The organism is Virgibacillus sp. MG-45, from assembly GCF_036409425.1.
Classification (GTDB): Bacteria; Bacillota; Bacilli; order Bacillales; family Amphibacillaceae; genus LDC-1.
In genome coordinates, this window is record NZ_JAXOFU010000005.1 from 115,343 (window position 1) to 173,013 (window position 57,671).

General features: G+C 37.1%; 63 protein-coding genes (2 of these 63 running past the window's edge). All 63 read right to left on the bottom strand.

All coding sequences use genetic code 11. The features are described from left to right. Positions 1-93: the start of an aspartate-semialdehyde dehydrogenase gene (gene asd, locus SPK86_RS07330; RefSeq protein ID WP_284140003.1), read on the bottom strand. The gene continues 963 nt to the left of window position 1, outside the view; only the first 93 of its 1,056 coding nucleotides appear in the window; it begins with the start codon at positions 91-93; its stop codon lies off the left edge, out of view. 71 nt (positions 94-164) lie between these two features. Further along, the gene (dpaB, locus tag SPK86_RS07335) at positions 165-755 is read right to left on the bottom strand and encodes a dipicolinate synthase subunit B (RefSeq protein WP_284140002.1); all 591 of its coding nucleotides are present in this window, start codon (positions 753-755) and stop codon (positions 165-167) included. Further along, positions 752-1,639 carry a dipicolinic acid synthetase subunit A gene (gene dpaA, locus SPK86_RS07340; protein WP_284140001.1) on the bottom strand — a complete coding sequence of 296 codons (888 nt, stop codon included), beginning with the start codon at positions 1,637-1,639 and terminating at the stop codon, positions 752-754. The genes dpaB and dpaA overlap by 4 nt, the downstream gene beginning before the upstream one ends. Positions 1,640-1,777: 138 nt before the next feature. Then, a complete protein-coding gene (locus SPK86_RS07345; protein WP_284140000.1) occupies positions 1,778-2,011 on the bottom strand; it encodes a YlmC/YmxH family sporulation protein in 234 nt (77 codons plus the stop codon). Between the two features lie 71 nt (positions 2,012-2,082). Continuing rightward, positions 2,083-3,306: a M16 family metallopeptidase gene (locus SPK86_RS07350; protein ID WP_284139999.1), complete on the bottom strand. Its 1,224-nt coding sequence runs from the start codon at positions 3,304-3,306 to the stop codon at positions 2,083-2,085. A gap of 46 nt (positions 3,307-3,352) precedes the next feature. Beyond that, positions 3,353-4,303, bottom strand: a complete 951-nt coding sequence (locus tag SPK86_RS07355; RefSeq protein WP_284139998.1) for a polysaccharide deacetylase family protein — start codon at positions 4,301-4,303, stop codon at positions 3,353-3,355. Positions 4,304-5,090: 787 nt separating this feature from the next. Then, positions 5,091-7,190, bottom strand: a complete 2,100-nt coding sequence (gene pnp, locus SPK86_RS07360) for a polyribonucleotide nucleotidyltransferase (RefSeq protein WP_284139997.1) — start codon at positions 7,188-7,190, stop codon at positions 5,091-5,093. Between the two features lie 357 nt (positions 7,191-7,547). Further along, complete coding sequence (gene rpsO / locus SPK86_RS07365) at positions 7,548-7,817, bottom strand: 30S ribosomal protein S15 (RefSeq protein WP_284139996.1); 270 nt, start codon at positions 7,815-7,817, stop codon at positions 7,548-7,550. Between the two features lie 158 nt (positions 7,818-7,975). After that, positions 7,976-8,929, bottom strand: coding sequence for a bifunctional riboflavin kinase/FAD synthetase (locus tag SPK86_RS07370; RefSeq protein WP_330949009.1), 954 nt, complete (start codon positions 8,927-8,929; stop codon positions 7,976-7,978). 20 nt (positions 8,930-8,949) lie between these two features. Next, positions 8,950-9,840: a tRNA pseudouridine(55) synthase TruB gene (gene truB, locus SPK86_RS07375; protein WP_330949010.1), complete on the bottom strand. Its 891-nt coding sequence runs from the start codon at positions 9,838-9,840 to the stop codon at positions 8,950-8,952. A gap of 95 nt (positions 9,841-9,935) precedes the next feature. After that, entirely contained in the window at positions 9,936-10,277 is a 342-nt protein-coding gene (rbfA, locus tag SPK86_RS07380) for a 30S ribosome-binding factor RbfA (RefSeq protein WP_284139993.1), read from the bottom strand. Positions 10,278-10,304: 27 nt separating this feature from the next. Then, positions 10,305-10,583, bottom strand: coding sequence for a DUF503 domain-containing protein (locus SPK86_RS07385; protein WP_284139992.1), 279 nt, complete (start codon positions 10,581-10,583; stop codon positions 10,305-10,307). Continuing rightward, a complete protein-coding gene (gene infB, locus SPK86_RS07390) occupies positions 10,580-12,739 on the bottom strand; it encodes a translation initiation factor IF-2 (protein WP_330949011.1) in 2,160 nt (719 codons plus the stop codon). The genes SPK86_RS07385 and infB overlap by 4 nt, the downstream gene beginning before the upstream one ends. Positions 12,740-12,755: 16 nt before the next feature. Further along, positions 12,756-13,061: a L7Ae/L30e/S12e/Gadd45 family ribosomal protein gene (locus SPK86_RS07395; protein WP_284139990.1), complete on the bottom strand. Its 306-nt coding sequence runs from the start codon at positions 13,059-13,061 to the stop codon at positions 12,756-12,758. Further along, positions 13,058-13,330, bottom strand: coding sequence for an RNase P modulator RnpM (gene rnpM, locus SPK86_RS07400; RefSeq protein ID WP_284139989.1), 273 nt, complete (start codon positions 13,328-13,330; stop codon positions 13,058-13,060). The genes SPK86_RS07395 and rnpM overlap by 4 nt, the downstream gene beginning before the upstream one ends. Positions 13,331-13,342: 12 nt before the next feature. Continuing rightward, positions 13,343-14,437, bottom strand: a complete 1,095-nt coding sequence (nusA, locus tag SPK86_RS07405) for a transcription termination factor NusA (RefSeq protein WP_284139988.1) — start codon at positions 14,435-14,437, stop codon at positions 13,343-13,345. 14 nt (positions 14,438-14,451) lie between these two features. After that, a complete protein-coding gene (rimP, locus tag SPK86_RS07410; RefSeq protein ID WP_284139987.1) occupies positions 14,452-14,922 on the bottom strand; it encodes a ribosome maturation factor RimP in 471 nt (156 codons plus the stop codon). Positions 14,923-15,278: 356 nt separating this feature from the next. Beyond that, a complete protein-coding gene (locus SPK86_RS07415) occupies positions 15,279-16,097 on the bottom strand; it encodes an STAS domain-containing protein (RefSeq protein WP_284140116.1) in 819 nt (272 codons plus the stop codon). Between the two features lie 236 nt (positions 16,098-16,333). Beyond that, on the bottom strand, positions 16,334-20,620 hold the full coding sequence (locus tag SPK86_RS07420) for a PolC-type DNA polymerase III (RefSeq protein ID WP_330949012.1): 4,287 nt from the start codon (positions 20,618-20,620) through the stop codon (positions 16,334-16,336). 105 nt (positions 20,621-20,725) lie between these two features. Further along, complete coding sequence (gene rseP, locus SPK86_RS07425; RefSeq protein WP_284139985.1) at positions 20,726-21,985, bottom strand: RIP metalloprotease RseP; 1,260 nt, start codon at positions 21,983-21,985, stop codon at positions 20,726-20,728. A gap of 169 nt (positions 21,986-22,154) precedes the next feature. Beyond that, positions 22,155-22,928, bottom strand: a complete 774-nt coding sequence (locus tag SPK86_RS07430; protein ID WP_284139984.1) for a phosphatidate cytidylyltransferase — start codon at positions 22,926-22,928, stop codon at positions 22,155-22,157. Positions 22,929-22,943: 15 nt separating this feature from the next. Beyond that, complete coding sequence (locus tag SPK86_RS07435; protein WP_330949013.1) at positions 22,944-23,705, bottom strand: isoprenyl transferase; 762 nt, start codon at positions 23,703-23,705, stop codon at positions 22,944-22,946. 254 nt (positions 23,706-23,959) lie between these two features. Beyond that, the gene (gene frr / locus SPK86_RS07440) at positions 23,960-24,493 is read right to left on the bottom strand and encodes a ribosome recycling factor (RefSeq protein ID WP_443089765.1); all 534 of its coding nucleotides are present in this window, start codon (positions 24,491-24,493) and stop codon (positions 23,960-23,962) included. Between the two features lie 27 nt (positions 24,494-24,520). After that, entirely contained in the window at positions 24,521-25,243 is a 723-nt protein-coding gene (pyrH, locus tag SPK86_RS07445; RefSeq protein WP_330949015.1) for a UMP kinase, read from the bottom strand. Positions 25,244-25,348: 105 nt separating this feature from the next. Beyond that, positions 25,349-26,233: a translation elongation factor Ts gene (gene tsf, locus SPK86_RS07450; RefSeq protein WP_284139980.1), complete on the bottom strand. Its 885-nt coding sequence runs from the start codon at positions 26,231-26,233 to the stop codon at positions 25,349-25,351. Positions 26,234-26,438: 205 nt separating this feature from the next. Continuing rightward, positions 26,439-27,191 (bottom strand): 30S ribosomal protein S2, encoded by a 753-nt coding sequence (gene rpsB / locus SPK86_RS07455; RefSeq protein ID WP_284139979.1) that lies wholly within the window; start codon positions 27,189-27,191, stop codon positions 26,439-26,441. A 196-nt stretch (positions 27,192-27,387) separates the two neighbouring features. Then, positions 27,388-27,867, bottom strand: coding sequence for a DUF6115 domain-containing protein (locus SPK86_RS07460; RefSeq protein ID WP_284139978.1), 480 nt, complete (start codon positions 27,865-27,867; stop codon positions 27,388-27,390). Positions 27,868-27,878: 11 nt separating this feature from the next. After that, positions 27,879-28,193 (bottom strand): hypothetical protein, encoded by a 315-nt coding sequence (locus SPK86_RS07465; protein ID WP_284139977.1) that lies wholly within the window; start codon positions 28,191-28,193, stop codon positions 27,879-27,881. A gap of 46 nt (positions 28,194-28,239) precedes the next feature. Beyond that, positions 28,240-29,613 (bottom strand): DUF342 domain-containing protein, encoded by a 1,374-nt coding sequence (locus SPK86_RS07470; protein WP_284139976.1) that lies wholly within the window; start codon positions 29,611-29,613, stop codon positions 28,240-28,242. A 70-nt stretch (positions 29,614-29,683) separates the two neighbouring features. Next, entirely contained in the window at positions 29,684-30,463 is a 780-nt protein-coding gene (locus SPK86_RS07475; RefSeq protein ID WP_284139975.1) for a FliA/WhiG family RNA polymerase sigma factor, read from the bottom strand. A gap of 28 nt (positions 30,464-30,491) precedes the next feature. Then, entirely contained in the window at positions 30,492-30,989 is a 498-nt protein-coding gene (locus SPK86_RS07480; protein ID WP_284139974.1) for a chemotaxis protein CheD, read from the bottom strand. Continuing rightward, entirely contained in the window at positions 30,982-31,617 is a 636-nt protein-coding gene (locus SPK86_RS07485) for a chemotaxis protein CheC (protein ID WP_284139973.1), read from the bottom strand. The genes SPK86_RS07480 and SPK86_RS07485 overlap by 8 nt, the downstream gene beginning before the upstream one ends. 4 nt (positions 31,618-31,621) lie before the next feature. Further along, positions 31,622-32,092, bottom strand: coding sequence for a chemotaxis protein CheW (locus SPK86_RS07490; protein ID WP_284139972.1), 471 nt, complete (start codon positions 32,090-32,092; stop codon positions 31,622-31,624). Positions 32,093-32,182: 90 nt separating this feature from the next. Continuing rightward, entirely contained in the window at positions 32,183-34,201 is a 2,019-nt protein-coding gene (locus tag SPK86_RS07495) for a chemotaxis protein CheA (RefSeq protein ID WP_284139971.1), read from the bottom strand. An 11-nt stretch (positions 34,202-34,212) separates the two neighbouring features. Continuing rightward, the gene (locus tag SPK86_RS07500; RefSeq protein WP_330949016.1) at positions 34,213-35,262 is read right to left on the bottom strand and encodes a protein-glutamate methylesterase/protein-glutamine glutaminase; all 1,050 of its coding nucleotides are present in this window, start codon (positions 35,260-35,262) and stop codon (positions 34,213-34,215) included. Between the two features lie 6 nt (positions 35,263-35,268). Then, a complete protein-coding gene (locus tag SPK86_RS07505; RefSeq protein ID WP_330949017.1) occupies positions 35,269-36,138 on the bottom strand; it encodes a MinD/ParA family protein in 870 nt (289 codons plus the stop codon). Continuing rightward, positions 36,131-37,264, bottom strand: coding sequence for a flagellar biosynthesis protein FlhF (gene flhF, locus SPK86_RS07510; protein ID WP_330949018.1), 1,134 nt, complete (start codon positions 37,262-37,264; stop codon positions 36,131-36,133). The genes SPK86_RS07505 and flhF overlap by 8 nt, the downstream gene beginning before the upstream one ends. Further along, positions 37,261-39,294 (bottom strand): flagellar biosynthesis protein FlhA, encoded by a 2,034-nt coding sequence (flhA, locus tag SPK86_RS07515; RefSeq protein WP_284139967.1) that lies wholly within the window; start codon positions 39,292-39,294, stop codon positions 37,261-37,263. The genes flhF and flhA overlap by 4 nt, the downstream gene beginning before the upstream one ends. Positions 39,295-39,313: 19 nt before the next feature. Beyond that, positions 39,314-40,393, bottom strand: a complete 1,080-nt coding sequence (gene flhB, locus SPK86_RS07520; protein WP_284139966.1) for a flagellar biosynthesis protein FlhB — start codon at positions 40,391-40,393, stop codon at positions 39,314-39,316. A gap of 1 nt (position 40,394) precedes the next feature. Next, positions 40,395-41,174, bottom strand: a complete 780-nt coding sequence (fliR, locus tag SPK86_RS07525; RefSeq protein ID WP_284139965.1) for a flagellar biosynthetic protein FliR — start codon at positions 41,172-41,174, stop codon at positions 40,395-40,397. Positions 41,175-41,177: 3 nt separating this feature from the next. Continuing rightward, positions 41,178-41,447, bottom strand: coding sequence for a flagellar biosynthesis protein FliQ (gene fliQ / locus SPK86_RS07530; protein WP_284139964.1), 270 nt, complete (start codon positions 41,445-41,447; stop codon positions 41,178-41,180). A 31-nt stretch (positions 41,448-41,478) separates the two neighbouring features. Then, positions 41,479-42,144: a flagellar type III secretion system pore protein FliP gene (gene fliP / locus SPK86_RS07535; protein ID WP_284139963.1), complete on the bottom strand. Its 666-nt coding sequence runs from the start codon at positions 42,142-42,144 to the stop codon at positions 41,479-41,481. Continuing rightward, complete coding sequence (locus SPK86_RS07540; protein ID WP_284139962.1) at positions 42,137-42,811, bottom strand: flagellar biosynthetic protein FliO; 675 nt, start codon at positions 42,809-42,811, stop codon at positions 42,137-42,139. The genes fliP and SPK86_RS07540 overlap by 8 nt, the downstream gene beginning before the upstream one ends. A gap of 16 nt (positions 42,812-42,827) precedes the next feature. Beyond that, positions 42,828-43,190 (bottom strand): response regulator, encoded by a 363-nt coding sequence (locus tag SPK86_RS07545; RefSeq protein WP_284139961.1) that lies wholly within the window; start codon positions 43,188-43,190, stop codon positions 42,828-42,830. Positions 43,191-43,207: 17 nt separating this feature from the next. Further along, the gene (fliY, locus tag SPK86_RS07550; protein ID WP_284139960.1) at positions 43,208-44,341 is read right to left on the bottom strand and encodes a flagellar motor switch phosphatase FliY; all 1,134 of its coding nucleotides are present in this window, start codon (positions 44,339-44,341) and stop codon (positions 43,208-43,210) included. After that, positions 44,331-45,329: a flagellar motor switch protein FliM gene (gene fliM, locus SPK86_RS07555; RefSeq protein ID WP_284139959.1), complete on the bottom strand. Its 999-nt coding sequence runs from the start codon at positions 45,327-45,329 to the stop codon at positions 44,331-44,333. The genes fliY and fliM overlap by 11 nt, the downstream gene beginning before the upstream one ends. Before the next feature lie 59 nt (positions 45,330-45,388). After that, positions 45,389-45,808 (bottom strand): flagellar basal body-associated protein FliL, encoded by a 420-nt coding sequence (gene fliL / locus SPK86_RS07560; protein ID WP_284139958.1) that lies wholly within the window; start codon positions 45,806-45,808, stop codon positions 45,389-45,391. Then, entirely contained in the window at positions 45,801-46,022 is a 222-nt protein-coding gene (locus SPK86_RS07565) for a flagellar FlbD family protein (protein WP_284139957.1), read from the bottom strand. The genes fliL and SPK86_RS07565 overlap by 8 nt, the downstream gene beginning before the upstream one ends. Positions 46,023-46,067: 45 nt before the next feature. Then, complete coding sequence (gene flgG, locus SPK86_RS07570) at positions 46,068-46,934, bottom strand: flagellar basal body rod protein FlgG (protein ID WP_284139956.1); 867 nt, start codon at positions 46,932-46,934, stop codon at positions 46,068-46,070. A 75-nt stretch (positions 46,935-47,009) separates the two neighbouring features. Continuing rightward, positions 47,010-47,381, bottom strand: a complete 372-nt coding sequence (locus tag SPK86_RS07575) for a TIGR02530 family flagellar biosynthesis protein (RefSeq protein ID WP_284139955.1) — start codon at positions 47,379-47,381, stop codon at positions 47,010-47,012. A gap of 14 nt (positions 47,382-47,395) precedes the next feature. Continuing rightward, entirely contained in the window at positions 47,396-47,869 is a 474-nt protein-coding gene (flgD, locus tag SPK86_RS07580) for a flagellar hook assembly protein FlgD (protein WP_284139954.1), read from the bottom strand. 9 nt (positions 47,870-47,878) lie between these two features. Beyond that, the gene (locus SPK86_RS07585; RefSeq protein ID WP_330949019.1) at positions 47,879-49,201 is read right to left on the bottom strand and encodes a flagellar hook-length control protein FliK; all 1,323 of its coding nucleotides are present in this window, start codon (positions 49,199-49,201) and stop codon (positions 47,879-47,881) included. A 36-nt stretch (positions 49,202-49,237) separates the two neighbouring features. Beyond that, positions 49,238-49,822 carry a MotE family protein gene (locus SPK86_RS07590; RefSeq protein WP_284139952.1) on the bottom strand — a complete coding sequence of 195 codons (585 nt, stop codon included), beginning with the start codon at positions 49,820-49,822 and terminating at the stop codon, positions 49,238-49,240. Positions 49,823-49,827: 5 nt separating this feature from the next. Continuing rightward, on the bottom strand, positions 49,828-50,274 hold the full coding sequence (gene fliJ, locus SPK86_RS07595) for a flagellar export protein FliJ (RefSeq protein WP_284139951.1): 447 nt from the start codon (positions 50,272-50,274) through the stop codon (positions 49,828-49,830). Further along, positions 50,275-51,594, bottom strand: a complete 1,320-nt coding sequence (fliI, locus tag SPK86_RS07600) for a flagellar protein export ATPase FliI (RefSeq protein ID WP_284139950.1) — start codon at positions 51,592-51,594, stop codon at positions 50,275-50,277. Further along, positions 51,594-52,337, bottom strand: coding sequence for a flagellar assembly protein FliH (fliH, locus tag SPK86_RS07605; RefSeq protein WP_284139949.1), 744 nt, complete (start codon positions 52,335-52,337; stop codon positions 51,594-51,596). The genes fliI and fliH overlap by 1 nt, the downstream gene beginning before the upstream one ends. Then, entirely contained in the window at positions 52,330-53,343 is a 1,014-nt protein-coding gene (gene fliG, locus SPK86_RS07610) for a flagellar motor switch protein FliG (protein WP_284139948.1), read from the bottom strand. The genes fliH and fliG overlap by 8 nt, the downstream gene beginning before the upstream one ends. A 14-nt stretch (positions 53,344-53,357) precedes the next feature. Beyond that, the gene (gene fliF / locus SPK86_RS07615) at positions 53,358-54,950 is read right to left on the bottom strand and encodes a flagellar basal-body MS-ring/collar protein FliF (protein WP_284139947.1); all 1,593 of its coding nucleotides are present in this window, start codon (positions 54,948-54,950) and stop codon (positions 53,358-53,360) included. Positions 54,951-54,999: 49 nt separating this feature from the next. Further along, complete coding sequence (gene fliE, locus SPK86_RS07620; protein WP_284139946.1) at positions 55,000-55,299, bottom strand: flagellar hook-basal body complex protein FliE; 300 nt, start codon at positions 55,297-55,299, stop codon at positions 55,000-55,002. 14 nt (positions 55,300-55,313) lie between these two features. Beyond that, positions 55,314-55,763, bottom strand: coding sequence for a flagellar basal body rod protein FlgC (gene flgC, locus SPK86_RS07625; protein ID WP_284139945.1), 450 nt, complete (start codon positions 55,761-55,763; stop codon positions 55,314-55,316). A gap of 2 nt (positions 55,764-55,765) precedes the next feature. After that, entirely contained in the window at positions 55,766-56,161 is a 396-nt protein-coding gene (gene flgB / locus SPK86_RS07630) for a flagellar basal body rod protein FlgB (protein ID WP_284139944.1), read from the bottom strand. Positions 56,162-56,711: 550 nt separating this feature from the next. After that, the gene (codY, locus tag SPK86_RS07635; RefSeq protein WP_284139943.1) at positions 56,712-57,491 is read right to left on the bottom strand and encodes a GTP-sensing pleiotropic transcriptional regulator CodY; all 780 of its coding nucleotides are present in this window, start codon (positions 57,489-57,491) and stop codon (positions 56,712-56,714) included. A 29-nt stretch (positions 57,492-57,520) separates the two neighbouring features. Then, a protein-coding gene (gene hslU, locus SPK86_RS07640) for an ATP-dependent protease ATPase subunit HslU (RefSeq protein WP_284139942.1) crosses the window boundary here: on the bottom strand, positions 57,521-57,671 show its 3' portion. The gene runs 1,244 nt beyond the window's last position; only the last 151 of its 1,395 coding nucleotides appear in the window; its start codon lies beyond the right edge, outside the window — the gene reads right to left on this strand; the stop codon is at positions 57,521-57,523.

The window sequence follows — 57,671 nt, forward strand, 5'->3', positions numbered from 1 at the left end:
AAAGTTTTTACGTTCTAAAAGCTCGACTATTTTTTGTCCTACCGCTCCAGTTGCTCCAACTATTGCTATATTGAATGTAGATTTTACAGCCATTTAAGCTACTCCCTTCACCTTACAATCATCTATGAGTTATCAACTATCTTTTATATTTTATCATACTACCTTTATTCCTTAAATGGAACAATAACAGGTTGCAGCTGTTTATAATTTATCGCAGCATCAATAGTTTCAGGAAGAAGTTCCATTTTAGCAACAAGTGAATTGGGCTTTTTTATTGGATCATCCTGTCCGAATGGTATCATATAAATGAATTTACTCGCCATTAGTCGCATTAAATTAACGCCATTTAAACCAAGTGCATCGTTCGTTGATATTCCGAGAACAACTGGCTTTTGATTTCTCATCGTTGCTTTAGCTGCCATTAAAGGAGGAGAATCCGTTAATGCATTAGCAAGCTTACTCATCGAATTGCCAGTTAAAGGCGCTAGAACCATGCAATCTAGTGGATTTTTCGGTCCCAAAGGTTCTGCATCGGGCATCGTCGCAATCACGTTTTTACCTGTTATTGCTTCTATCTTTTCGATATGATCTTCTGCCTTCCCAAACTTTGTATCAACGGTTCTTACAGTGTAAGAAACAATCGGTACGACCTCAGCCTTTAATTCCATTAGTCGTTCGAGCTGTGGAAAAACAGCATCATACGTACAATGAGATCCAGTTAAACCAAATCCAACCCGTTTGCCTTCTAAATTCATGGGGTAATCTCCTTTCTTCCATTCAAAATTTGAATAATAACATCGGCTAAAATTTTACCCGCTGTTTTTGGTGCAACAACTCCAGGTAAACTTCGAGCCAAAATAGCTTTAATACCACGCTGTTTAGCAAAATCAAAATCCGTTCCACCTGGTTTTGAAGCTAAATCAAATATTAAAGCATGGGACGGAAGCTGTTGAATTGCCTCTTTTGTTATGACCGGTGCGGGAATAGTATTGATTAATAAATCGCATTGCTCTGTATAATCAGGTAGGTTGTTTAACGGAATTGCCTGTAAACCCATTTCTGTAATTCTCGCTAAATCCTTTATACTACTTGCAGCTACGGATACCTTCGCACCTAAGGCTGAAAATTTATTAGCTACGGTATTGCCAACTCTGCCAAAGCCAGCAACAATAATACGAGAGGAATGGATTGTATAGTCTGTATGTTCAATAGCCATCATGATCGTTCCTTCAGCTGTAGGAATCGAATTATAAATTGCAACATCATCTCGATCCAATAATGGAATAAGTGTTGCTTTTGCATTCGCCATCATGCTATCTAAATATTGATTCGTAATTCCTGTAAAAACAACCGTCCCATAAGGCAGTCTTTCAAACCATTCTCGCCGTACATATATCTTTTGATCAGAAAAAACTGCTTCTACTTCTCCGGCTTTTTTCGTTCCCGTAATAGGTAAAATAACGACATCGAGCTTTTCTGGCTCTAAGTCATCAAAGTCCATTTTTTTCGTTCCCGTAAATCCTTGTTCTAATTTGTCATATCCAACAATGATTGTCGTAACATCGCCAAGCCCATGCAATTGACGAATCAACTCCAAGTACCTCGCATCTCCACCGATAACAGCTATTGTCTGATTCATTCGATAGAACACCCTCCAAGCAACATTCTTTTTATCATCTTACTATTTAAAAGCTTTTTCCTTATAGCTTATGATGTTTACGTTAGAGAGTGATTACATATCAAAAAAAACTGGTATCCTACTCGGGATACCAGTTTACTATTCCATCTCGATCATGATCATGTCTTCACCAATTTTTTTTATGGATCGCCAATTAATTTTAATTTCTTCTCCTTCTTTTTTGAGTCCAAACCACTTATAATTCGGAATAATAAGTGACTTTATTTGTCCAGTTTCCTCATCTATTTCTAAATCTGTTTGCCCAAGAATTCCTAATCGTGATCCATGATATACATTAACGATTTCTTTCCCACTAATATCTCTATACCGCATCGATATCCTCCTAACTAGCATCGTTAATCTATATATATGTAGCAATGAAAAAACCTATGTATATACATAGGTTAATTTTGCTTATTCGGTGCAATGATTGCAATAGAAGGGCTTTTCTCAAATACAGTTGAGAGTACACGTTGGACAGACTCCAATGTTACCGCATCTATTTCAGCAAGCATTTCGTCCATAGAACGATGTCGCTGAAGTAATAATTCATTTTTACCGTTACGACTCATTCGACTGCTGGTGCTTTCTAATCCAAGCATAAAGCCGCCTTTTAATTGTTCCTTACTATTTTTTAGTTCTTTCTCGGTCAAGCCTTCTTTTACAAAGCTTGCGATCGTTTGGTCGATTGTTTCTCGTAATAAAGGAAGCTGTTCCTTCCCTGTTCCAGCATATATTGTCAAGAGTCCATTATCTAAGAACGAAGAATGGTATGAGAAGACGGAATAAGCAAGCCCTTGCTTTTCGCGAACCTCTTGAAACAACCTTGAACTCATACTTCCACCCAAGACATTATTCATCACTGTTAAACTATAAATATCTTGATCAGAAACAGAAAAGCCTTCATACCCAATACATACATGCGCTTGCTCTGTTTCCTTATGTCTTTCGATTTGGTTGTTTATGAATGCGGGCTTAGTCAATCGTTCACTGTTACTATTTCTTGTAAACGTACCAAAATAAGCTGCTACTTTTGAAATAAATGACGTATCAACATTACCAGCTATGGATACAACGACATTGTCTGGCGTGTATTGCGCATCAATATACTGTCTTAACGTTTCTGGTGTAAACGTGGCCAATTGTTTTTCTGTGCCTAAGATTGGGAGTCCTAGTGCATGGTCTCCATATGATGCACGAGCTAACAAGTCGTGTACTAGATCGTCTGGTGTATCCTCATACATTTTAATTTCTTCATAAACTACCTTTTTTTCTCGCTCCATTTCAGATTCGTCAAACGTCGAATTGAAAAACATGTCAGCAAGAATATCTAGTGCTTCTTCTTTATGTGTATCTAAAACCTTCGCATAAAAGCATGTATATTCCTTTGATGTAAAGGCATTTACTTGACCACCAATGGCATCAAAAGCTTCTGCGATATCCTTTGCAGTTCTACTACTCGTTCCCTTAAAAAACATATGCTCAATAAAATGTGAAATACCATTTAGTGCTTCGTTTTCATTCCGTGAACCAGTTAAAACCCATATGCCAATCGTTACAGACCGAACTGAGGGGATTGTTTCTAACACTACTCGAAGTCCGTTATTACATGTATGTTTTTGTATCAAAAAAATTTCCTCCTATATACCTTCTATATATCGCGATATTATTCTATTACCTATCCTCGCTTAATAGCTTGTCAACGGTACTGATTTTATACCCTTTTTTCTTAATCTCTTGGATCATTTGATCTATGCCCTTTTCTACAGACGCAGTAGGATGCATTAAAATCATTGCTCCTGGATGCACTTTATCCATTACTCGATTCATCATAACAGAAACAGATGGATTCTTCCAATCAATCGTATCCACTGTCCACAGTATTGTTTCCATTTTTAAATTATGTGCAACTTCTACAACCGAATCGGAAAAGCTACCACTTGGAGGAGCGAACCATTTCGGTGTTTTACCGATAATTGCTTCTAAAATCTCATTTGTTTGATTGATTTGTTCTAGAATTGCCTGATTTGAAATCCTAGCCATGTCCGGATGATTATAAGCATGATTTCCAATTAAATGGCCTTCATCATCGATCATCTTTACAAAATCTGCATTTTCCTTTGCCCATTTTCCTTCAATAAAAAAGGTTGCCTTCACATTATTTTTCTTTAATTGACTTAGTATACCTGGAACATACTCCGTTCCCCACGAAACATTAATTAAAAATGCTACCATCTTCTTTTCTGGATGCCCTCGGTAAATCGGGGCTGCCGGCAAATCCTGCAAGGATACTTTCGGCGATAGTTGATCATAAACAAGAAGTTTTTCTGAGAACATGCCTTTTTTCTTCATGTTTTGATAGGATTTCGAAATATTCACCTGAAGGCCATTTCTCCCTGGCGTTTTTTTCCAAACTTTATCAATATATGCATCCTGTGGTGCTTTATTATACGTTTCAGCCTTTGCTTGAATTTCTTTATACAATGGTGCTTCTTTTTTTACAACCTGCATTGTGTTTAAAGATTGATCAAAGGATGCTGTAAAGGGATTATAATCCTCACTATATGCTGTAAAAAACAATATGGCAAACACAATTAGAGTTATTAAACCACGGAAACGTCTCATGACAACCCCCTCCTCAATGGAAGTATATGAGAGAAAAGGACAAGATATGTTCTGCATAGGAAAAGTGCATTAAAAAAGGTTCTCTGGCAAATGTGGTGGTGTGATTTTGACTCCACCATCTCTTTTACTGGATGTATATTATAACTAATACTTGTGCCTAAACCGCAGTGTATATGCTTGCATGGTCTCAGCTAATTCGGTAAAGGAAATCACTTTACCAAGTAAGTCTTCAGACGCGTGCTAGTCCTATAGGACAAGGAACGCTACTGCAGCGACACATCGCACGCAGAAAAAGTAAACGGTAAAAATGAACCACGCATTAAAATCTATTTTACCTGCATCGGTGCAATCGAAGTACAACCTATACTGATGCAACCTCCATCAGCGGAAGAACCCTACGAAGACTCCTGCAGTAAAAGTAACAACCGAAAATCCTTATTGCGACACGACAGTGGAGCAATAATAGTTGAGGTGGCGCCTGCGGAAAGCGAAGTAGGTTTCTGTAGCGAGATTGTAAGCACGTTTCAAACAGAAAAAGGCATAGCCGCAACCATTTACGACTATGCCAATTTTTAATAACAGTTGAATCACTACTCCCAAAAGTTAGTTTCACTCTAACTTTTCTTACTACCAGTCAAGTGGTTGGTGTATCGAATGCGTGTATTTTTTTTTTGCTTCTATTGAATCCCTGATAGAAAAGAGGCACTATCATATTTAGCATAGAGCCATAAAAAACAAAAAGAAACTGGTATTCCAGCTTCTTCTACTCTAAATCAATTTAGATTGCTTATTTACCTTCATTTTGTTCCTTTAGGACAGCTTTACGTGAGAGATTTACTCGGCCTTGGTGGTCTACTTCCTTTACCTTAACCATTATTTCATCCCCAAGCTTTACAACGTCCTCCACCTTATTCGTTCTTTCCTCTGCAAGCTCGGAAATATGAACAAGTCCGTCTTTTCCTTTAAACAATTCTACGAATGCACCAAATTTTTCTATCCGTTTTACTTTTCCTAAATAAATTTGGCCAACTTCAACTTCTCGTACAAGATCTTCAATGATTTTTTTCGCTTTTTCATTCATGTCCGTATCTGTAGAGGAGATGAATATTCCACCATCTTGCTCGATGTCAATTTTAACGCCAGTTTCATCAATAATTTTATTAATTTGTTTTCCACTTGGTCCAATAACATCACGGATTTTATCAGGATTGATATGCATCGTTAATATTTTTGGAGCATATTGAGAAAGCTCTACTTTTGGCTCTTTAATTGTTGCAAGCATGGATTCTAATATTTGCATGCGTCCTACTTTAGCTTGTGTTAGTGCTTCTGTTAATATCTCTCTTGATAATCCATCAATTTTAATGTCCATCTGGAGTGCTGTTACACCGTTAGCAGTACCAGCAACTTTAAAGTCCATATCTCCTAAAGCATCTTCCATTCCTTGAATATCAGTAAGTATCGTATAATCGTCTCCTGATTTCACAAGTCCCATCGCAATCCCAGCGACTGGTGCTTTAATCGGAACACCTGCATCCATCATTGCTAATGTGCTTGCACAAATACTTGCTTGAGATGTTGAGCCATTAGATTCAAGTACTTCTGATACAAGACGTATCGTATAAGGGAAATCTTTGTCAGATGGTACTACTTTCTCTAGTGCTCTTTCTCCTAAAGCACCATGACCGATTTCGCGACGACCCGGTCCTCGGATTGGTCCAGTTTCACCAACACTATATTGTGGGAAATTATAATGATGCATAAATCGTTTTGATTCCTCTAAATCTAAGCCATCTAATATTTGCACATCTCCTAGTGCACCTAGCGTACAAATGCTCAATGCCTGTGTTTGACCACGCGTAAACAAACCTGAACCATGTGTTCTTGGGAGCACACTGATTCTAGAAGATAGTGGACGAATTTCATCTGGTTTACGCCCATCTGGACGAACCTTTTCTTTTGTAATGAGGCGACGCACTTCTTCTTTTACAATGCGGTCTAACACTGCTTTTACTTGCTTGATTGTTGCTTCTTCTTCCGCTTCATAAGCTGCTAATACCTCTTCTTTTACCGTATTAATAGCAGCTTCTCTAGCATGCTTTTCTTTTACTTGAATCGCAGTAATTAATTTATCTTTTGCCGCAGCATCAATTTGATCTGATAAAGCTTGCTCTACATCAAACAGCTTAACTTCCATTTTTTCTTGTCCAACCGCTTGAATAATCTCTTCTTGGAAAGCTACGAGACGCTTGATTTCTTCATGTCCAAACATAATTGCTTCTAACATGATTTCTTCTGGCACTTCATCTGCACCAGCCTCAACCATATTTATTGCATCCTTTGTTCCTGCCACAGTTAGATCAATATCACTTTGCTCTTCTTGTTCGATGGAAGGATTAATAATAAACTCTCCATTTACTCTTCCTACATGAACCCCAGCAATCGGTTCTGAGAAAGGAATGTCAGAAATGCTCAATGCGATGGAAGAACCAATCATTGCAGCGATTTCGCTAGAACAATCTTGATCAACACTCATTACCGTACTAATTACTTGTACTTCATTACGGAATCCGTCGGGGAATAAAGGACGAATTGGTCTATCGATTAAGCGTGATGCTAAAATCGCTTTTTCGCTTGGTCGCCCTTCTCGCTTAATAAATCCACCAGGGATTTTTCCTACTGCATAAAGTCGTTCTTCATAGTTCACCGTTAATGGAAAAAACGGTAAATCCTTCGGTTCCTTTGAAGCTGTTGCAGCAGCTAGCACTGCTGTATCGCCATAATGGACCATACATGCACCGTTTGCTTGTTTTGCTAGTTCTCCAATTTCTACATTAAATTTTTTTCCGGCGATTTCTGTGGAAAAAACTTTTTTTCCTTCTGCCATAAATAGTTGAACTCCTTTCAAAAAACATTCTAAATTCTATTTTATAGTTTCCTTTGTTACATGTAAATTTTATGTATGTGAATCAGTGTGAAGCATTTTGATTATCATAACTTTTAGCTCTCGTACGAAAAAACAGTTCCTCTATCGTAAACTGTCCGTCAATTACAGTATTCCTACATCAATCATAATCCATTCTCAACATTGCATGGAAGACACATAGCAAGAAGAAAGTAGAAACCCGGAGCTTGACGAGGACTTTTGATGAGATCATAAGCAAATGCCTTCACTGTGTTCGCACCACAATCATTTCTTTCAATTGTAAAAAAAAGCAGGATTTCTCCTGCTTTTTCCATCATTTTATCGACGTAAACCAAGTCGTTTAATTAGTTCGCGGTAACGAGTAACATCTTTATTACGTAGATAAGTTAACAAGTTACGACGTTTACCAACCATCTTCATTAAACCACGGCGTGAATGGTGGTCTTTTTTATGAACACGCAGATGCTCATTAAGTGTTGTGATTTCTTCCGTTAGTACAGCAATTTGTACTTCTGGAGAACCAGTGTCGTTTTCATGAACCTTGTATTCATTGATGATTTCATTCTTACGTTCCTTCGTGATAGCCATATGGCTCACCTCCTAGTAATTTTTCATATCCCCAGTTCCCTAGCAAACGCCGGAGTTGCAATTTGCCAAGCAAACGGTTTTACGTTCTTAAGATTACATGTTTTTCATTAAAATTGCAAGTACAAAGAATAGATTTCGTGATATTTTTATTTCCTTTGCTATACACGATGGGGAAGCTCTGAAAAATAGTTGCGAATTACGGCTTCATCATTTTTCATTTGCTTGATTAACCCATCAACTGTCGTGAATTTCTGTTCATCTCGAATAAAACGGAACCATTGTAATTGTAATTCTTCTCCATACAAATCATTATTATAATCGAATATATAAACTTCTAAAGATAAGGAATCTCGATTCTCTGTAAATGTTGGATTCGTACCGAGACTGGCCATTCCCTCATAGCTTTCATTCTTATAGCTGACTTTTACTGCGTAAATTCCCGGCTTAGGCAACAAAGCCGCATCATTTACTTTTAAATTTGCTGTTGGAAAGCCTAATGTTCGACCCCGTTTCTCTCCATCAACAACCATTCCATATAAAGAAAGAGGTCTGCCAAGTAATTGCGCAGTTTTTTCCATATCTCCTGCTGCAAGGAAGCTTCGAATACGAGTGGAGCTTATTTTCTCCTTATCCATTTCAACCTTTGTGATCGTAGAATAGGTAAAATGATTATCTGCATATTCCTTCATATCTCCCATTGTACCTTGTCCTCGATGTCCATATGTAAAATCAAATCCAGCAACAAGATGCTTAATATGCAGTCCGATAATAAAATGATCAATAAACGCTTTTGGTGATAAAGAAGAAAGTTCCTTGTTAAAGGTAATAATATAGAAACGATCCACACCAAGGCGCTGTAAAATCTCTTGTTTTTCACGGAGTGGTGTAATATATTTTACATCTTCTCGTCCTGCTTTCAAAACAACAGATGGATGTGGAAAAAAAGATATGACAGCACTCTCCATCTCTCGCTTCTTTGCTTCATCGACAGCTGCTTCGATAACCTGTTGATGCCCAAGATGAACACCATCAAAAAAACCAATTGCTGCAACTGTTTTTGGTAATGCCTCTAGGTTTAATGTATGCGGATACGTTAATTCAATTGTTCGCAATTTCTTCACCTACACTTTATCTATCCGTTAAACACACGTACAGGCTTTATCTGATCGGGTTTCTCCGGATGGTTTTGATAGATTGCCAATAATGTTTCATCATATATGACAGCAAACGGGTCAGTGTTTAATGCCTTTTCTGGCGTGGTTAGCTTTTGTCCATTCTGCACTTTTTGCTTTGTTTCAAAATCCACATATAGCTTATCTAAATGCTGAATACCTTTTAGAATTGGCTGCAATAAATCTTGTTCAATACCTAAACTTACTGCTTCTTCTATCTGAGAAAATGTCACGGTATTCTCTTTAGAAAATGCTCCTGTTTCCATTCTTACTAAGTCGTGCATATGGGCTGGATAACCAAGCTCGCCTCCAATATCAACACAAAGTGTACGTATATAGGTCCCCTTTGAACAAATCACCTCGATTTTAATCGAGCTTGGGGCTTTATAATTGATCAGCTTTATGTCATAAATGATGACTTCTCTCACTGGACGTTCTACTTGAATATTTTGTCGAGCATATTCATACAGTTTTTTTCCGTTTACCTTTACCGCAGAATACATTGGTGGGACTTGTTTAATTCTACCCATAAATGATTGTAGCACATTTTCAATATCCTGTTTAGAAGGTGGATTAATAATTGGCTTATTTTCGATTATTTCTCCATGGGCATCCTCTGTTTCCGTCGCAGTACCAAGTTGTATTTCAGCGATGTATCTTTTTTTTGTATCCGTTAAAAATGGAACAATTTTTGTCGCTTGCCCAATACATATCGGTAATACACCTTCTACCTCGGGGTCTAAAGTGCCCGTATGACCTACTTTTCTCGTCCGTAATAACCTTCTTATTTTCATGACACAATCATGGGATGTCATGCCTCTTGGCTTCCAAAGTGGTAAAATACCATCCATTGATTTTCCTCCAATGCTATCTAAAGCCGCTCCATATGGAAAAATCCGACTCACAATAAAGGTGAGTCAGATTTATGCTAGCTAATTTTCAATTACTAGTTATTTAAGTCGCGTAAAATCGACTCAATATGATTACCATATTCAAGTGCTTCATCAAATTCAAAGGTTAGCTCAGGTGTTTTGCGCAACCGAATTCGTTTTCCAATTTCTGAACGAATAAACCCTTTTGCTTTTGCAAGACCTAATAACGTATCGTGCTTTTGCTTTTCATCACCTAATACGGAAATGAAAATTTTTGCCTGTTGCAAATCACCTGTTACCTCAACATCCGTAACAGTTACGAAGCCTACTCGAGGATCCTTGATTTTTCGACCAAGAATTTCCCCAAGCTCCTTTTTCATTTGCTCTGCAATTCGATTGGCTCGTATATTACTCATTAAATTCACCTCATTGTAAGAAAGCCACTATAAGCGTGCAATATTGGTAATCGTACGTTCCATTTCAGCGTATGAATCAATGACGCGCAGTACATCATGTATTACTTTCTCAGCATGAACATAATCATTGGATATCGTTACGATGCCAAGCTTTGTTCGTTGCCAAAGGTCGTGGTAATCCAACTCTGTAACAGATACATTAAAATCTTTACGGATTTTATTGATCAAACGTTTTAAAACAGAGCGCTTTTGCTTTAACGAATTTCCTTCATACATGATGCACTCAACCTCTAAAAAGAGAATCATTGTCGTTCGATTTCCTCCATTACAAACGCTTCAATAACGTCGCCTTCTTTAATATCATTGAAATTTTTGATTGTGATTCCACATTCATAGTTTTGCGCTACTTCTTTCACATCATCCTTAAAACGCCTTAAAGCATCGATTTCTCCCTCAAACAAAACGACTCCGTCTCGAATAAGGCGTACTCCCGCATCACGTGTGATTTTTCCATCAGTAACATAGCTTCCAGCAATTGTACCAATTTTAGATACTTTGAACGTTTCGCGGACTTCTGCTTGACCTATTACTTTTTCAGCATATTCTGGATCAAGCATTCCTTTCATTGCTGCCTCAATTTCCTCAATCGCTTTATAAATAACACGATGAAGACGAACATCAACATTTTCTGATTCAGCAGCTTTTTTCGCATTCACATCAGGTCGTACATTAAAACCAATTACAATCGCATTTGAAGCAGAAGCTAAAATAATGTCGGATTCCGTAATCGCTCCTACGCCTGTATGAATAATTTTTATATTAACGCCTTCAACATCTATTTTTTGCAAGGATGAAGCAAGTGCTTCAGCAGATCCTTGAACATCTGCTTTAATAATGATATTAATTTCCTTCATTTCTCCCTGCTTAATTTGTTCAAATAAATCATCCAAGCTAACTTTTGTTTGTTCGCTACGATTTTCTTGGATTTGCTTTTGTTGACGAGCTTCTCCAACTTGACGCGCTTTTTTCTCATCTTCAAAAACGAGGAAGCGATCCCCTGCTTGTGGAACATCATTTAATCCAGTAATTTCAACAGGTGTTGATGGTCCCGCTTCTTTCACGCGCTTACCAATATCATTCACCATTGCGCGCACACGGCCATACGTACTACCAACAACGATGGAATCTCCAACCTTTAACGTTCCATTTTGAACGAGTAAAGTAGCAACAGAGCCTCTTCCTTTATCAAGCTGTGCTTCAATTACTGTTCCAAGTGCGCTTCTGTTTTCATTTGCCTTCAATTCCTCTACTTCAGAAACAAGTAAAATCATTTCTAACAAATCGTCAATACCTTCGCGTTTAATAGCAGATAAATTAACAAAGATTGTACTGCCGCCCCAATCCTCTGGAATGAGCTGATGCTCTGTTAACTCTTGCATCACACGATCTGGATTTGCTGTTTCTTTATCCATTTTATTTACAGCGACAATGATCGGTACCTCTGCCGCTTTTGCGTGATTAATCGCTTCAACTGTCTGAGGCATAACACCATCATCAGCAGCCACAACAAGTATCGCGATATCCGTGATTTGAGCTCCACGTGAACGCATACTTGTAAAAGCAGCGTGACCTGGTGTATCTAAGAAAGTAATTTTTTTACCTTCTCTTTCAATTTGATATGCGCCAATATGCTGGGTGATTCCGCCTGCTTCTCCTTCAGTTACCTTCGTATGACGAATGGCATCAAGCAAGGTTGTTTTTCCATGGTCAACGTGACCCATTATCGTTACGATTGCAGGACGTTCTTTTAGTTGATCTTCATCGTCTTCAACGATATATTTATCAAGATCTGTATCCTCTAGGATAATCTCTTTTTTAGCTTCCACTTCAAACTCTGCACAAATTAATTCAATGGCATCATCATCTAGGTCTTGATTTTTAGTCGCCATCACGCCGAGAAACATCAATTTTTTAATAATTTCTGAAGCGTCCTTGTTCAGCTTTTCTGCAAGCTCGCTTACGGTAAGGGTACCGTGATATACAATTTCCTTCGGTGTTTCTTTTACTACCGGCTGCTTCGTTGAAACGTTATTTCCCTTATTCCCTTTATTACCTCGTTGTTTATGCTTTCGATTATCATTTTGTCTATTGCCCTGATGCTGTGGTTTTTGCTTTCCTTTATTTGCTTTGTCTGTTCGTGGCTGTGTTCCTTGATTTTTAGGTTTTCCTTCTTGCTTGGATCCTTTTTGCCCACTCGTTTTTGCAGATTCAGAATCCTTCTTTTCACTCGCTTTTTTCTTATCTGCTTGCTTAAATTTATTATCTAATTTTGTAATCACATCAGGTGTAATGGTTGACATGTGGTTCGTAACCTCAAAGTTGATTTCATTTAAAAAATTAATAACATCCTTACTTGCGATATTGTTTTGTTTTGCATATTCATATATACGCATTTTACTCATACGTTCACCCCCGAATTTAATTGCCGAGTAACGAAATTAATTTGTTTGCAAATCCTGTATCTAAAATTGCAATTGCTACTCTTTGTGATTTGCCAATCGCATCAGATAGTGCATGTCTATCTTCCTCTACGATTAAACAAGGTATATGATAAGTTTGACATTTATCTGTCAGCTTCTTCTTCGTTTGTGGTCCGATATCGTTTGCCAGCAATACGAGTTTTGCTCGTTTTTTTTGGATATCCTTAACAATTTGTTCTTCCCCAAGGGAACATTTCCCTGCACGAAGCGCTAAACCTAACAAATTCAAATAGTTCGTTTTCATACGTTTTTACCAACAAGGCTTCGTAAATCATCATAGATAGTTGGAGAAATATCGGCCTCTAAATGACGCGCAAGTATTTTCGTTTTTTCCGCTTCTTCAATAACCGCTAGCTCATTCGAAATATATGCTCCTCGTCCGTTTTTCTTCCCGGTAGGATCAACAAATACTTCTCCGTCCTTTGTACGAACGATTCGAATCAATTCCTTCTTTGGTCTCATTTCATTGGTTACTACACATTTTCGTAATGGAACTTTTCGCTTCTGGACCAATTAAATCCCTCCTCATTCAAAAAGATCTTCCTGAATGTCAGCATCTTCTTCGCCTTCTTGGAGCAGTCCTTCTTCACGAGCCTCTGATTCACTCTTAATATCAATTTTCCACCCTGTTAATTTAGCTGCTAAGCGGGCGTTTTGTCCGCGCTTTCCAATTGCTAGGGATAATTGATAATCTGGAACAATAACGGTAGTCGCTTTTTCATCCTCATTTACAATAACCTTCACTACTTTTGAAGGACTTAAAGCATTCGATACATAAATGACTGGATCCTCTGACCACTCTACAATATCGATTTTTTCGCCTTTTAATTCATTGACAATTGCTTGTACGCGTTGTCCTTTTTGTCCAACACAGGAACCAACTGGATCAACTTCAGTGTCTTCAGCATAAACGGAAATTTTAGAACGATCACCTGCTTCACGTGCAACTGATTTAATTTCCACTGTGCCATCAAATATTTCAGGTACTTCCATTTCAAATAAACGCTTTAAAAGCCCTGGATGCGAACGAGAGATATAAATTTGCGGTCCCTTACTCGTATTTTCTACTTTCGTAACATAAACCTTTAACCGATCATGTACTAGATATTCTTCTGTAGGCATTTGCTCGGCTTCTGCAAGCTTTGCTTCGATCTTCCCAAGATTTACATATACGAATCGTGGATCTTTTCGTTGGATAATTCCTGTCATAACATCATCTTCACGGTCCGCATATTCACTGAAAATAACGCCACGCTCTGCTTCACGAACACGTTGTGTCACCACTTGTTTTGCTGCTTGTGCTGCAATACGTCCAAAATCTTTCGGCGTTACCTCTACCTCAATTACATCCTCGATTTCATAATTAGGATCAATTGCTTTTGCTTCCTCTAAGGTTATTTCCTGCTGATTATCTTCTACTTCTTCAACAATTGTCTTACGTGAAAACACGCGCATTTTTCCTGATTTTTCATCTAAATCGACACGTACATTTGTAGCTGATTTAAAATTCTTTTTATACGCGGAAATTAACGCCGCTTCTAATGCCTCTAATAATATTTCTTTATCGATGCCTTTTTCTTTTGCTAATGATTCAATTGCATCAAACAGTTGACTGCTCACCTTTTATTCCCCCTTTAAAATACAACTGCCAGTCTTGCTTTTGCTATTTTATCAAAAGGTATCTCTACCTTTTTCTTCCGTGTTTTTACTTTGTATTCAATCGTTGCTACATCATTTACAAAGGCTAAAAGTGTTCCTTCATATTCTTTTTCACCATCAATGGGTTCATATAATTTAACAAAAATATGATCGGCAATATGCTTTTGGAAATCCTCTTTTGTTTTTAATGGTCGTTCTACTCCTGGCGAGGATACTTCTAGGAAATAAGCTTCCTTAACAGGATCTGCCTCGTCGAGCTTTTCACTTAATCGTTCTGATACTTCTCCACATTCCATAATATCGATACCACCAACTTTATCGATATACACACGCAAGAACCAATTTTTTCCTTCTTTTACATATTCAACGTCCACTAATTCTAGATTTTTTTCATCCAAAATAGGTTGAACCAATTCCTCGGTTGTCTTGACAACATGTGAGCTCAAAACCCATCCTCCTTTTTTTGTGTAATTAATTTGTTGTTATTATTATTGCCGATTTTCATCGTTTCATTTGAACTGGAACCCAATTAGATGTGCTTTTAAATGGCATTCCCAAAATGCTATCAATATAAAACCCTTGCCAAAATCGATGGGCAAGGGAGAAATCTGACGCATGATGGGTGATAGTATGAAGAAAGAGTGGGCGTTTTCCCACTCTTGTAACCATTCGTATCAATACTCACAATAAAAATATATCACAATGCTTCGGAAGTTGCAACAATGTTGTTGACAAAAATTGGACGTTATCCTTCTCCATTTAGAAATTAACTCAAAAACATCTACGCTTTCATATTATGCGCTTACAAATAATTATGTAATACCGATTGTAGTGTACCTTTTGTTTCCGCACGTTTACCAAAGTCAATGTTTAATGTTGCCATGCTCCGCACAATTTCTGGCCGTAAACCGGTAATTACAGGACGACATCCCATCATTTCAATACCATCTAACAATCGCAAAAAGGGTTGAATCGCTTCTTCATCCATCTGTGCAATCCCTGAAAGATCCATTATCAACGTCTCAACACGCAATCTTCCAATTTCTAATAAAACTTTTTCTTCAATAATATTCGCACGGTAAGAATCGATTCTACCGATTAATGGTAAAATACTTACCGTTTGGGTGATCGGGATAATGGGCACGGACAAATTATCAACAAGCTTCCGTTGTTCTTCGATTAATTCATCTTTCGCTTTGGAATAACTTATAAAAAAACCATTTAAAAATTGATCGATTAATTGATTTGTTTTTTCTTCCATTTGATAAAAGTCTTCTGCAGCACGCTTATGTTGATTTAATTTATCCCACTCATATAAAAACTCCCAGAGGGTTCTACGAATAGCCTGTACCCATTCAAGCTTAAAAGATAATGTTAAAGCATATTTTGCCCATAACCCACCTTCTTGTTTTGCGAATAAATCAACTTCTTCGTCTGCTTCGTCAACAACAAGTAGAACGAGCCGTTCTGCATTCGCAATAAGATTAATATTTCCGATTGCTTTAATTTCTTCAATCTTATCTTTTACTGTTTTAGCTTGAACTAACAAACGTTTTTCAAAAATATCTCGATTTGCCTTTAAAAAAGTTCGAATATCCTTTTCATTTTTAAACGCCACAATCCAGGCCCCCTTTTATTGCTATCTAATAAACATATACGTAGTTTAAACTAGATTTATTGTACCATGTTCCATTTTACTAGCAAAAATAAATTACTTAGGCACTAAAAAGATATGGAAGAGATGGGATGTATTAATTAAGTTCTTCTATTTTCACATTCCTTTAAAAAGGTCAGGTAGTCCATCGAAAGATGTACGCCCTGACCTTTTTCAGCCCTATGTTTTTCATATGCTATTTATTAAAACAATGAAAGTTGATTTTTTTCAGCCATGCCTTCTAAACAGCCATGATTATCAAGATATTCAAGGACAGTTTTAGATATTTTACTTCTTTCACGTAAATCTTCCTTTGATAGAAACTCTCCTTCTTCTCGAGCTTTTACAATGTTAATGGCCGCATTTGTACCAAGGCCATCTACTGCATTAAAAGGTGGAATTAACGCATCACCTTCGACAATAAACTCGGTTGCGCTAGATTTATATAGATCAACCTTTTTAAAAGAAAAGCCTCTTTCACACATTTCTAAAGCAATTTCTAATACGGTTAACAGGTTTTTCTCTTTTGGAGAGGCATCGTTTCCCTTCTGAGCAATTACAGATATCTTCTGTTTCATTGCATCAGACCCTTTCACCATCGTATCAAGGTCAAAATCATCTGCTCTTACTGTGAAATATGCAGCATAAAATAAGATTGGATAATGCACTTTAAAATATGCAATTCGAACCGCCATTAACACATAAGCGGCAGCGTGTGCTTTCGGGAACATATATTTAATCTTTTTACAGGATTCAATATACCAATCTGGTACGCCTTGCTTTTTCATTTCAATTATCCATTCATCCTGTAATCCTTTCCCTTTACGAACCGACTCCATAATTTTAAATGCTAACGAGGCATCAAGTCCTTTATGCATCAAGTACACCATAATATCATCACGACAACCGATAACATCTGGGAGCTGACATATTCCATCGTTAATAAGCTCCTGCGCATTTCCAAGCCATACATCTGTTCCATGAGAAAGACCAGAAATAATGACAAGCTCTGCAAAGGTTGTTGGCTTTGTATCTTCCAACATTTGTCGTACAAATTTCGTTCCAAACTCAGGTACACCTAATGTTCCAGTCTTACAATTAATTTGCTCAGCTGTAACTCCTAGTGATGAAGTTCCTGAAAATATTTTCATCACTTCGGCATCGTCCGTAGGGATTGTTTTCGGATCAATCCCACTTAGATCTTGCAGCATTCTTATTACGGTTGGATCATCGTGTCCAAGTATATCCAGCTTCAGTAAATTATCGTGGATCGAATGGAAATCAAAATGTGTTGTACGCCATTCACTATTACGATCATCGGCAGGATATTGAATAGGTGTAAAATCATATATTTCTTTATCTCCAGGAACAACAATAATCCCGCCTGGATGCTGGCCAGTTGTTCGCTTGACCCCAGTACAGCCTTGTACGAGTCGTTCTACTTCCGCTGCCTTAAAGACGAGCTGCTTATCAGATGCATATCCCTTCACATATCCAAATGCCGTTTTTTCAGCTATCGTTCCAATCGTTCCTGCACGATATACATTGTCTTCTCCAAATAACACCTTTGTATAATTATGTGCTTTTGGCTGATATTCACCTGAGAAGTTTAAATCAATATCCGGCACTTTATCTCCTTTAAATCCAAGAAACGTCTCAAAAGGTATGTCCTGTCCATCCTTCGTTAAGGAAGCTTGACAGTTTGGACATGTTTTATCAGGTAAATCAAACCCACTTCCGACGGAACCATCTGTAATAAACTCATGATAATGACATTCTGAGCACACGTAATGAGGTGGTAAAGGATTCACCTCTGTTATTTCTGTCATCGTTGCTACCAGGGAAGAACCAACCGATCCCCTTGATCCTACTAAATAGCCGTCATCAAGTGATTTCTTTACTAGTTTATGAGAAATAAGATAAATTACAGCGAAACCATGTCCAATAATACTTGCTAATTCTTTTTCTAGTCGATCAACAACGATTTGTGGTACCGGATTTCCATAAATACTTTCCGCCCGGCTATAGCATAGATCACGGATTTCTTGGTCAGCACCTTCAATTGTCGGTGTGTATAGGCCATCTTTTACAGGAGCTACCTCTTCAATCTGATCTGCTAAAGCTTGCGTATTTGTTACAACAACTTCTTTAGCTACCTCTTTCCCGAGAAAATCAAAGCATTCTAGCATTTCACTAGTTGTTCTAAACGGTGTATCAGGTAGTTGTTGTCTATTTAATGGATTACCAGCTTGAGAAGCTATTAAAATTTGACGATACATCTTTTCATGATCTTCAATATAATGTACGTTACCAGTTGCTACAACGATTTTATCCATTCGTTTACCTAGCTCAACTAGTTTCCGTATAATATCTAAAAGCTGTGCTTCATTTTGAACGAGTTCCTTTTCCATTAAATGTACAAAATTCGCTGGAGGCTGTATTTCAATATAATCATAAAATGCAGCAGCCTTTTCTGCTTCCTCTGCTGATTTTTGCATCATCGTCTCAAATACTTCTCCTTTATCACATGCTGTACCAATTAAAATTCCGTCTCGCAGTTTTTGTAGTAATGATCGAGGTACTCGTGGAACGCGATAGAAATAATCAATATGTGCATGCGAAACAAGCTTATAGATGTTTTTTAACCCTGTTTCATTTTGTGCTAATAATGTGCAGTGATAAGGTCGTGAGCGCTGATACGCATTGCCCTCTCCCATATGATTGTTAAGCTGTAAATGGTTGGTAATTTCTCGTTTTAAGAGAAGCTGCAGCAGCTTCCACATCAGGTAGCCAGTAGCCTCCGCATCGTATATTGCACGGTGGTGCTGTGTTAGTTCGATATCTAGATGCTTACACAATGTATTTAAACGGTGATTTTTCAACTCGGGAAATAAAAAGCGTGCAAGCTCTAACGTATCAATAACAGGCTGTTCTACTTGGTTATATTCAATCCTCTTATAGCCTTGATTTAAAAAGCCAATATCAAAGCTTGCATTGTGTGCAACTAGGATAGAATCCCGTGCCCATTTCTCAAAATCCTTTAACACTTCTGCAATTTCTGGCGCATCCTTTACCATCTCATCGGTTATACCTGTTAGTTCTATTGTTGTTTGTGATAAGGGGTGGTGTGGATTTGCAAATGCTTCAAAACGATCAATAATTTCACCTTGATGGATTTTCACCCCAGCTAACTCGATAATCGTATCATATACGGCTGAAAGTCCAGTCGTTTCCACATCAAATACAACATATGTACCTGTTTCCAAGTCAATATCCTGTTCATTATAAGCAATTGGAACACCGTCATCTACAAGGTTTACTTCTACGCCATATAGCACCTTTATTCCATGCTTTTTTCCAGCATGAAAAGCATCCGGGAAGCCTTGTACTCCTGCATGGTCTGTAATGGCAACTGCTTTATGCCCCCATTTTGCTGCTTGTTCAACGAGTCTAGAAGGTGAAACAACCGCATCGATTTGACTCATCGTCGTATGTGCGTGTAGCTCCACTCTTTTTTCTTCATCTGGAGCAGTATCCTGCTTTACTGCTACGGTTACTTCATGTATATCATTCGCCATCATCGCAAGCTCATTAGAATACATGTCTGTTTGAATGCTACCTCTCGCTTTAATCCACATTCCTTTTTTTAATTTCTCAAAAGTCGCAGCATCCTCGTCATTTTTAGAAAACATTTTTATTTGTAGCGAATCTGTATAATCTGTTGCTTTTGCAATTAATAGACTTCGACCCGAACGTAATTTACGTATATCTACGGCAAATACATACCCTTGAACAGTTATACGTCGCTCTTCTTCTTGTATTTCTTCCATAGACATTGGCTCTTCCTGAATTTTATAGCCAAGCACGAACGGTTTATCGTCTCCTCCTTGTTGTTTTTCCTGATCCCGTTTTTCTTTTTCCTGCATTGTTTTAAGGATCAATTGTTGATCTTCTGCTGCCTTTTGTTTTCTAAATGCTTGTATTGCTTCCTGCTCATTTTTTACTTCGATAACAAATGGGAACGCTGGCAAGCCAACTTTTTTGCAAAATTGGTGAAAATCAGGTTCGAGCTTCTTTTTTAGCGCATGTGCTTCTGCGTCATTCCTAGCAACTAATGCTAATTTATGATTTACAATAGAAGGCGCTTGTCCACAAACTTGATCACGATAACCTGGTGAGATTGGAGTCGATTGAACAAAATGCTGCCAATATTCCAGAATAGTTTCCTTGTCACACTCATTTGACTGTGCAATAATCGTTAGCTCTGTTTGAGCGATATGATGAAATGTCTCATGAAGTTTTGCAGAAATCAGCTGATAAACCGTAAGCGGCAAAACATTTAATACTTGGATATAGAAATGCCATTTTTTATCTTGCTTAAAAACCTCTAGGCGTTCTAATGTACTATCATTTAAATACCCTGCATATTCTTCAGATATTTGGAGCTGTTGTAGTAAAATCATCATTTTTTCTTTTTTTGATATGTCCATTGTTATGCCTCCTGGAAAAGCCATCTAAATCCATAATCATAATGGAAAACCCTTGCCACAATAACAGACAAGGGTTTCTATTCGTTTCAAGCACACTAAAAGCAATTATAAAAAGAGTCGTTGTATATCATTCCACGTTACAATGATCATTAAAAGCATAAGTAACGCAAAACCGATAAAGTGGACAATTCCTTCTTTTTGCGGATCCATAGGTTTACCGCGAACCGCTTCAATTGCAATAAACATTAACCTGCCACCATCCAATGCAGGTAATGGTACAAGGTTGACGATTCCAAGATTAACACTTAAAATCGCTGTCCACATGAGGAAATTCATAAAACCAGTTTGAACCACTTGGTCAGTTACATCATAAATTCCTACTGGACCTGATAACATGTCAATCGAGTACTGACCAGTAATCAACATAAACAAATTCGTTAAAATTAGCTTTGTTGTGTCATAGGTTTTTACAACACCATATTGAAACGCACCTAAAAAGGACTTTTCAAATGCTTGGCGCACACCGATTTGACCAATTACCATATCCTGAGCTTCGACTTTTTTAGGTGTAACCGTTAATGTCTCTGTAGAATCATCCCGTTTTACAACCATTTGCAGCTCATTCTCCGGATTTTCTCGAACGATTTCCGTAAATTCCTCCCACGTTGAAACAGGATTTCCATCGATCTCAATAATTTCATCCCCGCTTTGAAAACCTGCTGTTGCTGCAGGGCTTCCTGGTTGTACATCATTAATTGCAGCTTGCTCTACAGGAACCCCTTGAATGGTACCAATTATTAAGAACAGAACCATAGCAAGTAAGAAGTTCATCATTGGTCCAGCAAAAAGCTGCATGGCACGTTGACGAATACTTTTAGAAGCAAATTGACGATCAAATGGGGCAATTTGTGTTTCTTTTTCATCCATCACAAAAAATGCCTTTGGATCTACTTTAAAACGAAGCTTTTCTTCCTCATTATCCGTATCATAGCCTTCAATAACAAGCTGATGATCTAAGTCGGCGTACTCTACTTCAATTACTCGCGCATTCGGATGCTTTGACTTATTATTTACAATAATTTTATTTACACAGTTATCTTCGTTAAACTCAAGACCAATATGGTGGCCAGGCTTTAATTCAATTATTTCTGGATCTTCACCAGCAACGCGAACATAACCACCGATTGGCAGTAATCGAATCGTATATAGTGTCTCATTTTTTGTAAAGGCAAAGATTTTTGGACCAAATCCGATTGCAAATTCACGTGCAAGCATTCCAGCTCTCTTGGCAAAGATTAAGTGGCCTAGCTCGTGAATGAACACAAGCAGTCCAAACATAAAAATAAACGCAATAATTGTATTCAAATGCTGCACCATCCTTTAAAAATTAGGGAGAAAATTCCTTTCTTGTATCCATAACCAGTTCTTTTAAAACGATCTTGTCTTTCTATTAATTAGTTTACACTATACCATATGTTTTATATATAATAAATATATTATATTTATCTGTTTTCCTAATTAAAACTAATTTTATTCAATGGATAAACTGAATAAAGTGAAGCATTGGAAACACGAAAATCAAGCTGTCAAATCGGTCAAGGATGCCACCATGGCCTGGTAAAATATTTCCAGAATCTTTTACGCCAAAATGACGCTTAAAGGCAGATTCAACTAAGTCACCTACTTGTCCAAAAATAGAGACAAGTACCGTTACGCCTAGTACAGCTGACATAGATAATTCAAATGGATACATTAATTGAAAAACAATACCTACAATAGCGGCTAAAACAATGCCGCCAATTGCTCCTTCAATTGTTTTATTCGGACTAATTTCTGGCCAGAGCTTATGTTTTCCCAATGCTTTACCAACGAAATAAGCTCCTGTATCCGTTGCGTAAACGAGTAATAGTACAAAGAAAATCTTAGCTAACCCATCAGCACGGGTTTCTAGAAAATAATAAAAACCCATTCCAACATAAATCGTAGCTAAAATAACAAAACCAGCATTCTCAAAGGTGAATTTATTCTTAATAACCACTGTAAAAGCTAGAATTAGCAATACGAACAGCATAAGCCATTCGGCCTTCGTAAAAAAAGTCATCAAGTTACGGTCTAATAATAACCAAAGAACAGCAATAGCAAGTAACGCCGGAAAAGAAAATAAAGGTATTTTTCCCATACGCATAAACTCAATTAAAGCAATTGTCGCTAATGCATATAACAAAACTGTAAATGGCCAATTGCCATAAATTAAAATTGGAATAAAAATAAGTAATGCCCAGCTTGCGGTAATTATCCGTTGCTTCATTTGATTATCATCACCTTATAATCCTCCATAGCGTCGCTTCCGAAGCTGATAATCCTGAAGCGCCTCTACAAATTTTTCTTCTGTAAAATCTGGCCAATAAGTCTCTGTAAACCAAAATTCTGAGTAAGCTAATTGCCAGAGTAAAAAATTACTTATTCGTTGTTCACCACTTGTACGAATGAGTAAGTCTGGATCTGACAGCCCTTTCGTATACAAATAGTTAGCAAAAACATGTTCATCTAGTGACTCAGCTGAAAGCTGTTGCTGTTCTACATCTGTAACGATTTGTTTCATTGCTTGGATTATCTCATCTCTACCCCCATAATTCAAAGCAAAATTGAGTAATAATCCATCATTTTCTTTCGTTTGTTCTTTCGCATGCTGAACCGCTTCTCTCGTATGTGCAGGTAACGAATCAAAATCTCCAATTGTCTCTACTCGAACATTATTTTCCATTAATTCTGGTAAATATTTATGTAGAAACTCTTTCGGAAGTTTCATCAAAAAATCAACTTCTAGCTTCGGCCGCTTCCAATTTTCAGTGGAAAATGTAAATAAGGTTAGAACATCAACCTCATATTTCACTGCAGCCCTCACAGTTGTTTGAACGGTATCCATACCCGCTTTATGCCCCGCAATACGTGGTAGTCCTCTTTTTTTTGCCCATCTCCCATTTCCATCCATGATAATGGCCACATGGGAAGGGATATTTATAAGCTCAAAATCGTTTAATGGCTTTTTTTGTTTCTTTTTTAAAAATGGAAGTTTTATCGACATAAATTGTCCTCCGAATATTGAAGATTGTTCTCAGCAAACAATCCATAGAATCCTACACTATATATATATGATAAGAAAAGATATTGAATCATTATTATAACATGAAAATCCATTCTTCATTATACCTAGTTTTCATCTATTCGAAAAACAAAAGCCCTCTTAAACAAGAGGGCTTTTTGCATCTTATTTGTTTTCACCCGATGAAAGCATGTTAATAAATCTTCTATGGATTGTGGGTTCTAATCGTTTTAAGACTAAACTTCCATAATTTCGTTTTCTTTTGTTTTTGCAAGCTGATCAATTTTACCAGTGAAATTATCTGTTTCTTTTTGTACATCATCCTGAGACTGACGAAGTTCATCTTCCGTGATTTCACTGTCTTTCTCAAGTTTTTTCAAGCGATCATTGGCATCACGACGAATATTTCTAATTTGCACGCGTGCTTCCTCTGCGTATTTGCCGACTACTTTAACTAAATCTTTGCGTCTTTCTTCAGTTAATGGTGGAATATTAATGCGAATCACATTCCCATCACTAGATGGAGATAAGCCTAAATCTGCCTTTTGAATCGCTTTTTCAATTTCACCTACAGCTGTTTTATCGTAAGGAGTAATGACTAATAAACGAGCTTCTGGAGCTGATACTGTAGCAAGCTGATTTAGAGGTGTAGAGGCCCCGTAATAGTCAACATATACACTGTCTAAAAGACTAGGATTCGCTCTTCCCGCTCTTACTGTCGCAAGACTTCTGGAAAATGCTTGTACTGCTTGTTCCATTTTATCACGCATATCTTTCAAGACTGCTTCTTTCACTTTTTATTTCCCCCTTATAGTAGTTCCAATTGTTTCACCAAGAACTGCTTTTTTAATATTACCGTTTTCTGTAATAGAGAACACGATGAGCGGAATGTCGTTATCCATGCATAGAGAGGATGCTGTAGAGTCCATTACGCCTAGCCCTTCGTTCAGCATATCCATAAAGGATAACCGGTCATATTTAAACGCATCTTTATTAAGCTTAGGATCATCAGAGTACACACCATCAACATTATTTTTTGCCATTAGAATTACTTCAGCTTCAATTTCGGCAGCTCTTAATGCTGCGGTTGTATCTGTTGAGAAGTAAGGATTTCCTGTTCCGGCCGCAAAAATAACAACGCGCTTTTTCTCTAGATGACGGATTGCTTTTCTACGAATGTATGGTTCAGCTACTTGACGCATCTCTATAGAAGTTTGTACTCTTGTTGGAATACCGATGTTTTCCAAACTATCCTGCAAAGCAAGCGAATTCATAATCGTAGCAAGCATTCCCATATAATCTGCAGTTGCACGATCCATTCCCATTTCACTGCCAACCTTACCACGCCAAATGTTTCCTCCGCCTACAACAATGGCAATCTCTACACCTAATTCAGCCACTTCCTTAACTTGATTTGCAATTGACTGAATTACACTAGGTTCAATACCATAACCTTGTTCTCCACTAAGTGCTTCTCCGCTAAGCTTTAAAACGATTCTACGGTAACCAGCTGTTGTCATAATAACCTCCATAGAAAATTTATATGTTTATTTATTCTTGTTTGTATCGCTAAGTAATTCTATTGAGAAATAGGGAACAATAGATGTCCCCTATGACAATAGCTTTTATTTTTTAATTTGACTCATTACTTCTTCAGCAAAGTTTTCTTCACGCTTCTCCATACCTTCGCCAACTTCATAACGAACAAATGCTTTTACCGTAGCATTTTTATCAGCAACATATTTCTTCACTTTTTGGTCTGGATCCTTTACAAAGCTTTGCTCGAGCAAGCAAATATCTTCAAAGAATTTACCTAGTCGACCTTCAACCATCTTTTCAACGATTTTTTCTGGTTTACCTTCATTAAGTGCTTGTGTTTTTAGTACTTCGCGCTCACGGTTTACTTCTTCTTCTGCAACCTCGTCACGTGAAACATAGCTTGGGTTAACAGCAGCAACATGCATTGCGACATCTTTCGCAACTTGTTCATCTGTCGTACCTTCTAGCAATGTCAATACACCGATTCGTCCACCCATATGCAGGTAGCTTCCGAATGTATCATTATCGCCTTTAGTTAAAATCGTGAAACGGCGTAGGGAGATTTTTTCTCCAATTTTTGCAACCGCACCATTAATATATGTTTCTACAGTGTCTCCTTCACCATGAAGCTTTTGCTGTAATGCTTCTTCAACGGTTGTAGGCTTTTGTTCAACTAAATGCTTTCCTAAGTCTGCAAGAAGTTGTTTAAACTGATCATTTTTTGTTACAAAGTCTGTTTCACAGTTTACTTCTAAAAGTACTGCTGTATTATTGTGAACTTCAATATATGTGGAACCTTCAGCTGCAATACGATCTGCTTTCTTAGCAGCTTTTGCAATTCCTTTTTCGCGAAGATAATCAATTGCTTTTTCAATATTTCCGTCTGTTTCTTGTAACGCTTTTTTACAATCCATCATGCCAGCGCCTGTTTTTTCGCGTAATTCTTTAACCATTTGTGCAGTAATTGCCATCATAAATCCTCCTTGAATGTTTTGATGCTAAATTTTTAAGTCTTGAATTAGATAACCCCGCAAGTGATGTTGGATCTATAAGTAATACGCTGTAACTTAACAAATCACTCATAGTTATAGGAAGCACCTAAATCAAGTGAAATATCTCTTTCAAAAAAGGTGATAAAAGGCTTATCCTCTTATCACCTGACCTTTTCTTGAAAATTTATTCTTGTACAGCTTCTTCTTGAGTCGCTTCTTCTTTAATTTCCTCAACCTTAGCTTCTTCTAATTCTTCGCCTTGCTTTACTTCTAAAATAGCGTCGGCCATTTTAGATGTAAGAAGCTTTACAGCACGGATAGCGTCATCGTTTGCAGGAATAACATAATCAATTTCATCTGGATCACAGTTCGTATCAACGATACCAACAATCGGTATGTTTAGCTTATGCGCTTCCGCAATTGCAATACGTTCTTTACGTGGATCAATTACGAATAAAGCATCTGGAAGCTTTTTCATTTCTTTAATTCCACCTAGGAATTTAACAAGACGTTCTTTTTCTTTAAGAAGATTCACAACTTCTTTCTTCGGTAATACGTCGAATGTACCGTCTTCTTCCATACGCTCAATATCCTTTAAACGATTGATACGTTTACGGATTGTTTGGAAGTTTGTTAATGTTCCACCTAACCAGCGTTGGTTTACATAAAACATTCCAGAACGTGTTGCTTCATCGCGAACAGAGTCCTGTGCTTGTTTTTTCGTACCTACGAAAAGAACCGTTCCACCATTTGCAGCAATGTCCTTTACGAAATTGTACGCTTCTTCAACCTTCTTCACTGTTTTTTGTAGGTCAATAATATAAATACCGTTTCTTTCCGTGAAAATATACTTTTTCATTTTTGGATTCCAACGGCGAGTTTGGTGTCCAAAGTGAACACCTGCTTCAAGCAATTGCTTCATAGAAATTACTGACATTCTTTTTTCCTCCTAATGGTTTTTTTCCTCCGTTTGCATCATTTTTGTATAAAGACCAAGGGTTTCCGTAATTAGAACCCGAATTATGGCACCACATATACAAATTAACAAACGTGTGTTTTTATCCTGATTCATTCAATTTGAATGAACTTGGTATTTACACCAAAAATAAATATATCATACGATAATGATGCAATCAAGTATTTCTATTATTTTTTGCATGTAATTTTATAATTAAAGCTGCTTCTGTTTTTCCACAGTTTAACTCTTTTGCAATTGCATCTGTACTTTTCCCTAGATGATGTAGCTGTAAAATCCTTGCTTGTAAAGAAGCTTCAACTTGGTCATCTGTTTGATCATCTTTTCCTTTTGCATGGATTAACGATTCATCCTGTTCCTCATTCGTAGCCACTACTTCTGACTTAGCTACCTTCTCGTTCTTTATATATGCTGGAGTAGCAGCGAAATTGGCCTTTTCCTTGGCCTTCGATAATAAGATATCTTCCTGTAACCGCCTATTTTCTTCTTTTATTTCCTCGATATACGTTTCCATGAGCTGAATAAGCTCATCTGGTGCTTGTTGTTTAGAATGATATGATTGCTTAAATATGATAAAAATAACTGTCAAAGAAATAAGATGTAATAAAAAGCTTACAAACAATAAAAATGAAATCATTTTAACCCCTTCTATCTTCTATAATCAATGGTATTTCCTAAGTAAGGATGTTCGTTCCGTGCTTGTTTTTCTTGCTCGTCTTTTTTTTCCTCTTTGTGGCGCTCATGCTGCTGTTTTTCTTCTTGCTTATTCATTTTCACATAATCAAACTGTTCTAATTCATTTACTTTTTTACGTTTTGCTAATTCTTGCTTTAATTGACTTTGTGCAAGCGACTCTTGGAAATGCTGATTTTGCTTAAGCATTTGTTCTTGTTGTTTTCCTGCATCCTGTACTCTTGGCAGCGCTACTTGCATCTCTATTGACTTCCAACTCAATAGAACCACATCCTTAGTATTGGTAAGAACTATATTTAAAAGGTTGGATGCCTGATTACAGGCTGTTGATTACGATTTCATTTTGTTCTAGTTTTATTTTAACATATTTATGATTTGTATTAATTAATCGTTTATATTTTCCAAATGAAACGATTACATTTGGAAATAAATGATCTCTTACAAGTAAAGTCGCTTCCTCTTCTTTTCCAATACTCGCATTCGTTTGCTGAAGAAGAGAATCAATTTCTTCCAATCTTTTCTTCACTTTATACATGGAATTTTGTTGGCGTAGCAAGGTGATTCTCATTTTGGCATCTTGATTTTGAATGCTTGTATTTTGGGCTAATTTTTTGCCAATCGCTTCAAGCTTTATTAATGTGGCTTGCAGTTCCTTCTTCTCTGCATTCAGTTTTTGTTCACGCTCATTAACTTCCTTCATAATCCCGAAATATAATTCTGTTTTCGTATTTAATCGATTCCCAATATCCTTTGCTTCAATCGATTTTCCAGCAGATAATGATCCACCAATAATATTTCCTCGTTGGCAGAAAACTTGATTCTCTGCAGTACATTCACTATGCAATATTGAATTTTCTACATACAAATCCTTTCCTGCGTGCACAATTCCTTGATTTATATAGCCGATATGAATACTGTCTGCTGCCTTAAGCACACCCTTCTGTAAACCAGCTAATCCTTCTGAAATCATAATGGAACCACCTGAAATAACCGTAGCTGCCTCAACCATTCCGAAAACTTTAATGTCTCCCTCTGCTTTTACAGTATATCCAGATGGGATATCCCCTTTTATAATGATGGAACCAACAAAATCAATGTTCCCTGTTTTCATCGTTATCGTTTCATTTAATTCATATACATTATGCACATGGATAAAACGATCATTCACACTAACCTGACCGTCCGCATCTGCATAAAAGGATAAATCTGATTCTTTATAAATAACATGTTTACCTGGTTTAACATTACTCGGTTTTCCATCTCTGGCTGCTAGTTTATTACCAAAAATATCCATTCCATCTTGACCCTTTGTTGGTTCCGTAATCGTAGCAAGGCGCTGTCCGCTTTTAACAGACGGAATACGCATGACATCTCTGAAATTCCAGTCATCACTTTTGGTAATCTCTGTGCTGAAGTCAAATTCATAAGTTGTTTCACTGTCTTTTCCATGTTGTGCTGGAGTTCCTTGGGCAATGAGTAGTGGAAATTGAATGGAAGCATCCTTAGATACAATTAGTTGTACATTTTCTTGGATTATACCAAACCGAATATTTTGCTGCTTCAAAAAATTAATCATATCTGATTCGTGAAGCTGTACATCTAATTCGCTATATTCATCCGTACAATGAAGATAAGCGTTCATTCGATCCTTAGAATTATTAATCTTAAAAAATCTTTGTAATTGTTCCATGATTCTTAGCCCCTTTAGTATATTCGCAACACTATCATAATGAAAAAGTTACTCAACCATCACATGCAGACTAAAAGTGAACGACAACTTTCCCAAGCGTTTTACGGAGCTTGAAAATTGCATTTTTATGAATTTGTGAAATCCGTGATGTAGTTAATCCTAATACATGTCCAATTTCCGTAAATGTTAGCTCATCATTGTAAAACAAACTAATAATTATCTGTTCGTTCTTATTGAGCGCTTTTATCCCTTCCTTAAGTTCATCCTTTAATTCAAGGTTTAGAATATTGTCTTCTGGTTTTATAACCATTTCATCTGGAATTGAATAGCCAATTCCCTCTTTTCGATCCTGTGCATTTTCTTTTGGTTTTTCTTCAATGGACAGCATGCTTGTAAACAATGCGTCCTTTACAATTGTTTCGACCTCTTTTACATCTAATCCTACTTTATTAGCTATTTCCTCCGATGTTGGTTCTCTTTGAAGTTTTTGAAAAAGCTCCTGAGCGGCATGATCAATTTTTTTTGATTTTTCTCTGATGGACCGAGGCACCCAATCATCTCTTCGTAATCCATCAATGATTGCCCCTTTTATTCGGAAGGAAGCATATGTATCAAATTTCAATTCTCGGCTAGGCTCAAACTTCTTTAATGCATCAAACAAACCTAACAATCCATAGCTTCTTAAATCATCTTTACTAATCATGCTTGGCAAGTGACTCGCAGTTCTTTCTACATGAAAACTAACAAGATACATGTAGTGTTGTATTAAGTCATCTGCTGCATGACAATCCTTATCCTGGAGCCATCGATTCCATAGCTCTTGCTCTAGAGGAGATTGATTTTTTTTCATTCCATACGCTCCTCTCCATGTCCATTAGTTAAATATACGTTTCACCTTTGTTTACTGTCTTAATTTTTAATTTACCTGTTTCTGGTTCAAATTCAATCGTCCGTCCGCAATTGCCACCCACGTCAGAAGCAATGATTGGAATACGAAAAATTTCAAGTTGCCTTTCAACCGCCTCTACATTTCTTGGACCTATCCGCATTGTATCCGAGCTTACAGACAATTGAAACATCTGTGCTCCACCAGCCAACTTCGCCTGAAGGGAAGATTTTCTAGCACCATTTTCTACTAATAGCTCAATTAACTTGGGTATTGCTGTATCTGCGTACTTACTTTCATTTAAATTAGATTGCTTATTCAGGCTTGAGTCAGGTAGCATAACATGTGCCATACCAGCAATTTTCTTTGGTAAATCATAAATCACCGCCCCAACACATGAGCCAAGTCCAGAAGTACGAATCGTGTCTGGTGCTTTTACGATATTAAGATCTGCTATACCTACTTTAATCACGGTTTGCATCTTATTCATAGCCGTTAATCCCTAATGCATGAAATAGCTTTGAAAACGCCTCTGGATCGGGCAGGAAAAAGAACTGCCCCATATTCCCATCCATGTGTTTCTTTTTGTTTATTTTCGTATCAATAATAATCGCATAGTCCGATACTTGTGATAACTCATTTAAGCCAACCGTTAATATCGCTCCCGCCATATCAATACCAAAATATGGAATAGAAGGATGTAAATCCAAATCTGTAAAGTCAGATAGAGCTGATAAATAAGAACCTGTTAAAATGTTGCCAATTTCTTGTAGCGCAGATATCGCTAAATCGTTTGGCACTTGATCGTCATCATAAAGCGTAATTTCATTGCCTGTCACTTCATTAACCAACTCAACTGCTTCTTCCATCGATAAAATAAAGAAAACAGTACCTGGTGCATCCCCATGAATTCGAAACATGATCGCTACAATTAAGTTCTCAGGCCCGCCTAATAAATCCATAACTTCATCAAATGCAACAATGTTTACTGCTGGAACCTGCATGTCAATTTTTTTATTAAGGAGCTTGGATAAGGAAGTTGCTGCATTTCCAGCACCGATATTGCCAATCTCTCGCAGTACATCCTTTTGCATGCTCGTAAGTTGATTGAAGTGCATTCCATTACCCTTCAACATGTTTTAATTCATTCATTTCGTCATTCGATAATACCTTTTGTAAATCTAAGAGAATAAGAAGTCGCTTATCGAGTTTTGCCACTCCCTCGATATAATCGACATCCACAGCTCCTACCACTTCTGGAGGTGGTTCAATAGCATCTTTTGGAATATCGATGACATCATTAGCAGCGTCTACAATGAGTCCGACTTCTAAATCATCAAGATTGAGAATAATAATTCTAGTGGATTCGTTGTATTCTTGTTCTTCGATCCCAAATCGAACTCGAAGATCTATAATTGGTGTTACCACGCCACGCAAATTAATAACTCCTTTTACAAATGGCGCTGTTTGTGGAACTCTTGTAATTGGGAGTAATCGTTCAATCCCACCTACTTTACTTACTTCTACAGCATACTCTTCATCCTTTAATTGAAACACAATTACTTTTTTATCCAGCATTATATCATTTTCCATCTTTCAAGCCTCCCTGTTTGTTTTCAAAGGTTAGGGTTTACATTCCTAGCCTTTTATTAATGCAATGAACAGCTGTTTTCCTTTTTGAATCTATTTAATTAGTGCATTGCTATCAATAATTAATGCTACTTCACCATTTCCAAGAATAGTTGCACCAGATATAGCAAATATATTACTTAAATAATCTCCCATTGATTTTAGGACAACCTCTTGCTGACCAATAAAGGAATCAACAACAAGACCTGCTAATTTATCACCTTTTTTAACAACAACGACAGAAACATATTCATCTGCTTCTTTCTCTTCTTGTGGAACTTGAAAAATACGCTTTAAAAATGCAAGTGGTACAACATTTCCTCTAAAATCGATTATCTTTTTCTTATGTGCAGACATGATTTCGTCTTTTCGAATCACGGCAGTTTCAATAATCGAGGACAATGGAATAGCAAATTTTTCTTTTCCTATTTCAACGAGTAATACAGACATAATTGATAGAGTCAGCGGCAATTGTATTGAAAAAACAGATCCTTTTCCAACTTCTGAATCAATGGTGAGATTTCCACCTAATGATTCAATTTTATTTTTTACAACATCTAACCCTACTCCACGTCCAGAAATATCAGAAATTTCTTCTGCTGTAGAGAATCCACTCTCCATAATTAACTCAAATATTTGTTGGTCGGTTAAAGCTTCTGATTGTTTTTCTGTTATGACACCGCTTTTAATTGCTTTGTTCAATACTTTATCTTTATTAATTCCGGCTCCATCATCAGAAATTTCAATGAAAACATGATTTCCGCTATGAAATGCTTCTAGCTTAATTGTCCCTTGTGCCTGCTTTCCTTTTTGCAAGCGTTCTTCAGGGGTTTCGATCCCATGATCAATTGCATTTCGTAAAAGATGTACGAGCGGATCACCAATTTCATCAATTACTGTACGGTCTAACTCCGTATCAGCCCCGATAATATCTAACTCTATGTTTTTATGCAGCTCTCGAGCTAACTTGCGAATCATTCTTGGAAAACGACTGAAAACCTGGTCAACGGGAACCATGCGCATTGTTAATATAATATTTTGAAGGTTACCAGAAACTCGTGTCATTCGTTCCACGGTTTCTTCTAGTTCTGGATGCTTTACATCCATTGCAATCTGTTCAAGCCTTCCGCGATCAATAACAAGTTCTTCAAATAAATTCATTAACATATCAAGGCGTTCAATATTTACTCGAATTGTTTTAGTTGATGCCCCAGTTTTAGAAGTAGAATTATTATTCGCTTCGGTATCACTTACTGCTTGTGCTACGTCTGTTTCTGTTAGCTGTTCTTCTCTTTCCGTTTTATTAGATTGCACAGAGAAAGGTGTTACTTCTACATGATGAATTTCTGAAACTTTGTTAATCTTATTCTTTATTTCATTTTGAGAAGAGGTGGATACAAATAAGATGTTAAAACTCGTGTCGAAATTCTCTTCTTCTAGTTCAGTTACAGCTGGAGAGGATTTAATTACTTCTCCAAGCTTCTCTAGTATTTCAAAGATCATAAACACGCGTGCGCCCTTTAATAAACAGTCATTCGTTAGTTCCACCATAATTTCGTAATTGTGGAACCCTCTTTCCAATGATTCATTTAAAATGGACAATTCAAATTCATCGAGATGATCGAATGCTTGCGTAGATACAGCTTCTTTAGAGTCAGCAGTTCGAGTACGAGTAGAATCCGAATCGACTGTTTCACCATTTTCTAGTTTTTCTAGCTGAAGTGCTATATTGACAACATCTCTTGCACCATTGCCTCCGTTTGAAATATCCTCCACCATTGCATTCAGATGATCCACTGCTTCGAATAAGATATCCAACATAGATGCTTGAACAGAAAGCTTGTCATACCGAATGCCGTCAAACACATTTTCTAGCTTGTGTGTTAAATTAGCCAGATCCTGATACCCCATTGTTGCTGACATTCCTTTTAAAGTATGGGCTGCTCGGAATATTTCTTCAATAATTGTTTTTTCTGAAGGTTTTTTTTCTAACTCGAGTAACTGCTTGTATAAGACCTCTAAATGCTCCGTGCTTTCATCGATAAATACATCTAAATATTGCGTTGTATCCATTTTATCCCCTCCTATTCCGGTAGTAATTTACAGATTGTTTCTCCAATTTGATGAAGATGAACAATATAATTAACGGAGTTTGTTTTCACTGCGGCCTTTGGCATTCCATAAACAACAGCAGATTCCTCCGATTCTGCAATAATTACGGTATTGGGATCCTTTTCTTTCATTAGCTTTATACTATTTGCGCCATCACTACCCATCCCAGTTAGCACGATAGCGATTTTGTTCAGCTTTGTTAACGTCGAAATGGATTCAAATAAAACATCAACAGATGGGCGGTGGCCGCTTATTAAGGCATCTTGTGAAAGCTCAATAGCATAGGTAGTTCCAACTTGACGAATTCGCATATGATAATCTCCTGGTGCTATATACACCGTTCCATTATGTAAAATCTCACCATGAGTTGCTTCTTTTACGCGAACCTGGGTCAAACTATTTAAGCGATCTGCTAGCGAGCGAGTAAATCCTGCAGGCATATGCTGCACAATGACAACTGGTGCAGCAATATTCTTCGGAAGCTCTGTCAGTACTCGCTGTATAGCTCTCGGTCCTCCAGTGGAGGTTCCAATTGCAACAATTGATTTAGAAAATTGCTTATTCTGCTGTTTAGGTAGGATTCGAGATAAATCGTTTTGTTTTGGTTTTGCTGTTTGCAGCTTTACATTTGCAGCTGCTATTACTTTGGAGATAATCTCTTCCTTAATCTTGGCAATATCAAGTGAAATAGATCCTGATGGTTTCGCAATAAAATCGACTGCCCCTTTTGAAATAGCTTGAACAGTTTTAGCAGCACCATCTTTCGTTAGACTAGATAGCATAACTACTGGTGTTGGCATTTCTTTCATAATACGTGTTAATGTGCTTATTCCATCCATTTCTGGCATTTCCACATCAAGAGTAATTACATCTGGTGCATGCTTTCTAGCTTTCTCTAAGCCGTCAACACCATTTCTTGCAGTTGCTACTACTTGAATGTGGTCAGCACTTTCTAAAATATCAGCGATCATTTTTCTCATAAATGCAGAGTCGTCAATTACTAGCACGCGAATTTTTTTCATTGCTGGCTACCTCTTTACAAATCGTTTTAATTTGCCGATAAAAGTATCAGCTTGTTTTGTACGTCTTGTTGTTGCTTGATTTGTATGATAATTTACTACAAGCAGCTTAAGTGCCCTTGCAACGGCAGATTTTTTATTCAACAATACGTATGGAATTTGACGTGTTACAGCAAGTGATACGTTTTTGTCTTGTGGTAACACACCTAACATATGTACATTTATATCTAGGAAGTGGAAGATAATTCGTTTAAACCTCTCTAAGGCTTTGGTCCCGCTTTTGGGGTTCTCAGCTTGATTCATCACTATATATATCGGCATATTATCTTCATTGTTAATAATATGCTTGATCATGCTGTACGCATCCATAATTGCGGTTGGCTCTGGTGTTGTAACAACAATACACTCATCTGATGCTAGCACAAAATGAATGCTTTCAGCGGTAACACCTGCTCCCATATCAAAAATAATATAGTCGTACTTTTGAACTATTTTTGCATATTGATCGAGAAAGTAATCCATTTTGGTATTGTCTAATGTGAATATAGAGGCTAATCCAGATCCACCAGCTAAAAAATGTAACCCATTTGGACCTTCTTCGATTATCTCGGTAATCGATAATTGTCTTTCGAGCATATCAACAATGGTATAACTCGTTTGTTGTCCAATTAATATTTCAATATTACCCATGCCAATGTCTAAATCCATGAGGAGGACATCATATCCAGCGCGAATTAACTCGATCGAGAAATTTAATGCTGTATTTGACTTACCCACTCCACCTTTTCCACTTACAAATGAGATTGTTTTTCCAATTTTTTCATTGGAAAGTGGAGGGGCCTTTAATTGTTTTCGTAAGCCTTCCGCCTGATCAGCCATCAATAAATTCACCTACTAAAAATTTACTAATTTTATATGGTGTTGGCATGATTATATCGTCCGGAACATCTTGACCATTTGTAATATACGCTATTCCCATGCCTTGAAGTAATGCCAGGGTCGCAATACTGCCATATCGACTTGTTTCATCCATTTTCGTAAATATCATCTCTTTAATTGGTACTCCACTAAATTGGTTTACAACATCTATTAAATCCTGTTGTTTAGCAGTTAACGATAATACAAGATATGTTTCTACATTTTTTTCAAGGTCAATCGTATTTTTTAATTCTTGCACATAGTGGTCATCTCGAAAATTTCTACCTGCTGTATCAACTAGAATTAAATCATAATCCTTGTATTGATTGACAGCTCGTTTATAATCGTCTAATGAATAAGCTACTTCGATCGGAACATCTAATATGCTTGCATACGTTTTTAATTGTTCGATTGCAGCAATTCGATATGTATCTGTTGTAATAAAAGCAACTCGTTTTTTATCCTTTAACACACTATTGGCAGCTAGCTTGGCAATAGTTGTTGTCTTTCCCACCCCTGTAGGTCCAACAAATTGAACAATCTTTTTTTGATAAGAAATTCCTTCAAAAGTTAGTGGAGATAGCTGCTTTTCTATTACTGCTAATGTATCTTTTACAATTTGCTCTGTTGAAGGTGCATCTACTAAACTATCATGTAATTCGATAACTTTATTTATAATAGATGCTGCGAGTTGTGCTTCTAGTTCTTGCTCAACTAGGTGCTCGTACATTGGTTGATATGTCGGCGGAAAAGTAGTTGGTTGTTGTGCCGCTTGTTGTTCCATCATCTTTTTTAAGTACTTAATTTCCATCAACACAGGATCATCTTGTTTTAACTTTTTTTGAGCAAAAGGCTTCTTTTTTAAGTTAGGTTCTTGAAATGCCATCGTTTCAGCTTGCGGCTTTTTTCGTATCGGATTAGGATCCAAAGCAGCAATCACCTCGATTTTTCGCTTTTTAAAAAAACCGAGGAAGCCACCTTTTTGAACTTCTTTAGAATTTAAGATAACTGCATCTGTGCCAAGCTCTTTTCTAATTTGATGCATCGCTTCTGGCATTGTCGGTGCTACGTATTTTTTTATTTTCATGCTACATTCACCACCCCAACACTTTGTACATTTACATTTGGCTCTAATTCATTGTAAGAAAGAACAACGACCTGTGGCATAAAACGATCTAAAATCTGCTTTAAGTACATCCGAACTGCAGGAGAGCATAAAAGAATGGCTGTTTCTTCCTGCAATGCAAGTTTTTCGGCTTCTCCGTGAATGGTCTTGATTATTTCTTGTTGAACGTCTGGCTCCATGGCGAGATAATTCCCGTGCTCTGTCTGTTGCACGCTTTCCGCAATAATCTTTTCTACCTTTCCTGATACAGTTATGACTCGAATAGACATATCTTCTTGTGCATACTGCTTCGTTATTTGTGCAGATAATGCTTGTCTTACATATTCTGAAAGAAGATCGGCATCGTTCGTCATTTTTGAGAAATCTGCCAATGTTTCAAATATCACTGGCAAATTACGAATCGAAACATTTTCCTTTAATAGCTTGCTTAAAACCTTCTGAATATCACCAATTGCTAAAGGCTCTGGTGTAACTTCTTCGACTAATATCGGGTAATTCTCTTTTAGATGATCGATAAGCTGTTTTGTTTCTTGTCTTCCTAATAATGTATATGCCTCTTGCTTTAATATTTCAGTTATATGCGTGGAAACAACAGAAGGTGGATCTACTACCGTATATCCTAAGAGTTCAGCTTCATCTTTACTCTCCTCACTAATCCACTTTGCAGGCAATCCAAAGGCAGGTTCCTTTGTCTCGATTCCTTCAATCGATTCTTCTTCCATATTCGGTGTCATTGCCAAGTAATGGTCAAGCAATAATTCACCAGAGGCAACTTCATTACCTTTGATTTTCAAACGATACTCATTCGGGTTTAATTGGATGTTATCACGAATTCGAACAACAGGAATTACAATTCCAAGCTCTATTGCAAGCTGACGCCGAATCATAATCACTCGATCTAATAGATCCCCTCCTTGTTTCGTATCAACAAGTGGAATTAAGGCATAGCCAAATTCAAATTCAATCGGATCCATGCTTAAAAGGCTAACTACATTTTCTGATGACTTCATTGCGGAGGACTCTGTTTCATCTTCTGCTTCTTCTACTTGAACTTCAGATGCTTCCGGCTTCTTCGTTAAAAAGTAGGCACTGATTCCAAGTGTTGCTGCAATGGAAGTAGTTAAGAAAAAGTTAATCGGAGTCAAACCGAGTAAAAAGATTGCACCCGCAGCGATGAAAAGCAACTTTGGATATTGAAGCAACTGATCTGTTACATCGCTTCCAAGGTTACCAGTCGTACTAATTCTCGTTACAACGATTCCTGTTGCGGTTGAGATAAGCAAGGCTGGTATTTGACTTACTAATCCATCTCCTACAGTGAGTCGCATAAAGGTATTTATTGCCTCTTGGAAAGAAAGGTCCATTTGCACCATTCCAATGATTAATCCGAAAAGAATGTTAATTAATACAATGATGATTCCAGCAATAGCATCCCCTTTTACAAACTTACTGGCCCCATCCATCGAACCATGAAAGTCTGCTTCCTTTTCTACCTTTTCACGTCTTTCTTTTGCTTGCTGCTCAGAAATTAAACCAGCATTAAGGTCAGCGTCAATACTCATTTGCTTTCCTGGCATTGCATCTAATGTAAAACGTGCGGCTACCTCGGATACCCGTTCTGCCCCTTTTGTAATAACGAGAAACTGAATAATCACTAAGATAACGAATACGACAAAACCGACTAACGGATTATTACCAATAACAAAGCTACCAAATGTGTCTACAACGCCTCCTGCTTCTGCTTTTGATAAAATAGATCTCGTCGTAGAAACATTTAAGCCAAGACGGAACAATGTTAAGAGCAATAATAGAGAAGGAAAAATAGAAAATTGAAGTGGCTCTTGCGTATTCATCGAAACAAGAATAACAATTAATGCTAACGATATGTTAAGCAAAATAAGAATACTGAGCATCCATCCTGGCAATGGAATTACCAGCATGACAATTATTAATATAACACCTAGCAGAACGGATAAATCTCGGGCTTTCATAATCTTCTCCCCTTATTGCTTATGCTTTTTTACCTATTCGATATACGTAAGCCAATATTTCTGCTACTGCCTGATAAAATTCTTCAGGAATTAAATCGCCAATTTCAAGTCGACTATATAATGCTCTGGCCAAGGGACGATTTTCTACAGTAGAAATATTATGGGCTTTTGCGACTTCCCTAATTTTTAAAGCTACCAAGTCTGTTCCTTTGGCAATGACATATGGTGCATTCGCTTTATTTTCATCGTACTTTATAGCTACCGCAAAATGTGTCGGGTTAGTTATAATAACATCTGCGTTTGGAACTTCGCTCATCATACGACGCATTGCCATTTGCCTTTGCTTTTCTTTAATTTTAGACTTAATTAATGGATCTCCTTCAATGTTCTTATGTTCATCTTTAATATCCTGTTTTGACATTCGCATATTTTTTTCGAAATCATAGCGTTGATACGCATAATCAAAAACAGCAAGAAACAACAAGACAACAGCAGCTGATATTCCCATCACCATCGCGGTCTTTCCAAAAAAAGCCAAGGATGAATCTGCATTCTTAAAGGATAACATGAGCATTTCATCCTTATACATCCAAATTACCATAAAGGTTATTGCACCAATGAATGTAATCTTTAATAATGATTTTGCTAGCTCTACAAGCGCTCGAACCGAGAAAATTCGTTTAGCCCCTTGAATTGGATCAATTTTTTTTAAGTCTAATTTCAAAGGCTCTGTCGTAAACAAGAAACCAATTTGCATTAAATTCGAAGCTAGTCCTGCTACTATGGCAATTAAAAATACCGGTGCTAACAATTTTGCTGTCTCAATAGTTATTCCATTAAAAAGTTGACTTACTGTTTTTTCGGTAATATCCCAATGAATAAATTCCGTAAAGGACTGGCGATACATCGCCAGCATGCCATTTTTTATATACGCACCAAATATGACTAATATAATAAAGGAAAATAAAAGCAATAGGCCTGTATTAACATCTTGGCTTTTCGCTACCTTTCCTTTCTTTCGTTCATCCTGCCTTTTCTTTGGCGTTGCCTTTTCTGTTTTTTCACCCGCAAAAAATTGTAAATCCAATTTTAATAGCAAGCTACGCACCTCCAAACAACTGCATTAACCTATGCATTGTCTCGTACATCAGACTAAACAAGCCTTTTGCCAAAGAAACATACAGGCTCATAAAAAATAGAATCACGACAAAACTAACTAGTATTTTGAGTGGCAGTCCAACAACGAAAACATTTAACTGTGGAACTGTTCTAGCAATGATTCCCAATGCCACATCCACTAAAAACAAACAACCTACTATAGGAATGGATATTTGAAATGCAATAACAAACATTTTATTAAAAGAAGTAATAACAAAATCTGCAATTGTCCCATCTTGAAATGGAATGAAACGATCTAATGGAATAAATTCAAAACTATAAAATATCCCATCAATTAATAAATGATGTCCATTAACCGATAATAAGAATAAGAGCGCAATAATATAAAAATACTGTCCCATTAATGGGCTTTGCGCCCCAGTTTGGGGATCAATCACATTTGCGATAGCAAATCCCATTTGAAAATCTATAAATCCACCAGCAATTTGAATGGCAGATACAATAATATACGCAATTAGGCCAATTAACACTCCAACCAACATTTCCTTTAGTATCAAGAAAGGATATGTACTATCAAACATAATTGCCGAGCCATCTACCGTATAGTAAAGGATGAATGCTAGAAAAAAACTAATTCCAATTTTAAATGGGACGGGTATCGTACGATAAGAAAACAAAGGCATTACTACAAAAAATGCAGTGACACGAATAAAAACCAATAAAAAAACAGGAATACTTTGCAAGTTTATAAATTCTAGCATATCTTACCCTACAAACTTATTTAAATTTTGATAAATATCAATCGTAAATTCTACCATTTTAGTTAACATCCATGGTCCGAAAAAAATCATCCCGACTAATACTGCAACTATTTTCGGAATAAAGGCAAGCGTCTGTTCTTGGATTTGGGTTGTTGCCTGAAAGACACTTACAAGCAGCCCTACCCCTAAGGCAAGAATTAATAAAGGGCCAGTAACAAGTAAAATGGTATAAATGCCTTTTTCAGCAAGCGTCAAAACAAATTCGCTACTCAATGAAACACACCTTCTTTTTTAGAATCGACCGTTAAAACCCATCGAGAATGGAATGACTAATCAAGTACCAACCATCGACTAATACGAATAATAATATTTTAAACGGTAACGAAATCATTACCGGCGGTAACATCATCATCCCCATAGACATTAGAACACTAGCAACTGCCATATCTATAATTAGGAAGGGAACAAAAATCATAAATCCCATTTGAAAGGCTGTTTTCAATTCACTAATTGCAAAAGCAGGGACTAGTGTGGTCAAAGGAATATCTTGGACACTTTCTGGCTTTTCCAATTCGGCATAATTCATAAATAATGCAAGGTCTTTTTGTCGCGTATGCTTTGCCATAAATTCCTTCATCGGCGAGCTCGCTCGGTCATATGCTTCATCTAATGTTATTTCTTCATCAAATAATGGTTGTAACGCATTATCATAAACATCACTAAAGGTAGGTGCCATAATAAAGAATGTTAGAAACATTGCTAAGCCAATTAACACCTGATTAGGTGGCATTTGTTGCGTTGCTAACGATGTTCTTACAAAGGATAAAACAATGATAATTCGAGTGAAACTCGTCATCAATATTAGAATACTTGGTGCTAAAGATAATACCGTTAACAAAAGTAATAGCTTAACCGATGTAGAGACGGATGAAGGATCTGAACTAGAAAACATATCTATAAATTCATTCATGGGAATCTTCCTTCTGCTTTGATTGGCTAATTAATTCTTTTCTATTCTGGCTTAGGTGTTGTAATTCTTTCGCAAATAAATTTTTAAAATCTTTTTGCTCGTTCTTAAAACGTCCTTCGCCTTGTTTGCTACCCGAGTTTTTAAGTAATGAAGAAAGAAACTTGCCAGGCTTTACAGACATGAGTTCCTCGCTTGCTACGTCTAGCTCTTGTTTCATTTCTTCATCATTGATCTCTTGAAGCATATGTATATCATCGCCTACACCGATTAAGAAATACTTTTTACCTACTCGGATAATCTGAATAGATTTATTTTGACCTACCGCTATTCCACCAAGGTTTTCAAGTGTTTTTACATGATTAAATCGTTTATTCCGATGATTCAAAAACCGTAACAGTGCATAGATAAGTGCTAAAATGAAAAATAATGCGATGATCGTTTTTAGAATACTAATCCATATAGATTCGTTTTTCTCCACTTTTTCTACACTTTCTTCATCTGCTTTAACCGATGGGCTTTCGTTTGTATCCGCTTCATCTACTTCGCTATTCTCATTTGTTTCTAGCCAATCAGATACATTCGTTTCCTTCGCCATCATTTCCGTTGGAAAATAAATATTCCAAATGAGCAAAATGATCCCTATACTAATGGAAATCTTATTTTTCATCGATCTCACTCGTTTCCTAGTTTAACGCTTTTTGAATCGCTTCAATGACACGGTCTGCTTGGAATGGTTTTACAATAAAATCCTTGGCACCAGCTTGAATCGCATCAATAACCATTGCTTGCTGTCCCATTGCAGAGCACATAATAATTTTAGCGTCCGGATGTGACTCTTTAATTGTCTTTAATGCTGTAATACCATCCATTTCTGGCATTGTAATATCAAGAGTTACTAAATCAGGCTTTAACTCATTATATTTTTCAACTGCTTGCGCACCATCCTGCGCTTCTCCTACAACTTCAAAGCCATTTTTAACTAAAATATCCTTGATCATCATTCGCATAAATGCTGCATCATCTACAATTAAAATACGATTTGCCATATGTAATTCCCCCATAATTATCTTAGTTTTTTCAATCTATCAGATTGACTTGCAATGTCCGTTAAACGTACGCCAAAGTTTTCATCAATAACGACAACTTCACCTTTGGCAATCAATTTATCATTTACTAATATATCAACAGGCTCTCCGGCCAACTTATCTAGTTCAACAATCGATCCTGCTTGCATGTCAAGAATCTCCTTAATAGATCTTCTCGTTCTTCCAAGCTCAACTGTTACCTTTAATTGAATATCTAATAGCATATCTAAGTTACGTTGTTCATTTTGAGCAAGTTCAACCTGATCAAAATTAGAGAATGCCGCTTGTTGAACAGACGCGTTTTGGACGTTTGTTGGGTTTCCGATAAATTGTGGCTCACCAGTAATTTGGTCTGTTGCTACTACATTTGGCTTAGTGTGATTATTCTGCCCATTCATATCCACTTCTCGTTCCATTTCAATTGTAGCTGCTTGCTCCTCTTGATTTGTTATTTCTTCAACTAATTGTTTTGCAAAATCAATCGGCATCACTTGCATAATGTTAGAATCAACTAAAGTTCCAACCTTTAATTGAAAGGATACCTTAACAAGCGCTTCTTCTTCCTTAATTTGTTCGTTTTCTTTCACATCATCTTTTTGATTTAGTTGAATCGAAGGTGGTGAAATATCTACTTTTTTCTTAAAGACAGTGGACATACTCGTAGCAGCCGCACCCATCATTTGGTTCATTGCTTCTTGAACTGCGCTTAAGTGGATTTCATTTAATTCTTCTTCAGGTGATTGCCCATCTCCACCAAGCATAACGTCCGATATAATTGCAGCATCTTCTGTTTTCATAATGAACAAATTACTTCCTGTAAAGCCTTCCGTATAGTTCACTCGAATGCTAACATGTGGGATAGAGAATTCTTCCATGATGCTTGTTTGCGTCATAATAGATACTTCTGGAGTTGTTATCTCTACTTTTTGACTTAATAACGTCGACAATGTCGTTGCAGAGCTTCCAAAAGAAATATTACCAATTTCTCCGAGCGTATCCTTTTCAATTGTTGTTAAATATTCTTCTTCACTATGAAGGGATGTATCATCATCGTCACCGACCTTCAATAGTGCATCTATTTCATCCTGTGAAAGCATTCCATCATCCATCATTTTGATTCCCCCCTTTAATTTCTTCCAATAGTTGAACAGACATTTTATTTTTTACTTTTCCAGGCTGTACAAGGAATTTCGGTTCATTGTTAAACAACAATTGTAATGGCTGTTCAATCGATTGATTTAATGAAATTACATCATTTGCTTTTAGTTTTAAAAATTGCTCAATATTTATGGAGGTTTCTCCCAAAATCGCCTTTACTTCAAGTAATGCAGGCTGAATGTTTGCAGAAATCTTCTTAGAGGCTTCTACGTCTCGCTTTTCCGGTGTCGCCTGCATCCAATAGTGTACAGAAAGCCTCGGAATAATTGGTTCAAGTACGATATGTGGAATACAAATATTGATCATTCCACTTGCTTCACCGATTGTTGTGTTTAAGGATACGACAACAACCGTTTCATTTGGTGCAACCATTTGAAGAAATTGAGGATTCACCTCTAAATCTTCTAGAATTGGATCGATCTCAATAAGATCGGACCATGCTTCCTGAAGATTAACAACAGCTTTTTCAAATAGCTGTGTCATGAGTAATGTCTCTATTTCTGTTAGATTTTCAACCTTATTGATGCTCGTACCCTTTCCACCAAGAATGCGATCCAACATACTGTATGCAATGTTTGGATTTACCTCCATGATAATTCTTCCATCTAGTGGAGCAAGACTAAACACATTTAATATCGTCATACTTGGTATGGATCGAATAAATTCCTCGTATGGAATCTGATCAACAGACGCGACCGATATATTAACATATGTGCGCAGTTGGCCAGACAAAAACGTGGTCAATAGACGCGCATAATTTTCGTGAATACGGCTTAAACTACGAATCTGATCCTTGGAGAATCGTAAAGCTCGTTTAAAATCATACACTCGAACCTTTTTTTCCTTTTCCTCTTGAATGAGTTCGTCAGCATTCATTTCACCTGATGAAATTGCAGATAACAAAGCATCTATTTCGTTTTGTGATAATACTTCCTCGACCAAAAAATCACCTCCACATTGGAGAAAATACCACTGCTTATCATTCTATTCTTTAAATCTCCTTATTGGAGAATCTTATTAATGGTATAAACATCGGTTATTTTTCCATCTTTCATAACTTCGTTTAATTTCGATTGAACAACATCTTCTAGATCGGACAAGCCGGTTTTAAAATCTTCTTCATTCATCTTCGCGAGCTCTTTAATTAGGATGTTTTTTACTTGAAATTCGCGTTTACTAATTTCTTTTTTTGCATCTTTTCCATCCGTTAGTATTTGAAATTGAATACGGACAAAGCTTCCATCTTCAAGATCAGTTGTAACTTCTGGTGTTTCATACGAATATTCCACGATGTCATCAATCGTCTGTGCATCGCTTCGATTGTTATTGCCAATAAGGTTCAAAATGATGACAGCTGCAACAGTAGCAATAAATAACAAACTAATTAATGATGTGATCGTCATTTTAACCATTTTATTCATTTCCTTCACCTGCCTCTTCCACAAATAGTCGCTGTAATCCAATCTTTTCATAATATGCTGTCACTAATTGGATAACTGTTTTTTCAGGTTCTTTCACAACAATTTTCTTCCCATTAAACATCGTAATGGTAGTATCAGGAAACGATTGAATTTGTTCAATCATAATTGCATTTAAGGTGAACGTATCTCCATTAAGCCGTGTTAATTGAATCATATTGGGCGGAAGTGCCTAAATTAGACACTTCCTACCTCCTTATTTTTATCGTTTTAAGTTAACAAGCTCCTGTAGGATTTCATCAGATGTTGTAATGATTCTAGTATTTGCTTGGAAGCCACGCTGAGCTGTAATCATTTCCGTAAATTCCTCAGCTAAGTCTACATTCGACATTTCAAGCGCACCACTTATAACGGATGCTACTCCATCTGTTTCAGGTACAAGTAAATTTGCTGATAAACCTGCGTTTTGTGTGTTTAAGAACAAGTTACTTCCTGCTTTTTGAAGACCTGCTGGATTTGAAAATTGCGCAAGCGCAATTTGCCCTGCAACTTGTGTATCACCTGCTTGATCGATATACGTAACCGTACCATTTGATTCCACACTAAAGCTTTTAGCCGTGCTAGGAATTTGGATTGTCGAATGTGATGCAGTTGAGATAGCTCCCGATGCTGTATCATATGGAAAACCTATTAAATACAACCCTTGTGGATTAACAATACTTCCATCTTCATCCAAGTAAAAGTTCCCTGCACGCGTATAAGCTACACTAGCAGTATCAAGCGGGATATTTGTTGGATCAGCACCAATATCACTTGCCACAACAAACATTCCATCTCCTTCTAATGCAAAGTCTAATGGGTTGTTCGTTGTTTGACGAAAGCCTTGTGTATGAATGTTATCAATGGAACCTAATTGCGAGCCAAGACCTACCTGTGCAGGATTCACTCCCCCGCGAGTTGCATTTGGCGCTTGAGCTCCACGCGTCATCTGACTCATCATATCTTGAAACGTTGCACGTCCTTTTTTAAATCCGGCGGTATTAACGTTAGCGATATTGTTACCAATTACATCTAGCTTCGTTTGAAAGTTTCGCATTCCTGAAATTCCTGAGTACATTGAACGTAACATATTCATTCTCCCTTATTGTATGTTATTAGCTGTATCAATCCTTCAACAGCCCTTGGCTTCCCATTCGGGTCCAGCCTATTGGTTAATAACGATTGTTCCGTTAATATTGGTAAAGATTCTACTTGTTGCTTCTTCACGGTTCATTGCCGTGACGACAACGTTGTTTTTTAGATTCACAAGTAATGCAGCATTACTTGTTACGACTAAAGAATCTGTTACACCTTTATCTCTTGCTTCCGTAACCTTTTGCGAAATCGTCTGCCACTCTTTTGCGTTAATTGTAATATTTCGCTCTTGAAGGCGTTGCGTGGCATGTTTACTTAGCTTTAATTCTTCTTGTTGTAATAATATTTCTTTAAAGCTAGCAGTAGGTTGTTTCGCTTTAGTTGGTCCTTTAGGAAGCGGTAAAATATGATGTTGCTGTAAATGTTGGATACGTGGATCCATTTTGATTCACTTCCTTACGCGTTTCCTCCTTGGTCGCCATTTTCATTGTCAAAAGTAGGATCACTGATTTGCGTGATTGCATCAGCATACACCTTTTCTCCGTTATCAAGCTCTAATATAGCCCAGCCATCCTTTTGACTCACCGCAACCACTTTTCCTTTTTCCGTTCCTGTCACTTGGCCAGTTTCATCATCGAAAACTTGATACGTAACTTCTTTGCCTACCATGTGACTGTACTGAATCACTGGTGACATCAATTGACTTTGCACCAATGTTTCTATTGAATTAGACATGTTCATCATTTGTTCAAGTGAAGAGAAGGTTGCCATTTGTGCAACAAAATCGCGATCTTCCATCGGATTTAATGGATCTTGGTTTTGCAACTGTGTCATCAATATTTTTAAAAATTCATCTTTTCCTAACTCAGCACTTGGCGTTCTTCCCTTTGGCTGGTTGTTTAAATAAAGTGATGGATCAATTTTAGTCATCTCATTCACCTACACTTTCTCATTCATTAGGAAGTCACTGAATTGTAGCTCAGCATTTTCCTCCTGTTGCTGTTGTTGCTCTTTAGCATCGCCAGACTCGTTTTGTTGCTGTTCCTTTAACATTTGTTCCCCTTGCTGTTCTTTCGTAAAGCTCTGCGAAGATTGTAATGTGATTTCTTGCTTTTCAACCACTACCTGGTGCGGTGAAAACATGTGCTTTAGTTGATGCATATTTTTTTCAAGCATCTCTTTTGCAGCATGGGAAGAAACAAGTATTTTCACTGCCATTTCACCATTTATCTGTGTGAAACGAACCATCATCTCACCAAGATTTTCAGGGCGTAGCATGATCGATAACTGTTGTTTTCCACCTGGCGTCGTCAAAAATCGACTTGATTGAACAATTCTCTGAAGCTGATCCATTGTTTCTGTTTCAGCAGTTGGAGAGTGTTGTGGTTGATTAATGTATAACACATATTGTTCTACCTTCGACATTGGTATGTTATGACCCGCTGGCACAGTGTGTAAAACAGGGCGATCTACCGTCATTGATGTTGACTCTATTGCGTTTGCAACCCACTTTGCTACATCCTGACTACTCACCTTGGATTCCATTGCATATAATTTATTAGAGGCAAATTGATTTCGTTTATGAAAGGCTTGAACAAGCTCCTTCCAAATGCCATTTAATCTTTTTTCCTCGTTAGGTAAAGCATCGAATAATTTTGCCAACTCTGGCGTAGCAGACGTTTTCTTGCTAAGCATCTCCCATTGGTTTAACAAAGTAAGCAGCTTGGGAGCAACCTGTTTCATATCTTGCTCATTGACAATTCCCTTCAATAACGAGTGGGCTTCTTTTACAATCTGTATAAGCTCTACCAGTATTGGATTGTTTCTTATGGCTTCAAGGTCTAATGAGTTCAACCCTCCAAGTTTTTCAACTTCCGCGAGTAACTTGTCCAGTAGCTCCCCTTGTTCTTGTGTTGTTGCTTTATCGTCTAGTAAGATCCCCAATACACCTTCAGAACCTAAATCAGATATACCTTCTCCTTCACTCCCTGGAATAGTTTCTAGTGAAGCATCATCTCGTCCTAGAAAAAGCTGTGTTAAGAGTGCTTGCAACTCCAATTGCGACTGGTTACTCGGTAGCGTAGGATTGCCTTGGTAAAAAGACATAAATGGATTTGACTCGTCTTTAAGCACCGCTTGATTTCGAGCTAATAAAGCATGAAATAAGGCTTCCTTATTTAAGTCATCTGTAGGTTGCTTGTTTTCTCCCATCAAACGAGCGTTTACGTTTCCTTGTTGAAATAGCATGGCAATCGCATTCATTTTTTCACCTCCTTTCAATTAAAAATTGAAAATTTATTATTCATTACTATTCATTAAGCGTTGTGTTAAATCTGCAGCTATTTCTGGATCCATTGCTCCTAAAATTTTACCGCGAACTTCATTTGAAAGTTCATTCATTAGGATAATTGCAGTTTCCTTTTCCATCTTTGTAACAATATTTGCAGCTTTCACGTCATCCATATCTTGAAATGAACGAGCAATTGCTTTTATGTTGTTTTGCTCGGAACCGGCTTCATCTTTGGATGCATTAGCATTTTTCTTTTCTAATTTAGCAATTTCCTGTTTCAACTGCTCGATCGTACCTTCAAGGCTTGCAACTTCCTCATTTAAATCCTCAATTTGTGCATCTTTTCCTTCTATTACACGCTTCGTTTCTTGCTCTTTATCTTGCTTTACTTTTTCTTCATCTGTTGTAATGACAGATGAAAGAACTGGAATTTTATTGCCCGTGTTTTTTGCCCAGTCCACCACATTTACGCCGGCAATGCTAAAAATAACAGCCGCTAAAATTAATGCGATAACCACTGGTATCACAATGGCAAAAATAAACCAAAGAATCGGATTCATCTTGTTTTTATTTTCTTTTTTTTGCTTGACCATATGTCTCACCTATTTTTATAGCTAATATGCTGTTGGATTGATATTGCATCCATGGATTCATTTTCCACTTTTTGAGCTAACTCTTCCGCTGCTTGTCTACGATGTTCAATTACGCTTTCGAATTTTTTCACTTCAACATGCGCATCCGTAAGCTTTAACTGTTTCGATTCCATTGATTCCCGCGCTTTTTGAACCGTTGCTTGTAAATCTACTATTTGGCGATTTAAACTTTCAATATAGGCCATTTGCTCGCGTATTTTTTCTAATGAAATCGAATCTGCTAAAAACGCGTCGTAAGATTTTTCAGCATCCTCTTTTTTTCTTAATATCGTATAAAGCTTTGTTGCCACTTCTTCAAAAATTTCCATCGACTCACGGTAAGCAATTTGTGCATCTTTTTTTTCTTGTTCGCGCAAATTGAGAACCTTGGAAAGTGCCATCGTTTGAACCATTTATGCATTTCCTCCATTCAATAGCTCCGACATTTGAGTAATTGATTCATCCAATGTGACAGATTCATAGACCCCTTGTTGCAAAAACCGCTGTATCTTTGGATGAAATGAAATTGCTTGATCAATTTCAGCATTTGTTCCTCTTTTATATGCGCCAATTTGAATGAGCTCACTATTTTCTTCATATGTTGCCATTAACGATCGCAACTTTTGGGCTACCTCTAAATGCGTTTTGCTCGTAATCTGATTCATTACACGACTAATTGATTTCAAGACATTTATCGCTGGGTACTGCCCTTTTTCAGCAAGCTTCCTATCCATAACGAAATGACCATCTAATATCCCTCGTACCGTATCGGCAATCGGCTCATTCATATCATCACCATCAACTAGAACGGTATAAAATGCTGTAATGGTGCCATTTTCATTTGTGCCTGTTCGTTCTAACAATTTAGGTAATGTCGCGAATACAGATGGAGTGTATCCCTTAGTTGTTGGTGGTTCACCTGTTGCGAGACCAATTTCTCTTTGCGCCATCGCTACACGTGTGACAGAATCCATCATTAGATTCACTTGATAACCTAGGTCTCGAAAATATTCACTAATTGCTGTCGCTGTATAAGCTCCTTTTATCCGCATTAAAGCAGGTTGGTCAGAGGTGGCAACAACAACAATGGATTTTTTTAATCCTTCTTCCCCTAAATCGTTATCAATGAATTCTCTAACTTCTCTCCCACGTTCACCGATTAATGCAATTACATTAATATCTGCACTACTGTTACGAGCAATCATTCCTAGAAGTGTACTTTTTCCAACACCACTTCCTGCAAAAATACCAATACGCTGTCCCGTTCCAACTGTGAGAAGTGAGTCTATTGCCTTCACTCCAACTTGGATCGGTGCATTTATTGGAGGACGGGTCATTGGATTTGGTGGAGTCTGCTCTGTTAAGTAATTTGATAATCCTTTTGGAAGCAATGATTGATCTAAAGGGACACCTAAAGAATCTACTACCTTTCCCAATAAACCTCTTCCTACTTTAATACTTAATGGTTTTCCTGTTGATTCTACTAGACAGCCTGGTCCAATCTCCGTTACCTCTGCATATGGCATAAGAATGATGCGTTCATGATTAAAACCAACAACTTCCGATAAAACGGGGGATTTATTTTTGTTTGCCGGATGAATGTAGCATACTTCACCAATATTAGCTGCCGGTCCTAACGATTCGATCATTAAACCAACTACTTGTAAAACCTTTCCATAATGCTTATAAGTATCAACTTGGTCAATTGCTTGCTTTATAAGAGAACTATTCATTATTCATTCCCCGCCATTATTTCACTAAGTGCCTGTCTAATTTGGCTTAATTGCGTGTCAATACTTGCATCGATCTGCCCAAATGGATGTTCAATAATGCACCCATCCTCTGGAAGCTCATCATTTGCATAAATAGAAAGCTTGGTATCATCTTCTACGATGCGAGAAAGCTCACTTTTTTGTTGTAATACAAATTCATAGGAATTTGGTGGAACATAGATTGAAATGATCGACTTATCCTTTATTTCTTTTATTGCATCTTGTAACAAACCGATATATGCGGAAGGTTCCGCTTTAATTTCTTGATTCAATATTCTCTCTGAAATATAAATCGCTAAATCCAATATCGTTTGATCACTTCGTTCAACAGCGGCATGATAATCCTTTCGGGCAGCATCTGTAATAGTGTTCGCCTGCTCAATTAACTGTTGATACTGTGTGAGGCTTTCTTGTTTCCCAAGCTCAAAACCAGCTTGATAACCTTCTTCCTTTGCTGCCTCCATTAATTCATTACGCTCGTTCTTCCAGTTTTCTTTTGCTTCATTAATCCTAGAAGTTGTTTCTTGAAGTAGTCTTTCTTGTTCTTTCTGGATGCTCTGCAACTTCTCTTCTGAGTCTTTGATCGAAGCAAGGAGATGCTTCTTCTCTATTAATAAGCTATCATTTGTTGTCGAGACTTGAGGTGGTGATTCAACTTGAATTGATTTAATCTTTATTACTCTTTCGCCATGTAGATTAGACAATGATATCGTCTCCTCCGCCTCGAGCTATCACGATTTCTCCAACTTCTTCTAGTCTTCTAATAACAGCAACAATTCTTGTTTGCGCTTCTTCTACGTCACGCAACCTGACAGGCCCCATATATTCCATCTCTTCTTTAAAGGTTTCTGACATTCGTTGTGACATGTTTTTAAATACGATTTCTTTAACTTCTTCACTAGCGACTTTTAATGCCAATCGTAAATCTTCATTTTCAACTTCACGGATAACACGTTGAATTGCGCGATTATCCAATACAACAATATCTTCAAAGACAAACATGCGTTTCTTAATTTCATCTGCTAGATCTGGGTCTTGAATCTCTAAAGCATCAAGTATCGTACGCTCAGTACTACGATCTACTCCATTCAACACTTCAACAACAGCTTGGATACCACCTGTTTGCGTATAATCCTCTGTAAAAGATGAAGAAATGTTTCTTTCGAGTATTTGCTCGACCTGTCCAATTATTTCAGGAGAGGTGGAATCCATTGTCGCAATTCGTTTCGCAATATCCGCCTGTACCTCTTGTGACAACGCAGACAATATTTGCCCTGCTTGTTCCGGATCTAAATAGGAAAGGACGAGTGCAATAATTTGCGGATGCTCATTTTGTATAAAATTTAGAATTTGCTGTGGATCTGCTTTCCTTGCAAAATCAAAAGGTCTTACTTGCAAGGAAGACGTTAGTCGGTTAATAATACTAGATGCTTCCTGCGAACCAAACGCTTTTTCAAGCACTGTTTTCGCATAACCAATTCCACCTTGCGAGATATAGTCCTGCGCTAATGCTATTTGATGAAATTGTTCTAGTACTTGTTCCTTCATTGAATTATCTACTTTTTTTACTGAGGAAATCTCTAAGCTGAGCTTTTCAATCTCCTCTTCTGATAAATGCTTATATACTTGAGCAGATACGTCCGGACCAAGAGAGATTAATAGTATCGCCGCTTTTTGTTTTCCTGTCAGTCCTTCTTTTTGTCTTGCCATGTCCGATAAACCTCCTACTCTTCCCCAATCCAGCTACGGAGTAATTTCGCAAAGTCTTCTGGCTTGTCTTGCGCCATTTTTTCGAGCTGTTTTTTGCGAACGACTAATTCAGAATCTGGATTTTCTTGAATGTCCGGAATTTCCATTTGCTGTTCTAAATTAGTTGACTCTTCCATTAATGCCGCTTCATTCTTCCTTCTATTCCGTATTAAAAGGAATATTAAAATAGCGATTATCAATAAAAGTGCTACACCAGCAATGTACATCCATGTTGAAATACCTTTACTTCCACCAGAAACATTTGCATTCGTACTAAATTCTTGAAAAACGATAGAGGTTTTATCATCTGGTATTACTTCGCCATACTCTTTATCGACTGACGTACTTATAATCGAATTAAGGATGGAAGCAATCCCTTCCTGTACAACGCCCTGTTCTTGTTGAGATAAATATTGAATGTTATTTCCGTCTTTCGTTTTCACATTGTTCACCGCTACTTGAATCCCTAAGTCTCGAACCTTATAAGGACTTTCGACGATTTCCTTCCGAATACGGTTAAATTCATTATTAATTGTTTCTTTTACTAGTTCATATTCCCCATCACTATTGGATTCTGTCGCTTCATAATTCGGAATATCGCCTTCCCCTGTTCCAGTTGTTCCTCCTACAGGTGGATTTCCTGAGTATGTTTCATGTATTTTTTCTACACTTACAGGTAGACCTTCCATATTTTCTTTATCTACTGGGTCGACAATTTCCTCAACCCTGTTTTCCTTCGTAAAATCAATGTCAGATGTTACAGAGACGATGACATTATCTAAACCAACCATTGTACCAAGCATTTGCTGTACACGACGTTGGATATCTCGTTCAAAATCTTTTTTTACTGTTTGTTGATATGTATAGTTATCTTGTGCAACATTACCATCTGCATTACTTTGATCGTAATATTCAAAGTACTGGTTCATTATTGCGATGTTCTCAGGTGGTAGATTGGGCACTGCTTTTGACACTAAATGATATAACGAATTAATTTGATTCCCTTGAAACTGATAGCCTGGCTGCACTGTTAAAACAATTGAAGCGCTCGCAGGCAGTGTTGCCTCACTCACAAACACAGGTTCCTTAGGCATGTTAATCATTACTTTTGCATTTTCGATGCCTTCAATTCCTTTTATCAAATTTTGCAGCTCGGTTTGCATTGCATCGAGCTTCATAATATTAAACTCATTATCTGTTATGCCCCATGAAACATTTTCACTAAAAAAAGAGTAATCGATATTCCCACTATTCGGAATCCCTTGGCCTGCAAGTTCTACAAGTAATGTATCTGCTTGCTCCTTTGGCACAGTGATAATGGTTCCACCCTGTTCCAACTCATAGGGAATTCCTCTCGTATCTAATTCCGCTTTAATTTGTCCTACTTCCTTAAGAGACAAATTATTATATAAAGGAACATACTTCGAGCTAGTAGAAAGTAATGAAATAACTACCAATAATGCAATCACTATTCCAATAGAACCAAAAATAATTCCTTTTTGAGTTTTTGAACGGTTTGTCCAAAAAAGCTTTGCCTGCTGATTAAATTTCATCATTTTTTCCTTCATATAATCCCCCGCCAAAGTTCACAAACATGAATAAATAGATCGTTCATACTTACACTTGCATTCGCATTACTTCATTGTAAGCATCAATTGCTTTACGCTGAATTTGCACAGCAGTTTCTAATGTAATACTTGCTTTTTGGGCTGTGATCATGACATCGTGTAAATCATCAATTTTACCAGCCGCGAGTAATTCCGTCTTTTTATCCGATAATGTTTGTGCTTCATTTACCTTTTCGATTGCCTTCTTTAACGTGTTACCGAATTCTGCTTGCGCCTTTCCAGGACTTGTAACTTGTTTATTTCCTTCTATAATTCCCGAGTTTTGAATCCCTTGTATTGATTGCAACATATAAATCCTCCCATCTATTTACCGATTTCTAGTGCTTTCATTAGCATGCTTTTACTCGCATTTAAAGCAGTAATATTCGCTTCGTAAGATCTTGTTGCACTCATTAAATCAACCATTTCTTTTAATGGATCAACATTGGGTAATTGAACGTAGCCTGCATCATCTGCGTCAGGATGAGCTGGGTTATAAACCAATTTAAACGGTTCGTCATCCGCTACGATTCCGGTTACTTTTACACCATCGGTTTTCTCTGCATTTGCAGCCTTATGCAAAAATGATTGAAAGCTTCCTTCACGTGGTGCAACAGTTACCATTTTCCGACGATATGGCTCATATTCTCCGTTCTCATTTACAGTTGCGCGAGTTGTTTGTGCGTTTGCTATGTTTGCTGAAATTACATCCATGCGAAGCCGCTGAGCAGTGAGTGCACTTGAACTAGCATTAAACGAATGAAAAATCGTCATCTTTACCTACCTCCTTTTAATACCGACTCAAGACTTCGGAACTTTCCATTAATTCTATCAACAAGACTATTATAATAAATTTGGTTTTTAGCTAATTCAGCCATTTCTTTATCAACATCCACGTTATTGCCATTATGGTTATACATGGTATTGGTTTTTCTAATCATTTGGTAAGGTTTATGTATGTCTTCATTAAAAGCAATATGCTTTTTATGTGTTCGTTTTGCGGCAAGGGAATCTTGAAGTGCATTATTTAACACATCTTTAAAGACAACATCCTTCGCTTTGTATCCAGGGGTGTCGTTATTTGAGATATTGGTAGAGATCGTTTGATTTTTAATACTTGCAAAATCTAAGGATTTCTCCAAAGTTTGGATAGTTCCTCCAAAAAGATCCATGACTTACCTCCTATTTTTTGTATTTCATACATGTAAAATGGTAATTTTGGTACAAAAAACTTATGTAAGACCGACACAATTCTTTGTGACTATACGAACATTGTAGATTATATTAAACATAAAGTCTACCAAAATTCGACAATTATTATGTTGGGAAATTAAAATAGTAATAAAATACCATTACTTTATTACTATTTTGCTATTATCCCTGTCCTCTCCCTCTCAAAAATAAAAACTCGCAGAGATATTTATGAGCGTTAAATTATCTTTTTTGAATAAAAATTCCTACCAAATAATAGATAGTAGTTCTTTATGCCTGAAAATCGTGTGATTTAGCTAGTTTTCGACAAGTTTTCTGAAACATAAGAACTAGTTTTCATTGGATTTTTTGTTAAAGAGAGAATCAGTATAAGGAAAAGTTATTATTAAACGAGGATGGAAAACACCTTTGCACAAATCGATGTTTTAAAAAGGAGCTACGTCTTATCATTTGGTGCTCGACGAAATAAAAATAGGCTGTTCATGATGAACAGCCTATTTTATTCTTTTATTATCTTGAACGAAGCTTTTCAAGCTCTACCAAGAATTTATCATTTAATACCTTAATATACGTACCCTTCATACCTAAAGAGCGTGACTCAATAACTCCAGCACTTTCGAGTTTACGAAGCGCATTTACAATAACAGAACGTGTTATTCCTACTCGGTCTGCAATTTTACTTGCAACTAAAAGCCCTTCTTTACCATTTAATTCTTCAAAAATATGATCAATCGCTTCTAATTCACTATAGGATAGGGAACTGATTGCCATTTGAACCACAGCTTTGCTTCGTGCTTCCATCTCAATTTCTTCTGTTTTTTCGTGTAGAATTTCCATACCTACTACTGTAGAACCGTATTCAGCAAGGAGTAAATCATCATCGTTAAAGCTTTCAGTTAAACGACCAAGAATTAATGTACCTAAGCGCTCTCCGCCACCAATAATTGGAACAATCGTAGTTAGACCGTTTTTAAACAAATCGCGATTTTCAACAGGGAATACGGTATATTCACTATTCACATCAAGATTAGCAGTTGTTTCGCGAATATTAAACAATCCTTCTGTATACGTTTCAGGAAATTGTCTATCTTCTAACATTCCCTTCATTCTTTCATTTTCAATCTCTTGGTTAATTGCATATCCTAAAAGCTTTCCACGTCTACTTACAATAAAGATGTTTCCTTTAATTACATCTCTTAAGGAAGCAGCCATATCATTAAAGTTTACTGATTTTCCTGTTGCCTTCTGTAGCATTGCGTTAATTTTTCTAGCACGTGTTAATAGATCCATTATAATCTTCCTCCATTCAATTCTTTAAATTATAGGATAAATTGGCTTAAATCCTTGTTTTTTACGATGGTGCTCAATTTATTATCGACATATGCTGGTGTAATTTCAATGGTTTCCATTAATATGTCGGGAGCTTCAAATGATAGATCTTCTAAAAGCTTTTCCAAGATCGTATGAAGT

Bases quoted from the DNA above. Each gene is read 5' to 3' on its own strand.
- dpaB (WP_284140002.1), bottom strand. From the start codon at position 755: ATGAATTTAGAAGGCAAACGGGTTGGATTTGGTTTAACTGGATCTCAT.
- dpaA (WP_284140001.1), bottom strand. From the start codon at position 1,639: ATGAATCAGACAATAGCTGTTATCGGTGGAGATGCGAGGTACTTGGAG.
- SPK86_RS07345 (WP_284140000.1), bottom strand. From the start codon at position 2,011: ATGCGGTATAGAGATATTAGTGGGAAAGAAATCGTTAATGTATATCAT.
- SPK86_RS07355 (WP_284139998.1), bottom strand. From the start codon at position 4,303: ATGAGACGTTTCCGTGGTTTAATAACTCTAATTGTGTTTGCCATATTG.
- pnp (WP_284139997.1), bottom strand. From the start codon at position 7,190: ATGGCAGAAGGAAAAAAAGTTTTTTCCACAGAAATCGCCGGAAAAAAA.
- rpsO (WP_284139996.1), bottom strand. From the start codon at position 7,817: ATGGCTATCACGAAGGAACGTAAGAATGAAATCATCAATGAATACAAG.
- truB (WP_330949010.1), bottom strand. From the start codon at position 9,840: ATGGATGGTATTTTACCACTTTGGAAGCCAAGAGGCATGACATCCCAT.
- rbfA (WP_284139993.1), bottom strand. From the start codon at position 10,277: ATGAGTAATATACGAGCCAATCGAATTGCAGAGCAAATGAAAAAGGAG.
- SPK86_RS07385 (WP_284139992.1), bottom strand. From the start codon at position 10,583: ATGATTCTCTTTTTAGAGGTTGAGTGCATCATGTATGAAGGAAATTCG.
- infB (WP_330949011.1), bottom strand. From the start codon at position 12,739: ATGAGTAAAATGCGTATATATGAATATGCAAAACAAAACAATATCGCA.
- SPK86_RS07395 (WP_284139990.1), bottom strand. From the start codon at position 13,061: ATGAAAACGAACTATTTGAATTTGTTAGGTTTAGCGCTTCGTGCAGGG.
- SPK86_RS07420 (WP_330949012.1), bottom strand. From the start codon at position 20,620: ATGGACATATCAAAAAAAGAAAAAATGATGATTTTACTACAACAGCTC.
- SPK86_RS07430 (WP_284139984.1), bottom strand. From the start codon at position 22,928: ATGAAGCAACGGATAATTACCGCAAGCTGGGCATTACTTATTTTTATT.
- SPK86_RS07435 (WP_330949013.1), bottom strand. From the start codon at position 23,705: ATGTCGATAAAACTTCCATTTTTAAAAAAGAAACAAAAAAAGCCATTA.
- frr (WP_443089765.1), bottom strand. From the start codon at position 24,493: ATGCGTGATAAAATGGAACAAGCAGTACAAGCATTTTCCAGAAGTCTT.
- pyrH (WP_330949015.1), bottom strand. From the start codon at position 25,243: ATGACAACAGCTGGTTACCGTAGAATCGTTTTAAAGCTTAGCGGAGAA.
- tsf (WP_284139980.1), bottom strand. From the start codon at position 26,233: ATGGCAATTACTGCACAAATGGTTAAAGAATTACGCGAAAAAACAGGC.
- rpsB (WP_284139979.1), bottom strand. From the start codon at position 27,191: ATGTCAGTAATTTCTATGAAGCAATTGCTTGAAGCAGGTGTTCACTTT.
- SPK86_RS07460 (WP_284139978.1), bottom strand. From the start codon at position 27,867: ATGATTTCATTTTTATTGTTTGTAAGCTTTTTATTACATCTTATTTCT.
- SPK86_RS07470 (WP_284139976.1), bottom strand. From the start codon at position 29,613: ATGGAACAATTACAAAGATTTTTTAAGATTAATAATTCTAAGGATCGA.
- SPK86_RS07475 (WP_284139975.1), bottom strand. From the start codon at position 30,463: ATGAAAAAAAATCAATCTCCTCTAGAGCAAGAGCTATGGAATCGATGG.
- SPK86_RS07480 (WP_284139974.1), bottom strand. From the start codon at position 30,989: ATGAATAAGATGCAAACCGTGATTAAAGTAGGTATAGCAGATCTTAAT.
- SPK86_RS07485 (WP_284139973.1), bottom strand. From the start codon at position 31,617: ATGCACTTCAATCAACTTACGAGCATGCAAAAGGATGTACTGCGAGAG.
- SPK86_RS07490 (WP_284139972.1), bottom strand. From the start codon at position 32,092: ATGGAAAATGATATAATGCTGGATAAAAAAGTAATTGTGTTTCAATTA.
- SPK86_RS07495 (WP_284139971.1), bottom strand. From the start codon at position 34,201: ATGGATACAACGCAATATTTAGATGTATTTATCGATGAAAGCACGGAG.
- SPK86_RS07500 (WP_330949016.1), bottom strand. From the start codon at position 35,262: ATGAAAAAAATTCGCGTGCTAGTAATTGACGACTCTGCATTTATGAGA.
- SPK86_RS07505 (WP_330949017.1), bottom strand. From the start codon at position 36,138: ATGGCTGATCAGGCGGAAGGCTTACGAAAACAATTAAAGGCCCCTCCA.
- flhF (WP_330949018.1), bottom strand. From the start codon at position 37,264: ATGAAAATAAAAAAATACGTAGCACCGACAATGCCAGAAGCGATGCAT.
- flhA (WP_284139967.1), bottom strand. From the start codon at position 39,294: ATGAAAGCCCGAGATTTATCCGTTCTGCTAGGTGTTATATTAATAATT.
- fliR (WP_284139965.1), bottom strand. From the start codon at position 41,174: ATGCTAGAATTTATAAACTTGCAAAGTATTCCTGTTTTTTTATTGGTT.
- fliP (WP_284139963.1), bottom strand. From the start codon at position 42,144: ATGAATGAATTTATAGATATGTTTTCTAGTTCAGATCCTTCATCCGTC.
- SPK86_RS07540 (WP_284139962.1), bottom strand. From the start codon at position 42,811: ATGAAAAATAAGATTTCCATTAGTATAGGGATCATTTTGCTCATTTGG.
- SPK86_RS07545 (WP_284139961.1), bottom strand. From the start codon at position 43,190: ATGGCAAATCGTATTTTAATTGTAGATGATGCAGCATTTATGCGAATG.
- fliY (WP_284139960.1), bottom strand. From the start codon at position 44,341: ATGATGGATGATGGAATGCTTTCACAGGATGAAATAGATGCACTATTG.
- fliL (WP_284139958.1), bottom strand. From the start codon at position 45,808: ATGAATAAAATGGTTAAAATGACGATCACATCATTAATTAGTTTGTTA.
- SPK86_RS07565 (WP_284139957.1), bottom strand. From the start codon at position 46,022: ATGATTCAATTAACACGGCTTAATGGAGATACGTTCACCTTAAATGCA.
- flgG (WP_284139956.1), bottom strand. From the start codon at position 46,934: ATGTTACGTTCAATGTACTCAGGAATTTCAGGAATGCGAAACTTTCAA.
- SPK86_RS07575 (WP_284139955.1), bottom strand. From the start codon at position 47,381: ATGGATCCACGTATCCAACATTTACAGCAACATCATATTTTACCGCTT.
- flgD (WP_284139954.1), bottom strand. From the start codon at position 47,869: ATGACTAAAATTGATCCATCACTTTATTTAAACAACCAGCCAAAGGGA.
- SPK86_RS07585 (WP_330949019.1), bottom strand. From the start codon at position 49,201: ATGAATGCGATTGCCATGCTATTTCAACAAGGAAACGTAAACGCTCGT.
- SPK86_RS07590 (WP_284139952.1), bottom strand. From the start codon at position 49,822: ATGGTCAAGCAAAAAAAAGAAAATAAAAACAAGATGAATCCGATTCTT.
- fliJ (WP_284139951.1), bottom strand. From the start codon at position 50,274: ATGGTTCAAACGATGGCACTTTCCAAGGTTCTCAATTTGCGCGAACAA.
- fliI (WP_284139950.1), bottom strand. From the start codon at position 51,594: ATGAATAGTTCTCTTATAAAGCAAGCAATTGACCAAGTTGATACTTAT.
- fliG (WP_284139948.1), bottom strand. From the start codon at position 53,343: ATGGCAAGACAAAAAGAAGGACTGACAGGAAAACAAAAAGCGGCGATA.
- fliF (WP_284139947.1), bottom strand. From the start codon at position 54,950: ATGAAGGAAAAAATGATGAAATTTAATCAGCAGGCAAAGCTTTTTTGG.
- fliE (WP_284139946.1), bottom strand. From the start codon at position 55,299: ATGTTGCAATCAATACAAGGGATTCAAAACTCGGGAATTATAGAAGGA.
- flgC (WP_284139945.1), bottom strand. From the start codon at position 55,763: ATGACGATTTTTCATTCGTTTAATGCTAGTTCAAGTGCACTCACTGCT.
- flgB (WP_284139944.1), bottom strand. From the start codon at position 56,161: ATGGATCTTTTTGGAGGAACTATCCAAACTTTGGAGAAATCCTTAGAT.
- codY (WP_284139943.1), bottom strand. From the start codon at position 57,491: ATGGATCTATTAACACGTGCTAGAAAAATTAACGCAATGCTACAGAAG.